The sequence below is a fragment of the Streptomyces sp. NPDC026673 genome (assembly GCF_040638135.1).
In the GTDB taxonomy this organism is placed as follows: Bacteria; Actinomycetota; Actinomycetes; order Streptomycetales; family Streptomycetaceae; genus Actinacidiphila.
This window is the reverse complement of the sequence record NZ_JBEZXR010000027.1, coordinates 57,542-103,276: the sequence shown is the minus strand read 5'-3', so window position 1 is coordinate 103,276 and position 45,735 is coordinate 57,542. Positions and strand designations below refer to the sequence as shown.

41 protein-coding genes (1 of these 41 running past the window's edge) are annotated in these 45,735 nt (G+C 73.3%); 27 read left to right on the top strand and 14 right to left on the bottom strand.

The window, feature by feature from the left end; all coding sequences use genetic code 11:
• Nucleotides 1-314 precede the first annotated feature (314 nt).
• Entirely contained in the window at nt 315-932 is a 618-nt protein-coding gene (locus tag AB0F62_RS20170) for a PadR family transcriptional regulator (protein WP_361800478.1), read from the top strand.
• 81 nt (nt 933-1,013) lie between these two features.
• Here AB0F62_RS20170 and AB0F62_RS20165 read toward each other — a convergent pair whose 3' ends face one another.
• On the bottom strand, nt 1,014-1,622 hold the full coding sequence (locus tag AB0F62_RS20165; protein ID WP_361800475.1) for a PASTA domain-containing protein: 609 nt from the start codon (nt 1,620-1,622) through the stop codon (nt 1,014-1,016).
• A gap of 196 nt (nt 1,623-1,818) precedes the next feature.
• Nucleotides 1,819-2,955 carry a LacI family DNA-binding transcriptional regulator gene (locus AB0F62_RS20160; RefSeq protein WP_361800472.1) on the bottom strand — a complete coding sequence of 379 codons (1,137 nt, stop codon included), beginning with the start codon at nt 2,953-2,955 and terminating at the stop codon, nt 1,819-1,821.
• Between the two features lie 107 nt (nt 2,956-3,062).
• Between AB0F62_RS20160 and AB0F62_RS20155 the strand changes: the two genes are divergently transcribed.
• Nucleotides 3,063-5,336 carry a glycoside hydrolase family 3 N-terminal domain-containing protein gene (locus AB0F62_RS20155; protein ID WP_361800469.1) on the top strand — a complete coding sequence of 758 codons (2,274 nt, stop codon included), beginning with the start codon at nt 3,063-3,065 and terminating at the stop codon, nt 5,334-5,336.
• 65 nt (nt 5,337-5,401) lie between these two features.
• Here AB0F62_RS20155 and AB0F62_RS20150 read toward each other — a convergent pair whose 3' ends face one another.
• Nucleotides 5,402-5,830 (bottom strand): SRPBCC family protein, encoded by a 429-nt coding sequence (locus AB0F62_RS20150; protein WP_361800466.1) that lies wholly within the window; start codon nt 5,828-5,830, stop codon nt 5,402-5,404.
• 225 nt (nt 5,831-6,055) lie between these two features.
• On the opposite strand from AB0F62_RS20150, the gene AB0F62_RS20145 reads away from it, so the two are divergent.
• Nucleotides 6,056-6,421, top strand: coding sequence for a hypothetical protein (locus tag AB0F62_RS20145; protein ID WP_361800463.1), 366 nt, complete (start codon nt 6,056-6,058; stop codon nt 6,419-6,421).
• Between the two features lie 83 nt (nt 6,422-6,504).
• On the opposite strand, the gene AB0F62_RS20140 is transcribed toward AB0F62_RS20145, so the two are convergent.
• Complete coding sequence (locus tag AB0F62_RS20140; RefSeq protein ID WP_361800460.1) at nt 6,505-7,800, bottom strand: ThuA domain-containing protein; 1,296 nt, start codon at nt 7,798-7,800, stop codon at nt 6,505-6,507.
• Between the two features lie 625 nt (nt 7,801-8,425).
• Between AB0F62_RS20140 and AB0F62_RS20135 the strand changes: the two genes are divergently transcribed.
• From AB0F62_RS20135 to AB0F62_RS20110, 6 genes are all read left to right on the top strand, one after another.
• On the top strand, nt 8,426-10,657 hold the full coding sequence (locus AB0F62_RS20135) for an RICIN domain-containing protein (RefSeq protein WP_361800457.1): 2,232 nt from the start codon (nt 8,426-8,428) through the stop codon (nt 10,655-10,657).
• 292 nt (nt 10,658-10,949) lie between these two features.
• Nucleotides 10,950-12,374, top strand: coding sequence for a ricin-type beta-trefoil lectin domain protein (locus AB0F62_RS20130; RefSeq protein WP_361800454.1), 1,425 nt, complete (start codon nt 10,950-10,952; stop codon nt 12,372-12,374).
• 103 nt (nt 12,375-12,477) lie between these two features.
• Entirely contained in the window at nt 12,478-13,221 is a 744-nt protein-coding gene (locus AB0F62_RS20125; protein WP_361800451.1) for a pyridoxal 5'-phosphate synthase, read from the top strand.
• A gap of 164 nt (nt 13,222-13,385) precedes the next feature.
• Entirely contained in the window at nt 13,386-14,468 is a 1,083-nt protein-coding gene (locus AB0F62_RS20120) for an aldo/keto reductase (protein ID WP_361800448.1), read from the top strand.
• Nucleotides 14,469-14,622: 154 nt separating this feature from the next.
• Nucleotides 14,623-15,603: an EamA family transporter gene (locus tag AB0F62_RS20115; RefSeq protein WP_361800445.1), complete on the top strand. Its 981-nt coding sequence runs from the start codon at nt 14,623-14,625 to the stop codon at nt 15,601-15,603.
• Between the two features lie 959 nt (nt 15,604-16,562).
• Nucleotides 16,563-18,086, top strand: a complete 1,524-nt coding sequence (locus AB0F62_RS20110) for an FG-GAP repeat protein (protein ID WP_361800442.1) — start codon at nt 16,563-16,565, stop codon at nt 18,084-18,086.
• Here the strand turns inward: AB0F62_RS20110 and AB0F62_RS20105 are convergent.
• Entirely contained in the window at nt 18,083-18,721 is a 639-nt protein-coding gene (locus AB0F62_RS20105; protein WP_361800439.1) for an FMN-binding negative transcriptional regulator, read from the bottom strand. The two genes, AB0F62_RS20110 and AB0F62_RS20105, sit on opposite strands and share 4 nt — an antisense overlap.
• Nucleotides 18,722-18,734: 13 nt before the next feature.
• Nucleotides 18,735-19,415 (bottom strand): pyridoxamine 5'-phosphate oxidase family protein, encoded by a 681-nt coding sequence (locus AB0F62_RS20100; protein WP_361800488.1) that lies wholly within the window; start codon nt 19,413-19,415, stop codon nt 18,735-18,737.
• Between the two features lie 53 nt (nt 19,416-19,468).
• On the opposite strand from AB0F62_RS20100, the gene AB0F62_RS20095 reads away from it, so the two are divergent.
• Entirely contained in the window at nt 19,469-20,800 is a 1,332-nt protein-coding gene (locus tag AB0F62_RS20095) for an aminotransferase class I/II-fold pyridoxal phosphate-dependent enzyme (RefSeq protein WP_361800436.1), read from the top strand.
• 28 nt (nt 20,801-20,828) lie between these two features.
• Here AB0F62_RS20095 and AB0F62_RS20090 read toward each other — a convergent pair whose 3' ends face one another.
• Nucleotides 20,829-21,818, bottom strand: a complete 990-nt coding sequence (locus tag AB0F62_RS20090) for a DMT family transporter (protein WP_361800433.1) — start codon at nt 21,816-21,818, stop codon at nt 20,829-20,831.
• A 74-nt stretch (nt 21,819-21,892) separates the two neighbouring features.
• Between AB0F62_RS20090 and AB0F62_RS20085 the strand changes: the two genes are divergently transcribed.
• On the top strand, nt 21,893-22,807 hold the full coding sequence (locus AB0F62_RS20085; RefSeq protein ID WP_361800430.1) for a LysR family transcriptional regulator: 915 nt from the start codon (nt 21,893-21,895) through the stop codon (nt 22,805-22,807).
• 12 nt (nt 22,808-22,819) lie between these two features.
• The gene (locus tag AB0F62_RS20080) at nt 22,820-23,668 is read left to right on the top strand and encodes a hypothetical protein (protein WP_361800427.1); all 849 of its coding nucleotides are present in this window, start codon (nt 22,820-22,822) and stop codon (nt 23,666-23,668) included.
• Here AB0F62_RS20080 and AB0F62_RS20075 read toward each other — a convergent pair.
• Nucleotides 23,665-24,135, bottom strand: a complete 471-nt coding sequence (locus tag AB0F62_RS20075) for a pyridoxamine 5'-phosphate oxidase family protein (RefSeq protein WP_361800424.1) — start codon at nt 24,133-24,135, stop codon at nt 23,665-23,667. The two genes, AB0F62_RS20080 and AB0F62_RS20075, sit on opposite strands and share 4 nt — an antisense overlap.
• Before the next feature lie 83 nt (nt 24,136-24,218).
• Here AB0F62_RS20075 and AB0F62_RS20070 point away from each other — a divergent pair, with 83 nt between their 5' ends.
• Complete coding sequence (locus AB0F62_RS20070; protein WP_361800421.1) at nt 24,219-24,893, top strand: isochorismatase family protein; 675 nt, start codon at nt 24,219-24,221, stop codon at nt 24,891-24,893.
• On the opposite strand, the gene AB0F62_RS20065 is transcribed toward AB0F62_RS20070, so the two are convergent.
• On the bottom strand, nt 24,876-25,361 hold the full coding sequence (locus AB0F62_RS20065; RefSeq protein WP_361800418.1) for a Rieske (2Fe-2S) protein: 486 nt from the start codon (nt 25,359-25,361) through the stop codon (nt 24,876-24,878). The two genes, AB0F62_RS20070 and AB0F62_RS20065, sit on opposite strands and share 18 nt — an antisense overlap.
• A 276-nt stretch (nt 25,362-25,637) precedes the next feature.
• Here AB0F62_RS20065 and AB0F62_RS20060 point away from each other — a divergent pair, with 276 nt between their 5' ends.
• The 5 genes from AB0F62_RS20060 (at nt 25,638) to AB0F62_RS20040 (ending at nt 29,377) form a co-directional block, all read left to right on the top strand.
• The gene (locus AB0F62_RS20060; protein WP_361800415.1) at nt 25,638-26,456 is read left to right on the top strand and encodes a HipA family kinase; all 819 of its coding nucleotides are present in this window, start codon (nt 25,638-25,640) and stop codon (nt 26,454-26,456) included.
• Nucleotides 26,457-26,503: 47 nt separating this feature from the next.
• A complete protein-coding gene (locus tag AB0F62_RS20055; RefSeq protein WP_245938895.1) occupies nt 26,504-26,845 on the top strand; it encodes a DUF3037 domain-containing protein in 342 nt (113 codons plus the stop codon).
• A gap of 119 nt (nt 26,846-26,964) precedes the next feature.
• A complete protein-coding gene (fabG, locus tag AB0F62_RS20050; RefSeq protein WP_361800412.1) occupies nt 26,965-27,726 on the top strand; it encodes a 3-oxoacyl-ACP reductase FabG in 762 nt (253 codons plus the stop codon).
• Between the two features lie 22 nt (nt 27,727-27,748).
• Complete coding sequence (locus AB0F62_RS20045) at nt 27,749-28,510, top strand: SDR family oxidoreductase (protein WP_361800409.1); 762 nt, start codon at nt 27,749-27,751, stop codon at nt 28,508-28,510.
• A gap of 186 nt (nt 28,511-28,696) precedes the next feature.
• Nucleotides 28,697-29,377: a uracil-DNA glycosylase gene (locus AB0F62_RS20040; protein ID WP_361800406.1), complete on the top strand. Its 681-nt coding sequence runs from the start codon at nt 28,697-28,699 to the stop codon at nt 29,375-29,377.
• 72 nt (nt 29,378-29,449) lie between these two features.
• Here the strand turns inward: AB0F62_RS20040 and AB0F62_RS20035 are convergent, their stop codons facing one another.
• On the bottom strand, nt 29,450-29,959 hold the full coding sequence (locus tag AB0F62_RS20035; protein ID WP_361800403.1) for a DinB family protein: 510 nt from the start codon (nt 29,957-29,959) through the stop codon (nt 29,450-29,452).
• Nucleotides 29,960-30,200: 241 nt separating this feature from the next.
• Here AB0F62_RS20035 and AB0F62_RS20030 point away from each other — a divergent pair, with 241 nt between their 5' ends.
• Complete coding sequence (locus tag AB0F62_RS20030; protein ID WP_361800400.1) at nt 30,201-31,103, top strand: GNAT family N-acetyltransferase; 903 nt, start codon at nt 30,201-30,203, stop codon at nt 31,101-31,103.
• A gap of 881 nt (nt 31,104-31,984) precedes the next feature.
• Here AB0F62_RS20030 and AB0F62_RS20025 read toward each other — a convergent pair.
• Entirely contained in the window at nt 31,985-32,578 is a 594-nt protein-coding gene (locus AB0F62_RS20025) for a TetR/AcrR family transcriptional regulator (RefSeq protein ID WP_361800397.1), read from the bottom strand.
• Nucleotides 32,579-32,697: 119 nt separating this feature from the next.
• Between AB0F62_RS20025 and AB0F62_RS20020 the strand changes: the two genes are divergently transcribed.
• Together AB0F62_RS20020 and AB0F62_RS20015 are read left to right on the top strand one after the other, a co-directional pair.
• Nucleotides 32,698-33,903, top strand: coding sequence for an FAD-dependent monooxygenase (locus AB0F62_RS20020; RefSeq protein WP_361800394.1), 1,206 nt, complete (start codon nt 32,698-32,700; stop codon nt 33,901-33,903).
• Nucleotides 33,904-33,916: 13 nt separating this feature from the next.
• Complete coding sequence (locus AB0F62_RS20015) at nt 33,917-34,825, top strand: Gfo/Idh/MocA family oxidoreductase (RefSeq protein WP_361800391.1); 909 nt, start codon at nt 33,917-33,919, stop codon at nt 34,823-34,825.
• Here AB0F62_RS20015 and lnt read toward each other — a convergent pair.
• Nucleotides 34,797-36,338 (bottom strand): apolipoprotein N-acyltransferase, encoded by a 1,542-nt coding sequence (gene lnt, locus AB0F62_RS20010; RefSeq protein WP_361800388.1) that lies wholly within the window; start codon nt 36,336-36,338, stop codon nt 34,797-34,799. The genes AB0F62_RS20015 and lnt overlap by 29 nt on opposite strands.
• A 179-nt stretch (nt 36,339-36,517) precedes the next feature.
• Between lnt and AB0F62_RS20005 the strand changes: the two genes are divergently transcribed.
• Nucleotides 36,518-38,953 (top strand): SpoIIE family protein phosphatase, encoded by a 2,436-nt coding sequence (locus tag AB0F62_RS20005; RefSeq protein ID WP_361800385.1) that lies wholly within the window; start codon nt 36,518-36,520, stop codon nt 38,951-38,953.
• 15 nt (nt 38,954-38,968) lie between these two features.
• On the opposite strand, the gene AB0F62_RS20000 is transcribed toward AB0F62_RS20005, so the two are convergent.
• Entirely contained in the window at nt 38,969-39,682 is a 714-nt protein-coding gene (locus tag AB0F62_RS20000; RefSeq protein WP_361800383.1) for a hypothetical protein, read from the bottom strand.
• Nucleotides 39,683-39,829: 147 nt separating this feature from the next.
• Between AB0F62_RS20000 and AB0F62_RS19995 the strand changes: the two genes are divergently transcribed.
• The 4 genes from AB0F62_RS19995 (at nt 39,830) to AB0F62_RS19980 (ending at nt 43,289) form a co-directional block, all read left to right on the top strand.
• On the top strand, nt 39,830-40,705 hold the full coding sequence (locus AB0F62_RS19995) for a DNA-formamidopyrimidine glycosylase family protein (protein ID WP_361800380.1): 876 nt from the start codon (nt 39,830-39,832) through the stop codon (nt 40,703-40,705).
• 114 nt (nt 40,706-40,819) lie between these two features.
• Nucleotides 40,820-41,431, top strand: a complete 612-nt coding sequence (locus tag AB0F62_RS19990; RefSeq protein WP_361800377.1) for an SDR family oxidoreductase — start codon at nt 40,820-40,822, stop codon at nt 41,429-41,431.
• 86 nt (nt 41,432-41,517) lie between these two features.
• Entirely contained in the window at nt 41,518-42,054 is a 537-nt protein-coding gene (locus AB0F62_RS19985; protein ID WP_361800374.1) for a DoxX family protein, read from the top strand.
• Nucleotides 42,055-42,122: 68 nt separating this feature from the next.
• Nucleotides 42,123-43,289, top strand: coding sequence for a lactate 2-monooxygenase (locus AB0F62_RS19980; protein ID WP_361800371.1), 1,167 nt, complete (start codon nt 42,123-42,125; stop codon nt 43,287-43,289).
• A 98-nt stretch (nt 43,290-43,387) separates the two neighbouring features.
• Here the strand turns inward: AB0F62_RS19980 and AB0F62_RS19975 are convergent, their stop codons facing one another.
• Entirely contained in the window at nt 43,388-45,340 is a 1,953-nt protein-coding gene (locus AB0F62_RS19975) for a PAS domain S-box protein (protein WP_361800368.1), read from the bottom strand.
• A gap of 245 nt (nt 45,341-45,585) precedes the next feature.
• Here AB0F62_RS19975 and AB0F62_RS19970 point away from each other — a divergent pair, with 245 nt between their 5' ends.
• A protein-coding gene (locus tag AB0F62_RS19970) for a phosphoketolase family protein (protein ID WP_361800365.1) crosses the window boundary here: on the top strand, nt 45,586-45,735 show its start. The gene runs 2,256 nt beyond the window's last position; only the first 150 of its 2,406 coding nucleotides appear in the window; it begins with the start codon at nt 45,586-45,588; the stop codon falls past the right edge of the window.

Sequence of the window (45,735 nt, the reverse complement as noted above, 5' to 3'; positions counted from 1 at the left end):
ACGTCGAAGTACTTCGCCATCTGCCGAGCTTATGCCGTACCCGAGTACCGCACTCGCGGGGCCGCGCCCCGTCGTCGCAACCACCGCTTCGGACATGGACAAGACCTGCCACCCACGCTCCTGGAAGCCGCAGCCGGCAGCGGTGTCAGGTGAAACTTCGATGAGACGAACAGCTCAGTCGTCAATCTCCGGTGAGACCGGTGCATCTTCGCTGAGACAGGACAACGGGACAGCTCGGAAGGGCCTTGCCGTGCGACTGTTACCGATATATCGTTGACGCATCGCGACCGTTCAACGATGGAAGGAGCGTCATCGTGCGTTCCCATGGAAACGGACACTTCGGGCCCGGCCATCGCGGCCGCGGCGACCACGAGCACGAGGGACTGCGGGCGGCGTTCGGCCCGTTCGGGCCGCCTTTCGGCGGCGGCGGGGGCCCGTGGGGTCCCGGCCCGTGGCACGGCGGACGGGGCGGCAGGGGAGGCCCGCGCGGCAGGGCGCGGCGCGGCGATGTGCGCGCCTCGATCCTGGCGCTGCTCGCCGACCGGCCCATGCACGGCTACGAGATGATCCAGGAGATCGTCGAGCGCAGTGGCGGCGCGTGGAAGCCGAGCCCCGGCTCGGTCTACCCGACTCTGCAACTGCTGGAGGACGAGGGTCTGATCAGCAGTGCGTCGGAGGGCGGCAAGAAGCTGTTCACGCTCACCGAGGCCGGCCGCACCGAGGCCGAGGCGGGGCCCGACGCCCCCTGGGAGGAGGCCGGGCGCGGCATCGACTGGGAGGCCATGAACGAGATCCGCAAGGCGGGCGCCGGCCTGGTCGACGCCTTCCGGCAGGTCTGGGCGACCGGTACTCCCGAGCAGCGCGACAAGGCGCTGACCGTGGTCAACGAGGCCCGCAAGAAGCTCTATCTGATCCTCGCCGACGAGGACTGACCCGGAGGCGGGGGAGGGCCCCGTACACCGGTGGCCCGGGACGTGCGCGTCCCGGGCCACCGGCGTGTGCGGGCGGGACCGTCAAGGGCAGTCCTCGCCGAACTTGACGGCCTTGAAGGCGACCGGCTGCCCCTTCAGCCCGGTGCCCGCGGCCGGCGACTGCGAGCAGACCTTCCAGTTGCCCTCCAGGAGGACGAACCGGCCCTGACCCGAGGAGTCCTCCGCCGTGATGCTGGTCGAGGTGGTCAGCGAGGCGCGGGCCACCTTCAGCGACTTCCCGGTGAAGTCGGGCATCGTCGTGCCCGCCGGCGTCGGCGGGGGGGCGTCCCGGGCGGGACAGGACTCCTCGAGTTTCACGGCGCCGAAGTCGATGGTGGCGGTGGTGGGCCGGCGCCCCGGCTCCGGGCGCTGGAAGCAGATCTTCCAGTCCCGGTCCCAGACCTGGTCGCGGCCGCGGCCCTGTGCGTCGTGCGAGTCCAGGCGGTAGAAGCCGAGGGACTGGGCCTTGTCCTGGGCGGTCTGCAGGCCCATGCCGACGAAGGAGGGCAGATCGGCCGGCTCCGCGGTGGCGGAACCGTCCGTGGGCGCCCGCCCGTCGCCGGCGGCACCGCCGTCGGCGGGATCGCAGGCCGTGACGGCGGCGGCGAGCACGGCGAGCGCGAGGGCGGCGGCGGTGCGGGTGATGTGCATGGGCGGGCTCCCCTGTCGTTCCGTCGGCCCGGCGTTGCCTGGGCAAGCGGTACCGTACCCGGGCGGAACGGATGAATGCCGCACCGTCCTCGGACGGGTGACGATCGGTCAGGTGCTCGGACCGGGGTGTCCACCGCCGCTCCCGAGCGGCCTGGGAGGGGCTTGCCACGGCCCCCTGTGTCGCCGGCTCTCGGGCTCACCGGCTCGCGGATCCTCCGTTGCCAGCGGTGTCCCCGGCGGCGGCCGGCTCGTGCCGGGCCCCGCACGTCCCGCGGACGACCAGCCGGGTCGGCAGTACGCGCGGCGGGAGCGGACGCGGGGGCTCCGGTCCGAGCAGGTCACGCAGCGCCGCGACGGCCGCGGTGCCCAGGGCGCGGTGGTCCTGGGCGACCGTGGTGAGCGCGGGACGCACGAGCGTGGCCGCGTCGATGTCGTCGAAGCCGACGACCGCCAGGTCGCCGGGGACGCGGCGGCCCGCGTCCGCCGCGGCGTGCAGGGCGCCGATGGCCATCAGGTCGCTCGCCGCGAAGAGGGCGGTCGGGGGGTCGGGAAGGGCGAGCAGCCGTCGGACGGCGTGGCGTCCGCTGTCGAGGAAGAAGTCGCCGGTGACGACGTACTCCTCCGGCAGCGGCAGGGCCAGGCGCGCGCAGGCGGCGCGGAAGCCGGACAGCCGCTCCGCCGCGGGGGCGAGTTCCGGCGGCCCGGTGACGGTGGCGATCCGGCGGTGGCCGAGGGAGTGCAGGTGGGCGACGGCGGACTCGGCCCCGGCCGTGTTGTCGGAGGCCACGCCGACCGTGCGGGGTCCGTCGAGGGTGACGTCCAGCCCGGCGCAGGGGATGCCCGAGGCGGCCAGGGCGCGCAGGGCGCGGTCGTCGACGGGCCGGCCCATCGCGATGACGCCCTCCAGGCTGTGCCGCCGCACGGCCTGGACGTACGTCGTGTCCGGGTCGTCCGGGCCGGCCGTGGTGAGCAGCATGAGGTGGTACCCGGCGTCGGACAGGGCGGTGCGCACCGAGCTCAGCAGACCCTGCAGGAACGGGTGGTGGAGCCCCCGCGACTCGTGTCCGGTGTCCCACAGCAGGCCGATGGTGTCGGAGCGGCGGCGCACCAGGGTGCGGGCGGGCTCGTTGGGCGCGTAGCCCAGTTCGCCGGCGAGCCGCCGGATGCGTTCTCGGGTGGCCTGGCTGACGTCGGCCCGGCCGTTGAGCGCGCGCGAGACGGTGGCGGTGGACACCCCGCTGCGCCGGGCGAGTTCCCGGAGGGTGATCGCGGGGCCGGTCCTGGGCGGGGGGACGGAGGAGGGGTCGGGCTCCTGGGTTCGCAGTACGGTCACAGTCTTGACGATATGTCATGTCAGCGTCAGGCTTTCGGGTGCGACAGCAGCCGGAAACGTTTACGGCCAGTGCCCATAAGGGCCCGGACAGGAACGGGATGCCTGCGATGCCAGCGAACGAACCGCGCACACGCCACCTCCGCAACCGGTTGAGAAGTCTCCTCGTCCTCTCGACCGCGGCCGCCTGCGCCGCCGCGGTCGCCTCCGTACCCGCCCAGGCCGACGGGCCTGTCTACACCCGGGCCGGAGCCCCCGTGGAACAGCGCGTGAAGGACCTGCTCAAGCGGATGACGCTGCAGGAGAAGATCGGCCAGATGGACCAGATCGCCGTCGCCCGCATCCAGGGCGACTGCGAGTGGAGCGGCGGCGAGCTCAACGAGAGCTGCATGAAGACCGTCCTCGCCGACTACCCCGTCGGCTCGGTGATCTCCGGCGGCGGCATGACCCCGGCCAGGAACACGCCCCAGGACTGGGCGAAGATGGTCAACGCCGTGCAGAAGTACGCGATCACCAACACCCGCCTGCACATCCCGATCCTGTACGGCGTGGACGCGGTGCACGGCCACAACAACGTGCTCGGCGCCACGATCTTCCCGCACCAGATCGGCCTCGGCGCCACCTGGGACCCGGGAACGGTGAAGGACTCCGCCGCCGCGACCGCCCGCGCGGTGGCCGCCACCGGCATCGACTGGAACTTCTCCCCCGTCGCCGACCTCGCCCGCGACCAGCGCTGGGGCCGCTACTACGAGACCTACGGCGAGGACCCGCTGCTCGCCGGCACCCTCGCCGCCTCCGCGGTCACGGGCATCGAGCACGCGGGAGGGTCCAAGCGCGTCGCCGCCAGCGTCAAGCACTACGGCGGTTACTCCGAGCCTTCCAACGGCCACGACCGCGTGCCCGCCGACGTGTCCGTCCGCTACCTCCAGGACACCCTCCTGCCCTCCTACCGGCAGGCGGTCCGGGCGGGCGCCAAGACCGTGATGGTCAACTCCGGTGCCGTCAACGGCGTACCGGCCACCGCGTCCACGTACCTGCTGACCAAGGTGCTCCGCCAGCAGTGGGGCTTCAAGGGCGTCACGGTCAGCGACTGGGAGGACGTGCGCGCCCTCCAGACCCGCTACAGGATCGCCGCGGACTACCCGGAGGCGATCGCCCTCGCCGTCAACGCCGGCCTCGACATGGCGATGGAACCGTACTTCGCCAAGGAGTGGAGCACCGGCCTGAAGACGGCCGTCGACCGCGGACTGGTGTCGACCCGGCGCATCGACGAGGCCGTCGCCCGCATCCTGCGGCTGAAGTTCGAGCTCGGCCTCTTCGAGCACCCGTACGTGGACCCCGCCAAGGCCGACAAGGCCGTCCTCGGCACGGACACCGCCCTCGCGCGGCGGGCCGCCGCCGAGTCGCAGGTGCTGCTCCGCAACGAGGGCGGCGTGCTGCCGGTGCGCGCGGGCACGAAGCGGATCGTGGTGGCGGGCACGTACGCCGACGACATCAACGACCAGGTCGGCGGCTGGACGATCGGCTGGCAGGGCGTGCCCGAGGGCGTCGACCTGCCCGGGACGACCATCCTGGAGGGCATCCGCGCGGCGGCGCCCTCCGGCACCGAGGTCGTACGGGCCACGACCGCAGACGACGCGGTGGAGCGGGCGAAGGACGCGGATCTGACCGTGGTCGTGGTCGGCGAGAAGGCCGCGGCCGAGGGCGCGGCGGACAGCCCGCGCCCGGAGCTGTCGGCCGACCAGCAGGCACTGGTCAAGGCGTTGAAGGCGAGCGGCAAGCCGGTCGTCACCGTGGTCGTCGCGGGCCGTCCGCTGGTCCTGGGCGACGCGGCGGGCACCGACGGCCTGCTGATGTCCTGGCTGCCCGGCACCGAGGGCGGTGGAGCCGTCGCCGACGTGCTCTTCGGCAAGGTCAACCCCAGCGGGCGGCTGCCGGTCTCGTGGCCGAAGGACATCGGCAACGAGCCGCTGTACTACCAGCAACTGCCCGGCACGAACGGCGGGCTGGAGTCCACGTACGACGTGCTCCACCCCTTCGGAGCCGGCCTGTCCTACACGACGTACGCCTACGACGCCCTCACCGCCGACGCCAGGGGCGTCAAGGTGACCGTGTCCAACACCGGGGCGCGGGACGGCGACCTGGTGGTCCCGGTCTACGCGTCGCGGGCGGTCAGCCAGGTGCTGTGGCCGTCCCGCAAGCTGGTCGCCTTCACCAAGGTGCACCTGAAGGCGGGCGAGAAGAGGACCGTGCGGCTCGGGTTCGCGCGCGACGCGCTCGCGGTGACGCCGGGCGACATCGACGGCGCGGGTACGCGACGCGTCGAACCCGGCAGGTACACCTTCACGGTGGGGGACAAGAGCGCCGACGCGGTGCTGCGTTAGGCGGCGGGCGCCGGGGACCGCGGGCGGGCGCGACCGCGGTTCCCGGCTTCCGGGGTCATCGCGTGCTACTCGACGAGACCGGCGAGCTTGCGCAGCGACTCGTTGAGGGCGGCGGTGGCGGTGTCCTTGAGCTTGCCCGCCATGAGGGCGACGGCCGCGCCGTTGAAGGCGCCGTCGATACGCACGTCGGTCTGGTCGCCGTCCGGCGTCAGGCTGTAGCGGGTCAGCAGGTCCACGGCCATCGGGCCCTTGCCCGCGATCTCGAATCCCCGCCCGGGCTCGACGGAGGTGACCTCCCAGGTCACCTCGGCCGGGAAGCCCATCAGCTTCATGTTCTCCCGGTAGGTCGCGCCGGTCTCCAGCGGCGCGGGGCCGCCGTCGGGGAAGCCGGTGTGGGTGGTGCTCCACCGCGTGTGCGAGCTGAAGTCGGTGAGGGTGTTCCAGACCTTCTCGGCCGGAGCCGCGATGCGGGCCTGTGCGGAGACCTCGGCCATACGACCACACTCCCTTGTGTCGGCGAGTGAACGGAACGTAACGGCCGCGGGGGGAAGTTTCAATACTGACGACCAGTCAGAAACGGTGAACGTGTCCCAGGACGCCCTGGGGTGTACGCGGGCCCTGTGCCTGGGCCCTTGAGGACGGAAGTCCGGCCGCGCCCCTGCCGGCACCGGCCGGCAAGCCGGTGCCGGCGGGGGCACCTCGGATGGCACAGTGGTGGGATGCGATCTCCTGACACGGGTGTCCCGGGGCGGGCGAGCGGGGTGGTGGGGGGCTGGGTCTGGAGCGAGAACGTCCGGCCGTTCCTGGAACTCCTCTCCCATTACAACGGCCATGACTTCGATCGCACCGACTGGGAGACCGTCGAGCTCGGCCTCGCCGGCACGGACGACGAGAGTCCCGACGGCTGGTACGGGTATCCGCTCGTCGGCCCGGACCGCCGCGTGGACGTGGAGTTGGCGCGTGCCGCCGGGTGCTGCCTGGTGATGGTCCGCGTGACCGGCGTCGACGACCCGGAGCTGTGGGTGCGGGCCGACACCCTGGTGGGGGCGTTCAGCGCGTCCGGCGGCGGTTGCCCCTGTCGCTGAGCCGGGCGGCGTCCGCGGGCGTGGAGCACGTGCCGCCCCGGCCCTGGCGGGGGCGGGGCGGCACGTCGGTCCCGTCGTCCGGGTCAGGGACGGACGACGAGTTGGAAGGACTGCGCGGCGGAGCCGTCGCAGGGGCGCTGGACGAGCTGGGTGCCGCTGGGGTCGCCGGTGGGGGCGGTGAGGCACTTGCCGCTGTGGCGGGCGGTGAAGTGGTAGCGGCCGGCGGTCTCGGCGACCGGCTTCCACTGCTGGTTGGCGCCCCCGCCGTACGTCCAGAGCTGGAGCGGGGCGTTGTCGGCGGTGGAGACGTCCGTGACGTCCACGGCCTTCGTGGTGTCGTTGCGGGCGGCGAGACGGGTGTAGCCGCCGTCCGTGCCGAGGACGCGGAAGTCCTGGGCCGTGGTGGAGTTGCACGTGTACTGCTGGATCGCCGTGCCGTTGGCCGTCGCGGCGGCGCGGGCGTCCACGCAGCGGCCGCTGCCGGCGTTCACCAGGGAGTACCAGGCGGTCTCGGAGATCGGATCGGTGGGGGTGGGGTCCCCCGTGGAGCCGGTGCCGAGCCACTTGAGGCCGTCGAGGAGGAAGGTGTTCTGGGTGGCGCTGGCGAAGGTCGACGACAGGGCGGTGTTCGTGTCGTAGTTCATCGCGTTGTGGCCGAAGTTGGCGTACAGCATGCGGTACTTGGTGTTGGTCCACAGGATCGGGTAGTAGCCGCTGTACCACGACTGGTTCGGGTCGGTGCCCAGGGGGAAGCTGACCGGGTCGACGGACGCCAGGATGTCGATGTCGGGGTTGGCGCGAAGGTCGTTGCTCCAGCTGTACCACTCGCTCACCGACGAGGTGAACGTCGCGGGCAGGTGCCCGGTGGAGGGGTGGGAGCGGTCCTCCGTGCGCAGGGTGGCGGTGGTCGGACCCCAGGTGTTGGAGCGGAAGTTCCCGCTGCCGAGGAACTGGTTGTAGTACCACGGCCAGCTCTGCGCCGAGGTGGTGAAGGCCGACACGTGGAAGCCCATCCAGGCGCCGCCGCCGCGCATGTAGGCCTCGAAGCCGGAGCGCTGGGCGGCGCTCTGCGGGGCGTCGTCGAGGAACAGGACGACCTGGTACTGACTCAGTGCGCCGGCGTCCGTCAGCAGGTTCCAGTTGGTCGTCGAGGTGTAGGTGAAGCCGTTGGCGGCACCCGCCTGCGGGAACCACTGGTTGGCTTCCCTGACGAAGCTGATGTGGGCGGCGTCCCAGGTCCCGTTGTAGAACGCCAGCACCTTGAAGGGGGCGGCGGCGGGAGCGGACGTGGCCGGGCCCGCGACGGCGCCCAGGAGTACGGCGAGCAGCAGTAAGAGGCGGGCGGCGACGCGCCGCGCGGAGGTCGTGGCACGGGTCATGGGGGGAGGTCCTTCCCGGTCGGCGGGCGCGTGTGGGGGGCGCCGGTGGGGGAGCGGGGTGGAGAAGGGAGGTGGGGGGAGGCGGTGGGGAGGCCTTCGTCAACTCGTGATTTAAGGAGTGAAGGAAGGGTGCAGTCAAGACTTTGGTACAGACCAGTACCGTCCGCCCAGGTGGCGGTCGTTTGATCAGCGGGTCCGGGCGGTGGCTGCCGACGCCCGGACCGGTCCGGGAGGGCCGGCCGGAGGGGCGTGTTCAAGTGTTGACCGGCCCGGCGCCGGGCAACAGGGGTGGCCGGGGTGTGGGGAATCCGCTGCCATCTGCGTGAATCCCTTTACCCGGGCCCGAGTTGAGGCAGTACCACGATCCCGCCGGCGTTCGAAATCCGTAGCGCGACCTCTTGACGTGTCCGCTGCAGAAGCCTAACTTCACGCCGTGAAGAAAGGTCGTTCCGACCTTTGAGCCGCTGTCGCCGGCCGGGCGCGTGCGCCCGGCCACCCCCCACTTCCGCCCCCCACCTCCCCCCGCCCCAGCTCCGTCATCCCGCGCCATGCCGTCGCCCCCTTCGGCATGCCCGCTCACCTCCCCCCCCACGGCGCCGCGCCCCGCGCGGCACAGGAGTCATCCATGAGAACCCTTGGAGCGCCGCCGCCCGGCACCCCCGTCGGCGGCCGGCCCCGACGCCGCGTCGTACCGCTCGCCCTGGCCGCCCTGTTCGCCTCGGGCCTGTCCGCCGTCGCGCTGACCGCGCCGCAGGCCCAGGCCGCCACCCTCCCCACCGGCTGGGTGACCGTCGCGGCCAAGCACAGCGGCAAGTGCGTCGACGCGGCCGCCGCGGGCACCGCCGACGGCACCGCGGTCCAGCAGTACGCCTGCAACGGGACCACCGCGCAGCAGTGGCAGTTCCAGCCGACCAGCGACGGATACGTCCGGGTGAACAACCGCAACGACGCCGCCAAGTCCTGGGACGTCACCGACGTCTCCACGGCCGACGGCGCACCGGTCCAGCTCTGGTCCTACTCCGGCGGCGCCAACCAGCAGTGGCTGCCGGTCGAGGAGACCGGCGGGACGTACCACTTCGTCAACCGCAACAGCGGCAAATGCCTCGACGTGCCCGCGGCCTCGACCGCCGACAGCGCGCGCATCCAGCAGTACACCTGCAACGGCACCGCGGCCCAGTCGTTCAGCCTCGGCTCGACGGACGCGCCGCAGAACCCGCCGGGCACCCCCGACCTCGGCCCCAACGTCTCCGTATTCGACCCGTCGATGTCGTCGGCGACCATCCAGGGGCGGCTCAACCAGGTCTTCGGCCAGCAGGAGTCCAACCAGTTCGGCGCGCAGCGCTACGCCCTGCTCTTCAAGCCGGGCAGCTACAACGTGGACGCCAATGTCGGCTTCTACACCCAGGTCGCGGGCCTCGGCCTGTCGCCGGACGATGTGACGATCAACGGCGCGGTCCACGCCGAGGCCGACTGGTTCCAGGGCAACGCCACCCAGAACTTCTGGCGCTCGGCGGAGAACCTCTCCGTCAACCCGGCCGGCGGCACCGACCGCTGGGCGGTCTCGCAGGCCGCCCCGTACCGGCGCATGCACGTCCGCGGCAACCTGCAGCTGGACGACGGCGGCTGGTCGAGCGGCGGCCTGATCGCCGACTCCAAGATCGACGGCCAGGTGCGCTCCGGATCGCAGCAGCAGTGGCTCTCGCGGAACAGTCAGTGGGGCAGCTGGACCGGCTCCAACTGGAACATGGTCTTCGTCGGCGACGTCAACGCCCCGGCCAACACCTTCCCCAGCCCGCCCTACACCACGGTCGCGCAGTCGCCGGTCACCCGCGAGAAGCCCTTCCTGTACGTGGACTCGGCCGGCGCCTACAAGGTCTTCGTCCCCGCGCTGCGCACCAACACCCAGGGCACGACCTGGGCGGGCGGCAGTCCGGCGGGCAGCTCCCTGCCGATCGACCAGTTCTTCGTCGTCAAGCCCGGCGCCACCGCCACCGACATCAACGGCGCCCTCGCCCAGGGCAAGAACCTGCTGTTCACGCCGGGCGTCTACCACCTCAACCAGACGCTGAACATCAACCGGGCCGGCACCGTGGTCCTGGGCCTCGGCCTGGCGACCGTCATCCCGGACAACGGCATCACCGCCGTCAACGTGGCCGACGTCGACGGCGTGAAGATCGCCGGGCTGCTCATCGACGCGGGCACCACCAACTCGCAGACGCTGATGCAGGTGGGCCCCGCGGGCTCGTCCGCGCGGCACACGGCCGACCCGACCTCGCTGCACGACGTCTTCTTCCGCATCGGCGGCGCCGGCGTGGGCAAGGCCACCCAGAGCCTGGTGGTCAACAGCTCGAACGTGATCGGCGACCACATGTGGCTGTGGCGGGCCGACCACGGCAGCGGCGTCGGCTGGAACAGCAACACCGCCGCCAACGGCCTGATCGTCAACGGCACGAACGTGACGATGTACGGCCTGTTCGTGGAGCACTACCAGCAGCACCAGGTGATCTGGAACGGCAACGGCGGCCGCACCTACTTCTTCCAGAACGAGATGCCGTACGACCCGCCCAACCAGGCCGCCTGGATGAACGGCTCCACTCGCGGCTACGACGCCTACAAGGTCAGCCCCTCGGTGACCTCCCACGAGGCCTGGGGCCTGGGCAGTTACTGCTACTTCAACGTCAATCCGTCCGTCGTCGCCGATCGCGCCTTCGAGGTGCCCGCGGTGTCCGGGGTCCGCTTCCACAACATGGTGACGGTCTCCCTCGGCGGTACGGGCACGATCAGCCACGTCATCAACAACAGCGGCGGCCCCTCCAACTCCGCGAACAACGTGGCCAATCTCGTCTCCGGTCCCTGACCCCGGCCGGATGACACCAGGCGGGGTGCCGCCGTCCGCACGGCGGGCGGCGGCACCCCGCCCCCGGGCATGCCCACGCGCCCGCGCGCGGTCACCGGCACGCCCGTCGGCGGCCGGCACGAGGGGGTTGACGCCGGGCTGGTCTAGTCCATAACGTCTGCGGCCATCAGCTGTTCATGTAGTGAGGCAATGTTCACCTACATGAACGGCTGCTCAAGTCCCCCGCTCCATCCAACGGCTTGCCACCCCCCACAACGCGCACCCCTGGTGCGCTCATGACAGGAGCCGTCCTGTGCTGAAATCCGCCGTCAGAGCGCTCACCGCGGCCCCCGCCGTCCTCGCGCTGGCCGCCACCGCCGTCGTCGCCGGCGGCGGCAGCGCGAGCGCCGCCGCCAACCCCGGCCCGGGCTTCCCCGCCCAGTACGCCGCGCCGTACGTCGAGACCTGGAACTCGCCCTCCGCGATGGCCAACGCCCGCAACGCCACGGGCCTGAAGTACTTCACGCTCGCCTTCGTCATCGACGGCGGCGGCTGCAACGCCATGTTCAACGGCGACACCCCCGTGACCGACGCCGGCTGGACCTCCGCCGTCAACTCCCTGCGGGCGGCCGGAGGCGACGTCATCGCCTCCTTCGGCGGCGCCTCCGGTACCGAGATCGGCGTCTCCTGTACGAGCGTGTCCGCGCTCAAGGCCCAGTACAAGAAGGTCGTGGACGCCCTCAACCTCACCCGCATCGACCTCGACATCGAGGGCGGCACCCTGAACAACACCGCCGCCAACGACCGCCGCAACAAGGCGCTCGCCCAGCTCCAGCAGGAGTACGCGGCGGCCGGCCGCAAGCTCGACGTGCAGTACACCCTTCCGGTCAACCCGACCGGTCTGGAGTCCAACTCGATCAGCCTGCTGAACAACGCCAAGAGCAACGGGCTGAACGTCAACCTCGTCAACATCATGACGATGGACTACGGACCGGCCATGGACATGGGCAAGGCGGCCACCGACGCCGCCACCGCCCTCCACGGTCAGCTCGGTGCCATCTGGACCACCAAGACCGACGCGCAGCTGTGGGCGATGGAGGGCAACACCCCGATGATCGGGGTCAACGACACCACCGCCGAGACCTTCACGACCGGCAACGCCACCACCCTCGCCAACTTCGCCAAGTCCAAGGGCATCCAGGAACTCGCCTTCTGGGCGGTCGGTCGCGACAAGGCCTGCGCGACCAACGGCCAGCTCTCCGACACCTGCAGCGGCACCCCGCAGAGCGCCTGGCAGTTCTCGAGCATCTTCAACACCGTCACCGGCGGCACCACTCCGCCGCCGCCCACCGGCTCCACCGGCCAGATCACCGGCCTCGGCGGCAAGTGCGTCGATGTCGCCGCCGCGAGCAGCGCCAACGGCACGGCCGTGCAGATGTACGACTGCAACGGCACCACCGCCCAGCAGTGGACGGTGGGTTCCGACGGCACCGTACGGGCCCTCGGCAAGTGCATGGACCTCACGGCCGCCGGCACCGCCAACGGCACCAAGGTCCAGCTGTACGACTGCAACGGCACCGGCGCCCAGGTCTGGCAGCGCGGCAGCGGCGACACCCTGGTGAACCCCGCCTCCGGCAAGTGCCTGGACGTCACCGACAAGTCCACCGCCAACGGCGCCCGGCTGCAGATCTGGACCTGCGCCGGCGGCACCAACCAGCAGTTCCACCTCCCGGCCTGACGAGGCCGCTCCTACGCCGCCCGGCGCACGGCAGGACCGCGTGCGCCGGGCGGCCGCATGCCAGGATCGCGTGCGCCGGGCGGCCGCATGCCAGGATCGGAGCGTGACCGACGACCAGGCCGAGACCCGGGCCGGCAGCCAGGCCGAGACCCGGGCCGAAGACCGGCCTCCCGTGACCGCCGACGCCCTCCGCGAGCGCATGCGCTCCGCGCCCGTCCTCGCCGGGCCCCTTCCGCGCTTCGACCCCGCGACGGCCGGACCGGAACCTGGGCAGGTGTTCGCCCGCTGGCTGGCGCACGCGCTCGACGACGGAGTGCCGGAGCCCCACGTCATGACCCTCAGCACGGCGGACGCCGCGGGCCGCCCGTCCGCCCGGGTGCTCATGCTGCGCGGCATCGACCTCGACGGCCTCGCCTTCGACTTCGCCTCGGACGCCGCCAGCCGCAAGGGCCGCGAGCTGGCGGACCGCCCCTACGCCGCCCTCAGCTGGTACTGGCCGGCGCACGGCCGGCAGATCCGGGTGACCGGCCCGGTCGAGACCCTGGACCGCGCGACCGCCCGCCGGGACTTCCTCGCCCGCCGTGAGGCATCCCGGGTCGCGGGCTTCACCGGGGTGATGAGCGCCCCGATGGAGGGGCGCGCCGCGTACGAGGAGGCCCGCCGCCGGGCCACCGAGCACATCGCCGCCCACCCCGACGACGTGCCGGAGGGCCACACCGTCTACCGGCTCGCCGCCGAGGAGGCCGAGTTCTGGCAGGGCGCCCCGGCCCAGGGCCACGTCCGCCTGCGCTACACCCGCGATCCCGCCGCGCCCGGCGGCTGGACGCGCGGGCTGCTCTGGCCGTGACGCCGGGGCCGGACCGGCGGGACGTGGTGGGCGCGCGGGGCCCGTAGCCCGATTCGGGCGTGGTCGGCAGGATCGGGCAAGGGCGGGCGAGGATCGGTCTACCCCGCACGGCCCGGCTCCCGTTGCATGGAGGGGACCGATCCGACCGACACAGGAGCACGTCCATGCCGCTCGACCACTACGTCACCCTCGGCCGTTCCGGGCTGCGGGTCAGCCCGTTCGCCCTCGGCGCGATGACCTTCGGCGAGGATCCCGGCGGCGCCGGGTGCAGCGTCGAGGAGTCGGAGAAGATCCTGGCCACCTATCTCGACCGCGGCGGGAACTTCGTCGACACCGCGAACTTCTACACCAACGGCCACTCGGAGAGCATCCTCGGCGACTGGTTCGCCGCCCACCCCGGGCGACGCGAGCACGTGGTGCTCGCCTCGAAGTTCTTCACCAACCTCTTCCCCGGCGACCCCAACGGCGGCGGCGCGGGCCGGGGGTCGATCGTCGCCCAACTCGACGAGACGCTGCGCCGGCTGCGGACCGACTACCTGGACCTGTACTGGCTGCACAACTGGGACCGCCACACCCCGATCGAGGAGACCCTGCGCACCCTCGACGACCTGGTGCGCGCCGGCAAGATCCGCTACATCGGGTTCTCCAACACCCCCGCCTGGCTGACCGCGCAGGCCCAGACCACCGCGCTGCTGAAGGGCTGGACCCCGCTGATCGCGCTCCAGGTCGAGTACTCGCTGCTGGCCCGCACCGTCGAGGGGGAACTCGCCCCGCTCGCGCTCGACCAGGGCATGGCGCTCGTGCCGTGGAGCCCGCTGAAGAACGGCTTCCTGTCCGGCAAGTACCGCCGCGGCGCCGCGGTCACCGACTCCGCCCGCACGTCGTTCGTGGGCGGTCCCGGCGAGGACGAGTACGCCGTGATCGACGCGGTCGCCGCCGTCGCCGACGAGCTCGGGACCACGTCCGCCGCGGTGTCCCTGGCCTGGCTGCGCGCCCGCGAGGGCACCGTCGTGCCGATCGTCGGCGCTCGGCGGCTCGGACACCTCGAGGACAACCTCGCGGGCCTCGACGTCGTCCTCGCCCCGGAGCAGGTACGGCGGCTGGACGAGGTGTCGGCCCCGGTCCTGAACTACCCCGCGCCCCTCCACGGCGACCTGCGGGCGATGCTGCAGTTCGCGGGCACCACGGTCGACGGCGAGACCTCCGCGGTGTACCCGCCGCTGCTGCAGAGCGCCGTCCGCTACTGAGCCCGCGCGGCGCCGGGCGGTGGCGCGGGGCCCGCGGCGCCGGGCCCGTGCGGCCGGCCGGGTCCGGGCCCGGTTCCTTGATCGACACATGCGGCCAGGGGTGACAGCCGTCACTTGGGATGACGCTCCTGTCGCGAGCTGACATCATGGCCCGATGCATGTGTCTCAGGGGAGGAACGCCGGGCTCTGGCTCGCGCTGGTGTCCGCGTTCGCGTTCGGTGGTTCGGGGGTGGCGGCCAAACCGCTGATCGAGGCGGGGCTCGACCCGCTGCACGTGGTGTGGCTGCGGGTGGCCGGTGCCACGCTCGTGATGCTGCCCGTGGTGCTGCGGCACCGGGCGCTCCTGTTCCGCCGCCCCGGGCTGCTGCTCGGCTTCGGCCTGCTCGGCGTCGCCGGCGTCCAGACGCTCTACTTCGCGGCGATCTCCCGGATCCCGGTCGGCGTCGCGATCCTCGTGGAGTTCCTCGGCCCGGCGCTGCTGCTCGGCTGGGTGCGCTTCGTCCAGCGCAAGGCGGTCAGCAGGGCCGCCGCGATCGGTGTCGTGCTGGCCGTCGGAGGCATGGCGGCGGTGGTCGAGGTGTGGTCCGGGCTCGCCTTCGACCCCATCGGCCTCGCGCTCGCCTTCGGCGCCGCCTGCTGCCAGGTCAGCTACTTCGTCCTGGCCGACCACGGCAGCGAGGGCGACGACGCGCCGGACCCGGTCGCCGTCATCGCCTACGGTCTGTTCATCGGTGCCGTCGTGCTGACCGCGGTCGCCCGCCCCTGGACGATGGACTGGTCGGTGCTCACCCGGCAGGCCGGCCTCGGGGAGACGCACGTGCCGGCGCTGCTGCTGATCGGCTGGGTCGTGCTGGTGGCGACGGTGCTCGCGTACCTGACCGGCGTCGTGGCCGTGCGTCGCCTGTCGCCCCAGGTGGCGGGTGTGGTGGCGTGCCTGGAGGCCGTCGTCGGTACGATCCTGGCCTGGGTGCTGCTCGGTGAGCACCTCGGCGTCCCGCAGATGATCGGCGGCACGCTCGTCCTGGCGGGCGCCTTCGTCGCCCAGACCGCCAAGAAGCAGGGGACGACCACGGTCGTGGCCTTGGGAAGCCCCGCCGACACGGACACCGCCGCTCCCGCGACGCAACCCGCGTAGGCGGGTGTCCGCCGGGGCGGAGGCGGGGGCGGGGGCGGTGGGGGTGTGGCGGGCCCGGTGGCTCGGCTGTCCCGCCGTCTCGCTCCCTTCGGTCGCAAAGCGGCTGGCTGCGGAGGGGAAGGTGGGGGCGGCTCTTGTCGGGCGTGTGCGGGTGGGTGGTGGGCGGGGGTTCAGGCGCCGGAGCGGGGTCCCTTTCCGGGGGTGTCTGTCTCGTTGCCGTCCGCGGGTATAGATGGCTGGTTGCCACGCCCACCCTTCGTGGGTGGCGCGCCTGCCGTGACCTGCGTCTGCGGGTGATTCCCCGGCAGCACCGGGCTCGACGGGTGGCCTTCCGAGATCGGGCTCTGTTTCGCCGACATGGTCGGTGAAAGCGGGCCCGATCTTCTCCGGTTCAAAGATCGGGCTCTGTTCCGCCGACTATGTCGGTGATAGCGAGCCCGATGTCCCCCCGCTCAAAGATCGGGCTCTGTTTCGCCGAACATATCGGCGGAAGAGAGCCCGATCTCTCGTCAACGGCTCGACGGCACCTCGAATCAGCCGCAGACGCCGGTTACGGCGGGCGCGCCCACCACGATCGGTGGGCGTGGAAGCGGCCATCTATACCCGCGGCCGGCGACGAGACCCCGCCACCGGAAAGGCACCCCGCTCCGGAGCCTGAACCCCCGCCACCCACCAGTCGCACACCGCCAACCGGCCCTGGGCCCCCACCCTCCCATCCGCAGCCCGCATCTCTGCGACCGCAGGGAGCGAGACGGCGGGACAGCCGAACCACCCACCCGTACCCCCACCCCCACCCAGCACACCCCCACCACGCGGCCGGCCGCGCCCCGCGCCGGTTTCGCGTTCCCCTACAACCAATCCTCCCCATGGGGTGTCAAAGACCGTGCCGGACAAGGAAACGGGCTCTTTCCGGACACCCCCGCACCGCCCGGTCGTTTTTGAGCGAGGAGGAGCCGCTCATGCGCAAGAACCGCTCGGCTGCGGTCGCCGCGGCGTCATTCCTGTTGATCACCGGGGCGGCGATCGCCACCGCCCCCGCTTCCTACGCCGGGACCCCCGGCGGCACGCATGCCAATGACCGGAACCGGGACTTCAACGGTGACGGGTACGAGGACGTGCTGACCGGCGCGCCCGGCGCGACGGTCGGCGGCCGGTCCGGCGCCGGAGCCGTCACGGTGCAGTACGGCGGCCCGAAGGGCGTCACCACGAGCAACGCGAAGGTGTTCAGCCAGAACACCGCGGGCGTACCCGGTGCGGCCGAGACCGGCGACGCCTTCGGCCAGGCCGTGGGCAGCGGCGACCTCGACGGGGACGGCTACGACGACGCGGTCGTCGGCATCCCCGGTGAGGACCTCGACGGGGTCGGCGCCGACGCGGGCGGCGTCGTCGTCCTGTGGGGCTCGGCACAGGGGCTCTCCGGTGCCGCGAGCGACTGGGTGCAGTCCGTCAGCCCGTTCAAGGGCGACCGCTTCGGCAGTGCCCTTGCCGCGGGCCACTTCACGACGTACGTCCCCGGCGACCTCCTCGCGGTGGTCGACAAGGTCGGGCTGTCCATCTACCAGTACGAGGCCGCGCCCCAGACCGCGAAGGCGGGGGACAAGGGCGGATCCTCGTTCAAGGAGTTCAAGGACCGCCGCCGCACCTCGCTCGCCCGGCAGGCCGAGGGACCGGGCATCTCGCCCGTGTCCCTGACCACCGGCGACTACGACAACAACGGCCTCGCCGATCTCGTGGTCTCCGGCCTCAGCCTGGGCGAGGAACCGGGCCACGGCTGGTCGTACGTCATCCTCAGCGACGACATCGACCCGCTGCCCATCACCGCACTGCGCGGCGGTCCCGTCGTCGCCTCCGGCGACATCAACGGCGACGGGTTCGACGACCTGGTCACCGGCGAGCCGCACAGTCCCAACGACGGCGGCGAGTTCATGAACGGCGGCTTGGTGGGCGTCTACTACGGCAGTGCCGACGGGCCCGTGGGACAGGAGGGCCCGGGCACCCCGCCGGACTGGTGGACGCAGGACAACCCCGGCGTGCCGGGTGTCGCGGAGCGCGCCGACGGCTTCGGCTCCGACCTCTCCGTGGGCGACGTCAACCGCGACGGGTACGCGGACCTGGCGATCGGCGCCTCGGGCGAGGACATCGGCAGTGTCGCCGACGCGGGTGCCGTGTGGGTCCTGCGCGGCTCGGCCGGGGGCCTCACCACGGCCGGTGTCCTGGATGTGAACCAGAACACCGCGAACGTGCCCGGCGGCGCGGAGAAGGGCGACAAGTTCGGCGGCCAGGTCTCCCTCACCGACCCCAACGCCGACGGCTACTACGGTCTACTCGCCGCGGCTCCGGGTGAGAACACCAACGACGGCGTGGTGTGGGTCTTCTCGGCCGGTTCGACGGGCCTGAAGCTGCCGGGGAGCTGGACGTACGGCGGTGGCTCGCTCGGCGCCCCGTACCAGAACGCCCGGTTCGGCGCGGCGATCGACGACTAACCGGACCGCCCCAGGCGGCGCAGTTGGTGGGTCCGGGCGGCGGCGTCGCCCGGACCGTCCCGTTCGGCGAGCAGCCCGGTCACCCGCGCTTGCGTCGCACGCGGCTTGTTCCCGCCGAACTTGAACTTCGCGCGGACGTCGGCGACCTCCAGCCGCAGCCCGCGGATGCCCGGCAGCATCCGGCCGAACGGTGCCTGGCCGGGGGCGACCTCGGCGTGGTCGCCGCGCGGCTGGAAGTGGGCGAGCTGCCGGTGCAGCAGGTCCGCCTTCTCCTGTGCGTCGTCCACGACGTGGGCGACGCAGTGGAGTTGCACGGCGGCGTAGAAGCTGGTGGGCGTGCCGTGCTCGGGAGGCGCGCCCTCGGGGGCGTGCCAGGTGCCGGGGATGAAGGTGTAGTCGTCGACGACGCTCAGGGTCACCCGGGGGTGGGCCTCGAGCGCGGCCCAGATCGGGTTGGGGCGGGCGAGGTGGGTGACGACCTCGCGCCGCCCCGCGTCATAGGCGAAGTGCAGCGGCTGGACGAAGGGCGGCTCGCCGTCGAGGCCGTTGACCGCGAGCTGGCCGAAGTCGTGTGCGGCCAGCCAGTCCTGCCACTCGGCGTCGTCGTGGGCGGCGTCCCAGGGGTGGATGAGCATGCGCGGGATCCCTTCAGCGCGCCGTGAGGTAGCCGGGGACGGGGAGGGACGGATCGAGGTCGTCGGCGGGCTCGGGCGCGCCGTAGGAGCGCGACACCGGCAGCACGCCCGCCCAGTGGGGGAGCGCGAGGTCCTCGGGGTCGTCGCCGGGGCCGCCGGTGCGCACCTTGGCCGAGACCTCGTGAAGGTCGAGGGCGATCACGGCGGTGGCGGCGAGTTCCCTGGCGTTGGCGGGGCGCGCGTCGGCGGAGCGGCCGGGCACGATGTGGTCGACCAGGGCGTCCAGCGCGGTGGCGCGTTCGGCGGGGTCGGTGACCTGGCGGGCGACGCCGTGCACCACCACGGATCGGTAGTTGATCGTGTGGTTGAAGGCTGAGCGGGCCAGTACGAGCCCGTCCAGATGCGTCACGGTCAGGCACACCGGGAGCCCGGTGTCCTCGCCGGCGCCGCGCAGCGGTCGCGAGCCGGTGGAGCCGTGCACATACAGCCGTTCGCCGACGCGGGCGTAGAGGGTCGGCAGCACGACGGGTGCCCCGTCGCGGACGAAGCCGAGGTGGCAGAGGTAGTCCGCGTCGAGGATGGCGTGCACCAGGTCGCGGTCGTAGGAGGCGCGCTCGCGGCTGCGGGTCGGGACGGTGCGCTCGGTGGCGGCGTACGCACCGGCAGCGGAGGGCGTGGCGGACCCGGCGGTCATGGCGGACTCGGCGGTCATGGCGCGATCCTTTGCACTAGTGCATAATGCTATTTGTGCTAGGAGAGTACACGTTCACCGGCCGGGGCGCAGCGGAGATCGCGGCCAGCGTCGAACAGGCCATCGGGCAGGGGGCGTTGGCCCCGGGCGCCGCGCTGCCGCCGCTGCGGGAGCTCGCCGCCGTGCTCGGCGTCAACCCCAACACCGTCGCCGCCGCCTACCGCCTGCTGCGCGACCGGGGTGTGATCGAGACGGCGGGCCGGCGTGGCAGCCGGGTGCGGCGGCGTCCGGCGACCACCGCGCGCGACGAGATCCGCCTGGAGGTGCCGCCCGGGGTGCGGGACCTGTCCACCGGCAACCCGGACACCGCGCTGCTGCCCCCGTTCGCCGAGGCGCTCGCCGTCGCCGCGGCCCGGCACGCGCGGCAGCCCATGCTCTACGGGCAGGCCCCGGTCGAGGAGGAGTTCGGCCGGCTGGCCCGTGCCGCCTTCGACGCCGACGGCGTCCCGGACGGCCCCGTCGCCGTCACCTCGGGCTCGCTCGACGCCATGGAGCGGGCGCTCCTCGCCCACCTGAGGCCGGGGGACGCCGTCGCCGTCGAGGACCCCGGCTGGGGCAGCGTCTTCGACCTGGTGCCCGCCCTGGGGCTGCGGCCGGTCCCGGTCGGTGTGGACGACGACGGCCCGCTGCCGGACGACGTGGACGCCGCCCTGCGGCGGGGCGCACGGGCGCTGATCGTCACCGACCGCGGCCAGAACCCCACCGGCGCCACCGTCTCGGCGGGGCGCGCCGAAGAGCTGCGTGCCGTCCTCGCCGGTCACCCTGGGGTCCTGGTCATCGACGACGACCATGTGCACGGCCTCACCGAGCTGCCGCTCCACCCGCTCGCCGGCAGCACGCGGCACTGGATGCTGGTCCGCTCCACGGCCAAGGCCTACGGCCCCGACCTGCGCCTGGCCACCCTCACCGGGGACCCGCGCACCGTGGACCGGGTCCGCGGCCGCTACCGGCTCGGCCCCGGCTGGGTCAGCCATCTGCTCCAGCACGCCGTCGCCCATCTGTGGCGCACCGGCGCGGTCGACATCCCGGCCGTCTCCGCCGCCTACGCCGCGCGCCGCGACACCCTGGTGCGCGCGCTCGCCGACCGCGGAGTCGCCGCCCACGGCCGCAGCGGCATGAACGTCTGGGTGCCCGTGCCCGACGAGACCGGTGCCGTGTCCGGGCTCCTGCAGGCGGGCTGGGCCGTCGCCCCCGGCGCGCGCTTCCGGCTGGACTCCCCGCCGGGCATCCGTATCACCGTCTCGCCCGTCGCGGCGGAGGAGGTGCCGGCCCTGGCCGACGCCGTCGCCGCCGCGGTCCGCCCGCACCGCGCGGGGCGCTTCGGCTGACGGGCGGGCGGGCGGGGCGGCGCGGGGCTCAGCCGGCCGGGCGGCGCTGGGTCAGTGCCGCCCCGGCGAGCACGACGAGGGCGCCGACCGGCTCGTTCCAGGTCAGGTGCTCGCCCAGCAGCGCGACACCGGCCGCGGTCGCGATGACCGGGATGAGGTAGGTGACCATCGTCGCGATGGTCGGGCCCTTCTCCGCCACGATCCCGTACTGGAGGAGGAAGGCGATCCCGGTGCCCAGCGCGCCCAGCGCCACGACCGACAGCGTCGGCCAGAGCGGGAAGGATGCGGGCACGGAGGTGAACAGCGGGGTCAGCACGGCCAGTTGGGCGGTGCCCAGCAGCAGCTGGGCGGAGGACATCGAGAGGGCCGAGTTGCCGCTGCCGCTCAGGGTGCGGCGCACGTAGATCCAGCCGACCGCGTAGCTCGCGGAGGCGCCCAGTGCCATCGCGGTCCCCGCCGGGTCCGTCCCGGAGAAGCCCTGCCAGGCGCCGAGCACGGTCAGCACGCCGACGAAACCGATGCCGACCCCGGCGACCCGCTGCCGGGTGGGCTTGTCGTCGGAGAGCGCGACCACCGACAGCACCATGCTCCACAGCGGGGTCGTGGCGTTGCAGATGCCCGCGAGTGTCGAGGGGATGGTCAGTTCGGCATACGCGAAGAGCGTGAACGGCACCGTGTTGAGCAGCAGCGCCGCCACCGCCATGTGTCCCCACGCGCGCGCGCCGCGCGGCAGGCGCTCCCGCTTCACGGCGAAGGCGACGGCCAGGACGGCGGTGCCGAAGGCCATACGGCCGAGCGCGACCTGCAGCGGGGCGTAGGCCTCGGTGCCGACCTTGATGAACAGGAAGCTGAAGCCCCAGATGAGCGCGAGCACGGCCCAGCTGACGCGCCAGTCCACGGCGGGGCGGCGGCGAGCGGCGGCCGCGGGGGCGGCGATGGCGGGGGTGGTGGCGGGGGTGGTTTCGGCTGGGGAGGGGTCGGCCGTGGCGGCCGGGCGGTCGGTGCTGGGTGCGCTCATGGCCATCACGATGACGGATCCGACCTCTTAGGACAAGCGAGAAAACCTCCCCGTGATCACGTAGTGTTGCTTACATGTTGAACCTGGAGCGCCTGCGCGTCCTGCACGCCATCTCCGCCTACGGGTCGGTGAGCGCCGCGGCGGACGTCCTGCATGTGACGACCTCGGCCGTCTCCCAGCAGATGAGCAAACTGGAACGCGAGACCGGCCAGACGCTGCTGGCGAAGAACGGGCGCGGGGTCCGCCTCACGGATGCCGGACGGCTGCTGTCCGGGCACGCCGACCGCATCCTCTCCCTCGTCGAGCTGGCCCACTCCGACCTGGAGGCGCACCGCGGCGCCGCCGTCGGCGAACTGCACATGGGCGCCTTCCCGACCTCGGCGCGCGGCCTGTTCCCGCAGGCGCTCGCCGCGATGCGGCACGACCACCCCAAGCTCCGCGCGATGGTCCACGAAACGGAGCCCCAGGACGCGCTGGACCGACTCGTCCGCGGCGACATCGACCTCGCCGTGGTCCTCGACTGGTACAACAAGCCGCTGTCGCTGCCGGGCGGCCTCGCCAAGGCGCCGCTGCTCGACGACATCGCCGACGTGGTCGTCCCCGAGGGTCACCCGCTGGCCGGCCGTCCCGAGGTCGACCTCGGCGAACTCGCCGACGACGACTGGATCGCCTGGCCCGACGGCGGCTTCTGCCACGAGTGGCTGTTGTTCACCCTGCGCGGCAAGGGCGTGGAGCCGCGCATCGCCCACCACGCCGAGGAGCATCCGACCGTCCTCGCCCTCGTCGCCGCGGGGCTGGGTGTCGCCGTCGTCCCCCGCCTCGGCCGGGGCCCGCTTCCGGCCGGGGTCCGCGCCATCCGTGTGCGCCACACCATGCAGCGCCACATCTACGCCGTCTGGCGCGCCGACGCCGACCGACGCCCCGCCATCCGCGCCGCCGTCGAGGCCCTGCGCCGGGCGGGGGCGGAGGTGGCGGCGGCGGACGGCTGAGATCATGCGCGCATGGCTGACTGGGCGACCTACGTCATCGTGCGCGAGGACGGGGATCACGAGGTGTACGAGGCGCGCTTCGGCGCGATCGGCCTCGATCTCGATCTGCTCGCCGGCCCCGAGGTCCTGGTGCCGGTCCTCCGGGCCCGCCCACTGGCCGAAGACTGGCGCGACGAGGTGTGGTGCCAGGCGGCCGCGCTGATCGATCTGCGGTGCAAGACGCTGCTGTTCTTCGCCTGGGAGGGGCCGGTCACCGAGCTGCGCCACCGAGCCGCCCTGTGGGAGGCGCTGCGGCGCGCGTGGCCGGGGTGGGAGCTGCGCTGGACCCACGACGGCCCCGCCGCACTCCGTGCCCACCTCGGCCTGGATCCGGAGGTCGTACGGGAGAAGGCCGGCGGCTCGACGTACCCGGACGGCGCCCTCGCGACCGGTGACGAGGAGCTCGCCGAGCGCGATCCCCTGATCCGGGTCGTCACGGTCGGTGCCGACCGGTGCCATCTGCTGTCCTCCGCCAACCACCACCCAGTGGCCGAGGGTCCGGCGCTGCTCGTCCGGCTCGAGCGGGCGCCCGGCCACGGACGCTGCGTCCTCGCCGCGAATTCCGGGCTCCACGTCGACCCGCTGCGGCGACGGGTGGGCTGGTGGCTGCTCGGCGCCCAGGCCGGGGTGCCGCGGATGGCCTCGCGCTGGCCGGGTTGGACGGTCGAGTTCTGGGCGGACCGCTGGGAGGAGCACGTCCGCGCCTCGGGCGGCCGGTTCGCCCCGCCGGCGGTGGACCCCGAGCAGGCGCTCGCGGAGCTGCGCGACGAGGCGCGGGGGCGCCGATCCGCGCTCGGCGACGCGGTGCTGCGCTTGCCCTAGCCTGGGCCGGGCATCTTGCGGAAGTCCCAGGAGACGACGCTCTCCGGGGTCAGGCGGAGCCAGGCGTGGCGGTTGTCGTGGGGCATCGAGTCCAGGCCGAAGTTCTTGGCCGCGAACAGCCGCTCGGGGGTGTCCAGGGCGGGGTGGGGCTCGCCGGTGCGGGGGGCCTCACCGACGAATTCGACGGCGCCGGAGAGCTCCACGCCGCGCAGTTCGCCGTAGTCCGTACCGTCGTCCACGACGACCGCCACCCGCGGGTCGCGGCGCAGGTCGGCCCAGCGGCGACTGCGGACGATCGAGTACAGCCACAGGGACGTGCCGTCCCAGACGAACCAGAGCGCGCCCACGTGCGGGCGGCCGTCGGGTGAGACGGTCGCGACGCGGCAGGTGCGCTGTTCGCCCAGGAAGGCGTCGACCTCTTCCGGGGTCATCATGATCCGGCGTCCGCGCCGCTGTGCGACGGGCATGCGGGCCCCCTTCCCTGGCTGACGATCCGTCAGATACGGTCGCCTGGGACGACGGTAGGGCAGTCGCGCACAGGGGGGCAAGCATGACGGACGGCAATCGGGACCGGCGGCTGGACGCGCTCGTGACGCCCCGGTCCACCGCGCTGCTCACCGTCGAGTGCCAGCGCGGGGTCGTGGGCCCGGGCGGCGCGCTGCCCGAACTCGCCGCCGCCGTACGGGACACCGGGGCGCTGGACGCCACCGCGCGGCTGGTCGCCGCCGCCCACGCGGCGGGCGCCGTCGTCGTGCACGCCGTCGCGGAACGCCGCCCCGACGGCCGCGGTTCCAGCCGCAACGCGCGGATCTTCCGCGCCGCCGAGCGCCTGCCCGTGCAGCAGGTCGCCGGCAGCCCCGCGGTCGAGGTGGCCGAGGAGATTCCGGTCGGTGCCGGCGACTTCGTCGTGCGACGGCTGCACGGGCTGTCGCCGGTCGCCGGCACCGGCCTCGACGCCGTGCTGCGCAACCTGGGCGTGCGCACGGTCGTCGTCACGGGGGTCTCGGCCAACGTGGCCGTTCCCAACGCCGTCTTCGACGCGGTCAATCTCGGCTACGAGGCGGTCGTGCCCGCCGACGCCATCGCGGGGGTGCCGGCCGCGTACACGGCGGACGTGATCCGGCACACCCTCGCGCTGGTCGCCACGGTCACCACCGCCGACGCGGTCATCGGCAGCTGGAAGCGGTCCGGGGCGGAGCCGGGGCACTCAGGCCAGGGCGACTGAGTCACCCTCCACCTTGATGTTCGCCGCGGGGAGCGGCTTGGTCGCCGGGCCCGTCGTCACGCTGCCGTCGTTGATGCTGAACTTGCTTCCGTGACAGGGGCAGTTGATCGTGCCGCCGGCGATCTCGTTGACCGCGCAGCCCTGGTGGGTGCAGATCGACGAGAACGCCTTGAACTCGCCGGCCTTGGGCTGGCACACCACGACCTTCCGGTCCGCGAAGATCTTGCCGCCGCCGACCGGGATGTCCGTGGTCTTGGCGAGTGCCGCCTCGGCCCCGTCGTTCCCGGCCGGCGCCGACTGCCCGTTCCCCTGGTCGCCGTTCTGCGCGGGGGCGGCCGGGCTGTACGCGCTCGCGGAGTCGTTGGAGTCACCGCACGCGGCCAGCGCGGCCGCGAGCCCCGCCGCACCCACCCCGGCGACCACGGCGCGGCGGGTGGGAGCTCCTGCGATGCCAGTCGTCTCGGCCATGCGTCACACATCCTGTTGCCTCGTCCGTTCCGGACCGCTTGCCGGGGCCCGGGAGCGTGCGATCACGCCCTGCACACTCCTACGGACGACATCGGTGAGCCGTTCAACCATCCCGGGGAATTCACCCGCGCGGCCGCGGGCGACGCGGGGCGACCCCTTCCTGCCGGGACGGTCCCCTTCCTGCCGGGGCGGCGGCTCTCCGTCCCGCCGGGCGGCCCCGGCGGTCCTGGCGGCGGCGCGTCATGGCCGGTGCGCGCCGATCATTAGGATGCGCTCATGGAGGAAGTGACCGGGATCCGCTACGTCACGCCGTTGCGTGAGGGCGGATCGGTGCCCGGGGTCGTCGAGGCCGACGATCTCGGGACCTATGTGGTGAAATTCGTCGGGGCGGCCCAGGGCCGGAAGGCGCTGGTCGCCGAGGTGATCGCGGGGGAGCTGGCCCGGCGGCTGGGGCTTCGGGTGCCGGTGCTGGTCCGGTTCCAGTTCGACCCGGTGATCGGGCTCGGCGAGCCGGACCAGGAGATCCAGGACCTGCTGAAGGCCAGCGGCGGCCTCAACCTCGGCATGGACTTCCTCCCCGGGGCGCTCGGCTTCGACCCGCTCGTCTTCGACGTGGAGTCCGGCGAGGCTGGCCGGATCGTCTGGTTCGACGCGCTCGTCGGCAACGTCGACCGCTCGTGGCGCAACCCGAACATGCTGGTCTGGCACCAGGACCTCTGGCTGATCGACCACGGCGCCTCGCTGATCTTCCACCACAACTGGAAGGGCGCCGACCAGGCCGCCGGCAAGCCGTACGACGCGGCCGACCACGCCCTGGCCCGGTTCTCCCCCGACATCGAGTCGGCCGCGCGCGATCTCGCCCCGCGCGTGGACGAGGCGCTGCTGCGCGAGGTGACCGCGCAGATCCCCGACGAGTGGCTGGTGGACGAGCCCGGCTTCGCGGGGCCGGACGACGTGCGCCGCGCGTACGAGCGGGTGCTGCTGGCCCGCGCCGGGACGGTGGGGGAGCGGATCACCCTCGCCCCCAAGGAGCAGGAGAAGCAGGCGCCGCCGGAGTGGCTGCGCACCTGGGTCGAGGGGAAGGCCGCGAAGTGAGCACGGCGAGCGGGCGCGATGTGTTCGAGTACGCGCTGGTGCGCGTGATGCCGCGGATCGAGCGCGGCGAGCTGATCAACGCGGGCGTGCTGGTGTACTGCCGTGCCAAGTCCTTCGTCGGCGCCCGCGTCCACCTGGACGAGACCCGGCTGCGCTGCCTCGACCCGGACGTGGACGTCGCGGGCGTACGGGCCGCGCTGCGCGGGTACGAGGGCATCTGCGCGGGCGGCGAGCGCGCCGGACAGGCGGCGGAGGACGACCCCGGGCGCCGCTTCCGGTGGCTGACGGCGCCACGCAGCACCATCGTGCAGCCGGGCCCGATCCACACCGGGCTGACCGAGGACCCCGAGGCGGAGGTGGACCGTCTGCTGGATCTTCTGGTGCGCTGAGCCACATCGGCGCGGTGAGCGTTGACACAGGGTCACCGCACTCCTACGGTTTCGGCTACGGGACGTACTAAGCGGTCGCTCACCTGCGCGACCGCTCCCCACAGGGCTGAGGAGAGCAGATGTCGACCACCGAGCAGCGCGTAGCGATCGTGACAGGGGCGGCGCGCGGCATCGGCGCCGCCACCGCCGTGCGCCTGGCCGCCGAGGGCCGCGCCGTGGCCGTGCTGGACCTCGACGAGACCGCGTGCAAGGACACCGTCGAGCAGATCACCAAGGCGGGGGGCAAGGCGATCGCCGTCGGCGCCGACGTCTCCGACGAGGAGCAGGTCGAGGCCGCCGTCGCGCGCGTCGCCGCGGAGCTCGGGGCGCCCACGATCCTCGTCAACAACGCGGGCGTGCTCCGCGACAACCTGCTGTTCAAGATGAGCGCGGCCGACTGGGACACGGTCATGAACGTGCACCTGCGCGGTGCCTTCCTGATGACCCGCGCCGTCCAGAAGCACATGGTGGACGCGAAGTTCGGCCGCGTGGTGAACCTGTCCTCGTCCTCCGCGCTCGGCAACCGCGGCCAGGCGAACTACTCCGCCGCCAAGGCGGGCCTGCAGGGCTTCACCAAGACCCTCGCCCACGAGCTGGGCAAGTTCGGCGTCACCGCCAACGCGGTCGCCCCCGGCTTCATCGCCACCGACATGACCGCCGCCACCGCCGCCCGCATCGGCATGGGCTTCGAGGAGTTCCAGGCCGCGGCCGCCACCCAGATCCCCGTCCAGCGCGTCGGCAACCCGGACGACGTCGCCAACGCCATCGCCTTCTTTACCGGCGACGCCGCGGGCTTCGTTTCCGGACAGGTGCTGTATGTGGCCGGCGGACCGCTCGACTGACCTGCGACAGGAGACCCGCATCATGAGCAACCAGCCCGACAGCGGCCGCGTCGCGCTCGTCACCGGCGCCAGCCGCGGCATCGGCTACGGCATCGCCGAGGCGCTCGTCGCCCGCGGCGACCGTGTCGTCATCACCGGCCGCAACGAGGAGGCGCTGAAGGAGGCCGTCGAGCGGCTCGGCGCCGACCGGGCCCTCGGCGTCGCCGGCAAGGCGCACGACGAGGCGCACCAGGCGGAGGCCGTCGAGCGTGCGATGGAGGCCTTCGGCCGCGTCGACTACCTCGCCAACAACGCCGGTACGAACCCCGTCTTCGGCCCGCTCGCCGAGCTCGACCTCGGCGTCGCCCGCAAGGTCTTCGAGACCAACGTCATCTCGGCGCTCGGCTTCGCCCAGCAGACCTACAAGGCGTGGATGAAGGAGAACGGCGGCGCGATCGTCAACATCTCCTCCGTGGCGGGCATCAGCGCCTCCCCGTTCATCGGCGCGTACGGCATGAGCAAGGCCGCGATGGTCAACCTCACGCTGCAGCTCGCCTCCGAGATGGCGCCGGGCGTCCGCGCCAACGCCATCGCCCCCGCGGTCGTCAAGACCCGGTTCGCCTCCGCCCTCTACGAGGGCCGCGAGGAGCAGGCGGCGTCCGCGTACCCGCTGGGCCGGCTCGGCGTGCCCGAGGACATCGGCGGCGCCGCCGCCTTCCTGCTCTCGGACGCGGCGGCCTGGATCACCGGGCAGACGCTGGTCGTGGACGGCGGCATCTTCCTCAACGCGAGCGTCGGCGCCTGAGGCCCGCGCCCGTCCGCACGCCACCGTGCGCGGTCCCCGGTGCCGGCCCCCGCGACAGGGGACCGGCGCCGGGGACTTCCGCGTATGGGGGGTGCGGTCGGCCGGGCGATACCCGGCCGGGCGGATTGTCAGTGCGGACCGGTACGTTCGTCCCCAGTAACGGATCGCGTACCGGAGGTTCCCGACGTGCCCATCACGCTGCCCGAGTCCTGGCAGGCCGTCCTCGGTGAGGAGCTGGAGAAGCCCTACTTCACCCAGCTCACCGAGTTCGTGGAGGAGGAGCGCGGGAAGCACAAGGTCTTCCCGCCGCGCGAGCAGGTCTTCGCGGCCCTGGAAGCCACTCCCTACGACAAGGTCAAGGTGCTGATCCTCGGCCAGGACCCGTACCACGGTGAGGGCCAGGGGCACGGGTTGTGCTTCTCGGTGCGCCCCGGGGTGAAGACCCCGCCCTCACTGCGGAACATCTTCAAGGAGATGAAGGAGGAGTACGGCTACCCGATCCCGGACAACGGCTACCTGATGCCGTGGGCCGAGCAGGGCGTGCTGCTGCTCAACGCGGTGCTGACGGTCCGCGAGGCCGAGGCGAACTCGCACAAGGGCAAGGGATGGGAGAAGTTCACCGACGCCGTCATCAAGGCCGTCGCGTCCCGGCCCGACCCGGCGGTCTTCGTCCTGTGGGGCAACTACGCCAAGAAGAAGCTGCCGCTGATCGACACCGAGCGGCACGCGGTCGTCCAGGGCGCCCACCCGTCGCCGCTGTCGGCCAAGCTCTTCCTGGGCAGCCGTCCCTTCACCCAGATCGACGAGGCGCTCAAGGCACAGGGCCACGACCCGGTGGACTGGCGCATCTCCGACCTGGGCGCCTGAGACCGCGACCGGGCCGGGCGATGCACGGGGGTCATCGCCCGGCCCGGGCCGCGGGGCGGCACGAGGTCGCGGTCAGTCGCCGGTGACCCCGTCGATGCGTTCGCGGATCAGGTCGGCGTGGCCGTTGTGGCGGGCGTACTCCTCGATCATGTGCACGTAGATCCAGCGCAGGGAGATCTCGTCCTTGCCGCGGTGCAGCCCGGTGTCGTCGAGGGAGCGGTCGCGCGCGAGTTCGCGGGCGTGGGCGATCTCGGCGCGCCAGGTGGCGAACGCCTCGGCGGTGTCGGCCTTGTCGAGGTCGTGGAACTCCCCGTCGGGGTCGTCGGCGGTGAGGTAGAGCGGGGGAACGCCCTCACCGCCGAGGACGTTGCGGAACCAGCCGCGTTCGACCCGGGCCATGTGCCGGACCAGGCCGAGCAGGGTGAGGTCGGACGGCGGCGCACTGGCGGTGCGCAGCTGTTCGTCGTCGAGGCCGGCGCACTTCACGGCGAGGGTGTCGCGGTGGAAGTCGAGCCAGCTCTCCAGCATGGTGCGCTCGTCGGCGATGTAGGGCGGGTCGGTGCGCTCCGGTGTGGTCGTCATGGCGGCCATGATGGCGGGGGCCTCTGACAACGTCGAGGCGACGACCGCCGGCCCGAGGGCGATGTCCCGTGCCGGGGCGGGCGGTTGACGCGAGGAAAGCTCTGTTAGCCTGTGCCGGCGTCCTCGACCGAGAAGGAGGTGGGAACCGTGACCCAGCTGACTGTCATGTGCTCCCGCCTCGCACCGAGGACGCCGAGGATCTGAAGGGGAGCGCGCGTCGCTGCCCGAAAGGATCCCTCACATGACCGAACTGGTCATCCGCCCACTCGCCGCGGGCGAGGAAGCGCTCTTCGAATCCCTGCCCGATCCCGGGCTGGTCGGTTTCGCCGCTTTCGGCGACACCTACAGCAAGATGGCCGCCGCCGGTGAATACCGCCCGGAATGGACCTGGGTGGCCCTGCGGGACGATGTGGTGGTCGCCCGCGCCGCCTGGTGGGCCGGACCGGAGGACGACAAGCCACTCGCCCTGGACTGGTTCGACTTCACGGACGCCGAAGCGGCCGTGCAACTGCTGTGCGGCGCACCGCTGTACGCGCAGTACTCCCTCAAACTCCCGCCCGGCTGGCGCGACATCCCCGCCGTCCGGGAGCAGGCCCGGGCCCGTATCGACGCGGCCGTCGCCGCGGGCCTTTCGCCACTGGTCGAACGCTTCCGGTACCGCTGGACCCCAGAGTGCGGTGTGCCCGCGCGTCCGGGCCGCCTCGTATTCCGGCCCGAGCCCGACGACGAGGTGATCCTCGACGTCTTCCGCCGTATCCACCAGGGCAGTCTCGACGCCCATGTGCGCCGGACCGTCGCGGAATCCGGCCTGGAGGCGGCCGCACGGGAGGAACTGGACTATCTGCGCTGGCTGCCGAGCCCGCGCGAATGGTGGCGCCTGGCCCACGACCCCTCCGGGGAACTCGTCGGGCTCTGCGTCCCCGCCCACCACTACGGGGACCCGCTCATCGGCTACATCGGCGTGGTGCCGGAGCACCGCGGACACGGCTACGCCTACGACCTGCTCGTCGAAGCCACGCACATGCTCGCCGGCGAGGGCGTGGACCGCATCGTGGCGGGGACCGACCAGACCAATGTCCCCATGGCCGCCCACTTCGCGAGAGCCGGCTATCCGATCGCCCAGGAACGCATCGACCTGGTGTGACGACCGTCCCGCCGGTGTTCGGCTGTCGCGCCGTCTCGCTCCCTTTGGTCGCAGAGCGGCGGGCTGCGGATGGGAGGGTGGGGCGGGCCCTCGTCGGGCGTGTGCGGGCGGGTGCGTGGCCGGGGTTCAGGCGCCGGAGCGGGGTGCCTTTCCGGTGGCGTGGGTTTCGTTGCCGTCCGCGCGTATGGATGGCCGCTTCCACGCCCACTCTTCGTGGGTGGCGCGCCCGCCGTAACCGGCGTCCGCGGCTGATTCGGGGTGCTGTTGACCGGTTCGCGGGACATCGGGCCCTGTTTCGCCGATATGTTCGGTGAAACAGGGCCCGATCTTTGCGCCGGGGGAGATCGGGCTCGCTTTCGCCGACATAGTCGGCGGAACAGAGCCCGTCTCGGCAGACCACCCGCCGAGCCCGTTTCCTGTCGGGGAATCACCCGCAGACGCGGGTTACGGCGGGCGCGCCACCCACGGAGGGTGGGCGTGGCAACCAGCCATCTCTACCCGCGGACGGCGACGAGACCCGCGCCCATGAACAACGGGCTCCGCTCCGGCGTCTGAACCCCCGCCACCCGCCCGCCCGCACACCGCCGACGGCCCGACGCCCCCCACCCTCCCATCCGCAGCCCGCCGCTCTGCGACCGCAGGGAGCGAGACGGCGCGACAGCCGAACACCGGCGGCACCGCCAGCACCCCCCACCTCCCCGCACAGAGCACCTACGGCACCGGTTGCGGTGGGCGCGGCCCCACGTAGTGGCCGCTCGGGCGCATGCGCAAGGGAGGTGCCCCGTAGTCCTCCAGGGCGTGGGCGATCGCCGGCGCGGGCGGTTGACGCGAAGGAAGCGCAAGGGGGGGCTGTTGCCCGGCGTGACGCCCGCCCCGCCGGGTCAACCGCCCAGCATCCCCCGCAGCAGTTCGCGGGCGCCGGCGCGCAACTCGTCCTCGGAGGGCGGTGACGCGGAACCGGCGCCCGCGACTGAGTGGAAGAGCACGCCCTCGCACCATGCGATGAGCGACCGCGCGTGCCGCTCCGGGTGGGCGGAGCCGACGGAGCGCAGCATCCCCTCCAACTGGTCCCGGAAGGCCCGTCCCGCGCTGTCGTAGACGGCGCGCAACTCGGGTCGGCGGGTCGCCTCCAGGGCGAGTTCCAGGCGGGCCCGGGTCAGGTCGCGGGCGGCGGTGACGGAACGGTGCAGGGCCGTCGCGAGCAGCGCCGCGAGGCCGTCGGGGCCGGCCCCGGCCGCGACGGGGGGCGGCGGCGTCTCGGCGGAGAACACCCGTGCCTCGCGGACGGCCAGCCGGCGGACCGCCGTCTCCAGCAGGGCGGCGCGGGTGCGGGCGAGGTTGGAGGTCGAGCCCTGCGGCAGCCCGGCCGCCTCGTCGACCGCCCGGTGGGTCAGGCCGCGCATGCCGCGCTCCGCGAGCAGGGCGAGTGCGGTGTCGGCGATCAGTTCGGGGCGGGAGATCCGCGCGGTGCTCATGAGGGCAACCTACCGGCCGCTCCGGCGCCCCCTGTTTCCCCGCCGGCGCCGCGGAGGCAGCCGGGTCACTACAGGTGTAGTACGCTCGCCACTACACCTGTAGTACCCAGGAGGCAGTCATGACCAGCACATCGGAGCCGCCGCACGCCGTCGTCGTCGGAGCCGGCATCGGCGGCCTCGCCGCCGCCGTGGGCCTCGGTCGGCGCGGCTGGCGGGTCACCGTCCTGGAACAGGCGGCGGCGCTCGAGCCCGTCGGCGCGGGCATCGGCATCGCGCCCAACGCCCTGCGCGCCCTGGACGTCCTCGGCGCCGGCGACGCGGTACGCGCCCTCGGCGCCTTCCAGGGCGAGGGCGGGCTGCACCGCCCGGACGGCCGCTGGCTCTCGCGAACGAGCAACGAAGCCGCGGCCGAGCGCTTCGGCGGACCCGTGGTCGTCGCCCACCGCGCCGAGCTCGTCGCGCTCCTCTCCGGCCTGCTGCCGGACGGCGCGCTGCGCACGGGGACCCGGGTCGTGTCGGTCGCCCCGGACGGCAGGGTCGGCACCGAGGACGGGAGGGTCGACGCCGACCTGGTCGTCGCCGCCGACGGCATCCACTCCCCGGTACGCTCCGCGCTCTTCCCGGCGCACCCCGGCCCCGCCTACGCCGGGTTCACCAGCTGGCGCATGGTCGTACCCGCGCCCGAGGGCTGCGTCCCGCACGAGACCTGGGGCCGCGGCCGGCTATGGGGCACCGTGCCGCTCACCGGCGACCGCGTGTACTGCTACGCCACCGCCGTCACCCCGCCCGGCGGCCGCGCCCCCGACGGTGACGAACGCGGCGAGCTGCGCCGGCTGTTCGGCGACTGGCACCACCCGCTTCCCGAGCTGATCGCCTCCGCCGGCCCGGGCGCCGTCCTCCGCAACGACGTCCACCACCTGGCGCGGCCGCTGCCCGCCTTCCACCACGGGCGGATCGCCCTCCTCGGCGACGCCGCGCACGCCATGACCCCCAACCTCGGCCAGGGCGGCTGCCAGGCCCTGGAGGACGCCGTCGTCCTCGCCCACCTCGCCGCCCCCGACACCCGCGACGGGGCCGTGGAGCACGCCCTGGCCGCCTACACCGCCCAGCGGCTGCCCCGCACCAGCGGCGTCGTACGGCGATCCCGGAGCATCGGGCGGCTCACCACCTGGTCCTCGCGGCCCGCCGTCGCCGTCCGCGACGCGCTGTTCGCGGCCGTCAACCGCGTCGGCCCGCGCCTGGTGCTGCGCAGCCTCGACGGCATCGCCGACTGGCGCCCTCCGGCCGCCCCGTATGCTGCCGACGGCACAGGTCGGGCACCGTAGGCGGGAGCGGCACATGGAACCCCTCAAGATCGGGGTCGTCGGCCTCGGCGACATCGCGCGCAAGGCGTACCTGCCGGTGCTCACCGCCCGGCCGGGGATCGAGCTCCACCTGCACACCCGCACCCGCGCGACCCTCGACGCCGTCGGCGACACCCACCGCGTCCCCCACCGCCACTCCACCCTCGACGCGTTGCTCGACCAGGGTCTCGACGGCGCCTTCGTGCACGCCCCCACCGAGACGCACGTCGGGATCACCGAACGCCTCATCGCCGCGGGCGTCCCCGTCTACGTCGACAAGCCGCTCGCCTACGACCTCGCCGGGGCCGAGCACCTGGTGCGCCTCGCCGAGGAGCGCGGTGTCGGTCTGATGGTGGGCTTCAACCGCCGCCACGCGCCCGGCTACGTCCAGTGCGCCGACCACCCGCGCGACCTGATCCTCATGCAGAAGAACCGCATCGGTCATCCGGACACCGCGCGCACCGTCGTCTTCGACGACTTCATCCACGTCGTCGACACCCTGCGCTTCCTGCTCCCCGGCCCGGTGGAGCACACCGACGTCCGGGCACGGGTCCGCGGTGGGCTCCTCCACCACGTCACCCTGCAGCTGTCCGGCGACGGCTTCACCGCGATCGGCGTGATGAACCGCGTGAACGGCTCCAACGAGGAGCTCCTCGAGGTCATGGGCCAGGACACCAAGCGCCAGGTCGTCAACCTCGCCGAGGTCGTCGACCACAAGGGCCAGCCCACGATCCGCCGCCGCGGCGACTGGGTGCCCGTGGCCCGCCAGCGCGGCATAGAGGGGATCACCCTCGCCTTCCTCGACGCGGTACGGCACGGCAAGTCCCTCGACGCCCGGGACGCGCTGCGCACCCACGAACTGTGCGAGCGCATCGTCACCGCCGTGAACGAGCAGACCTCCTGAGCGGCGCCGCCGCCTCGTACGCGCCCGCCCCGGCCAGCAGCAGCACCGCCAGCCGCGGCACCCAGTCGCCCAGCCGGTCGTACGGGCTGCGCCCGGAGGCCAGCGGCACGTCGTAGACCTCCGCCGTGGTGCGCGAGGTGCCCAGCCACGGGCCGACCCGCTCGCCCCGGGCGTCGTAGACCGCGCTGATCCCGGTCAAGGTGGCGTGCACCATCGGGCGCCAGGACTCCGCGGAGCGCAGCGCCGCCAGCGAGGCGTGCTGCGAGGGCGCCCAACTGCCCTGGAACGAGGACGTGGAGGACTGCGCCACCAGCAGCTGCGCCCCGCCGTCCGCCAGTTGCCGGCTCATGTCGGGGAACGCGGACTCGAAGCACACCAGCGGCCCGAGCCGCACCGTGCCCGCGTCCATGACCACCTGGCGGTCGCCCCGGATCCGGTCCTCGCCGGCCGCCCTGCCCACCGACGTGGCCCAGCCCAGCACCGTGCGGGCCGGGACGTACTCGCCGAACGGCACCAGCCGCATCTTGTCGTAGCTCGGGCCCACCGGCCCGTCCGGGCCGATCAGCACCGAGGTCTTGGATATCCCGAGCCCGTCCGTGCGCCGGGCGTCGACGTTGACCAGGATGTCGGCCCCGACGTCGCGGGCCAGCGCGGCCAGCCGGTCCGCCAGGTCCGGGCGTGCGGACAGGTCGAAGCCGACGCTGCTCTCCCCCCACACCACCAGGTCCACGCCCCGCCCGGCGAGGGTCCGCGTGAGCCGCTCCCCCTCGTCGAAGCGCGGCTGCGGCCCGATGATCACCCCCGGCTGCACCACCGCCACCCGCACCGTCTCCCCGGTACGGGACGGGACCGGCGCCCACGCCCACACCGCCGTCGTCCCGACCGCCGCGGCCGCCAGCACCGACCCCGAGGCCGCCCGGCACGACGGCACCGCGAGCAGCGCGGCCAGCGCCGTGTTCACCGCCACCACCAGGAAGCCGACCAGCCACACGCCCCCGATCGACGCCAGCCGCAGCGCCGGGGCCACCTGCCACTGGCTCGCCCCCAGCATCCCCCACGGCCCTCCCAGGTACTGCCACGACCGCACGAGCTCGACCAGCAGCCAGGCGCACGGCACCAGCACGGTCGCCGCCAGGACCGAGCGGCGGCCCGGTATGCCCCCCAGCAACCGTCGCACCAGCCACCCCCACGGCGCCCACAGGGCGCCCAGCAGCAGGGCGATGACCACGATGAAGACATGCAGGCTCGGGATCAGCCAGTGGTGCACGGCCACCATGAAGCCCGCCCCGCCGAGCCACCCGTCCAGGGCGGCCCGCCGTCCCGTCGGCGCGGCACGGACCAGCAGCATCCACGGCACCAGGGCGACATAGGCCAGCCACCACAGCGACGGCGCCGGGAACGCCAGCGCGGGCAGCGCCCCCGCCGCCACGGCCGCCGTGCCCCGCTTCCAGCGCGAGGCGACCCGGGGAGCGGCCGTCCGCGGCCCGTCGACCTTCACCGTCACCTGCGCCACTCCTCCCGCTCGCCTGGCCTCAGTCTCGTTCGTCCGGACGACCTTGCCCAGAGGGCGACGCTGCGTACACCGGCGACTCCGTGTCGTCGCACGGCGCGCACCGCCGACGCGAGCCGGTTGAGAGGGCCCCTGCGGGGGACCATGCTGAGGGGGACGGCCGTGAGGACGAGGACGTGCCCATGCGAAGTACCGGCCGCGGGGAGCGCGGCGGAGGGGAGGAGCGCCACGGGACGGATCCGCCCGCGGCCGCGGCCGTCGCTGCCGGGGACACGGGTGTGCTCACCGCCTGGGGCGAGGAGGCCCGTCTGCTGCTCGGCTGGTCGTCCGCCGAGGTGCTCGGCAGGCCCGCCGGCACTCTGCTCGCCGATCCGCTGCCCTTCGCCGCGCTGCGCGGCATCGCCGCCCGCCGCGCCTGGACGGGCCCGGCCGTCCTGCTCCACCGCGACGGGCGCCGGCTGCCGGTCCGGCTCGGACTGCGCCTGCTGAACGACGCGGCGGGCGCCGCCCACTGGGCGCTCACCGCCAAGGAGCCCGAGCGGGCCGGGCCGGACGCCCGGGTCCTGGCCCAGCTTCCGGTCGCCGTCGCCGTCTACGACACGGAGGTGCGGCTCAGCACCGCGAACGCGGCGATGGAGCGCCTGGTCGGCAAGTCGGTGCGGGAGGTTCGCGGTCTGCGGCTGCGGGAGTTCATGCCCGGCACGGCCTTCGAGGAGTTCGACCGCGTCCAGGAGGAGGTGATGCGGACCGGCGAGACCGTACGCCTGGAAAGCCTCGGCCGTCCGCCCGGCGACGACCGCGACCACGCCTACGCGATGCTCGTCTTCCCGCTCAAGGACGGCGCGGGGCAGGTGACCGGGGTGTCCGCCGCGGTCTACGAGACGACCGAGCAGTTCCACTCCCGGCGCCGGCTGGACATCGTCAACGAGGCCAGCACCTGCATCGGGACCACCCTGGACGTCACCTGCACCGCCCAGGAGCTCGCCGACGTCTCCGTGCGGCGCTTCGCCGACATGGTCAGCGTCGACCTGCTGGACTCCGTCGTCCGCGGCGAAGAGCCCGCTCCGATGCCGGTCACCGGTTCCCTCGCCTTCCGCCGCGTCGCCCAGCGTTCCGTGCTCCCCGGCTGTCCCGAGGCCGCCGCCAGGGTCGGCGAGCTGGACACGGTGCCCGAGTACTCACCGGCCGCCCGCGCCCTGGTCACCGGACGGGGGTCGCTGCACCGCACCCACGAGCCGGACATCCGGCGCTGGACGGAGTACGACCCCGCACGCGGCAGGGGTGTCGTCGACTACGGCGTGCACTCGATCATGATCGTTCCGCTGTGCGCCCGCGGCACCACCCTGGGGTTGGCCATCTTCATCCGGCACCGCACCCTCGACCCCTTCCACGAGGACGACCTGCTGCTGGCCGAGGAGATCGCCGCCCGGGCCGCCGTCTGCGTCGACAACGCCCGCCGCTACTCCAGGGAACGCGCCACCGCCCTCACCCTGCAGCGCAGCATGCTGCCGCGGCACTCACCCCGGCAGGCCGCCGTCGAGGTCGCCTCCCGCTACCTGCCCGCCGGCTCGCAGGCGGGTGTGGGCGGTGACTGGTTCGACGTGATCCCGCTGAGCGGCGCCCGGGTGGTGCTCGTGGTGGGCGACGTCGTCGGCCACGGCGTGCACGCCTCCGCGACGATGGGACGGCTGCGCACCGCCGTGCGGACCCTCGCCGACGTCGACCTGGCACCCGACGAACTCCTCACCCAGCTCGACGACCTGGTGATACGGCTCGACACGGACGAGGGACAGGGTTCCCCGGACGGCGGCGACCCGTCTTTCGGCGAGGTGGGAGCCACCTGCCTGTACGCGGTGTACGACCCCGTCTCCCGGTGCTGCACCATGGCACGCGCCGGCCATCCGCCGCCCGCCGTGGTGCTGCCCGGCGGCCGGGCCGAGTTCCCCGACCTGCCCGCGGGCCCGCCGCTGGGCCTGGGCGGGCTGCCCTTCGAGTCGGCGGAGCTGCACCTGCCCGAGGGCAGCCTGCTGGCCCTCTACACGGACGGCCTCGTCGAAGCGGCCGGACACGACGTCGACGCGGGGCTCGCGCTGCTCGGCCGCACGCTCACCCGGCCCGCGGGCAGCCTGGAGGAGCTGTGCGACAACGTGCTGTACGGGCTGCTGCCGAACCGGCCCCGGGACGACATCGCCCTGCTGGTCGCCCGCACCCGGGCACTCGACGCCCGCCAGGTCGCCACCTGGGAGCTGCCCGCCGACCCGGCCGTCGTCGCGGACGCGCGCCGACGGGCCGCGGACCGACTGGCGGAGTGGGGACTGGCGGAAACCGTCTTCCTCACCGAACTGGTCGTCAGTGAACTGGTCACCAATGCCGTCCGCTACGCCGCGGGCGGCCCGATCCAGCTCCGGTTGATCCGCGACACCACTCTGATCTGCGAGGTCTCCGACACCAGCAGCACCGCCCCGCACCTGCGCCGCGCCAGGATCTACGACGAGGGCGGCCGCGGGCTGCTGCTCGTCGCCCAGCTCACCCGGCGCTGGGGGTCCCGGCAGACGGCCACCGGCAAGACGATCTGGGCGGAGCAGGATCTGCCCCGAGCCGAACGGGAACCGCCGTGACGCCCTGAACCGCCGTCAGTCGCCCCGGGACCAGCCGCCGTAGCGGCCGCCGCCGTCCCACTGGCCCGAGCCGTAGCCGCCGTTCCAGTCGCTCCCGCCGCCGGAGCGGTGCCGGCCGCCGTGGTGGCCCCGCTCACCCGAGCGATGGGCGGAGATGCTGCGGGCCACGGCCTCCTGCCAGTCCTCGCTCTCCCAGGTGCCGTTGATCCGGGCGTGCCGGCCCGGCGAAGGGGTGCCGTCCCGGGCGTCCGTCCGCGCTGCGTCCCGTATGCCGGAGCCCGTGCTCGTGCCCGTGTCGGTGGAGGTGCCCGTGCTCGTCGACGCGGCCTTCGTCACCGCCTTCGTGCCGGACTCCCGTGCCTCCGCCGCGGCGGCACCCGGGGCCGGCGGCGCCACCACGGTGTCCTCGACGGCTCCGTCGGGCACCGCGCTGGCCGGCTCCTGGGCGGCCTGGGCGACGTCGCCCCCGGAACCGCCGTGCGGCATCAGCATGGACAGCCCGGCGACGGCGCCGGTCGCCGTGAGCACGGCCGTGCCCAGCGAGCCGCGGCCGGGCCTCGCACGGTGTCCGCGATGGCGGCCGCCGACGACCTCTCCGCTGATGACCCTGACCTCGGAGGTCTCGCCGGCCTCCACCGGCTGCGGCCGGGGGATCACCTCGGTGGGGTCCAGTGCGCCCGTGTCCGGGTGGCTCGGTGCCTCGGCGGGCAGGGGGAGAGATTCGGCCATGGCTGCGATCATTCACACCCGGTGGCCCGATGTCCAGTTCTCCCGAAGATCCAACTGTCTGTTCATGCTGAGGTATTGGCGCCGAAACCGGGCGGAACCGGCCCGTCGCCGTTCGCACCCCGCCGCCCCGGGGCGCACACTGGTCGCATGCCGGAGCTGCCCGAAGTCGAAGCCCTGGCCGGGTTCCTCGCCGGTCGCATGACCGGGCACGCCGTCGCCCGCGTCCTGCCGGTGGCGGTGAGCGTCCTCAAGACCTACGACCCTCCGCCGGACGCGCTGCACGGGCGCACCGTGACCTCCGTCGGACGCCGCGGCAAGTTCCTCGTCATCACCACCGACGAGGGCGCGGGCCCGTACCTCGCCGTCCACCTGGCCCGGGGCGGCTGGCTGCGCTGGAAGGACGACCTGCCGACGGTGCCGCCCCGCCCCGGCAAGGGCCCGCTCGCCCTGCGGCTGCTGATGGCGGAACCGGAGGGTGCCGGTTTCGACCTGACCGAGGCCGGGACGCAGAAGCGGATGGCCGTCCACTGCGTCCACGACCTCCAGGACGTCCCCGGCATCGCCCGCCTCGGCCCCGAACCGCTCGAACCCGCCTTCACCCGGGACGCCTTCGCGGCGCTGCTCTCCGGCGAACGCCGCCGCATCAAGGGCGTCCTGCGCGACCAGGGCGTCATCGCCGGTGTCGGCAACGCCTATTCGGACGAGATCCTGCACGCGGCGAAGATGTCGCCCTACGCGCTCGCCGCGAACCTCTCGGAGGCGGAGGTGAGCCGGTTGTACGACGCGCTGCGCACGACGCTGGAGGACGCCGTCGAGCGCTCCCGCGGGCTGGCCGCCGGCGACCTGAAGGGGGAGAAGAAGACGGGTCTGCGGGTCCACGGGCGCGCCGGCGAGCCGTGCCCGGTCTGCGGCGACACGATCCGCGAGGTCTCCTTCAGCGACTCCTCCCTGCAGTACTGCCCCACCTGCCAGACCGGCGGCAAGCCGCTCGCCGACCGGCGGATGTCGCGGTTGCTGAAGTAGCCGCCGCGCGCCCGGTGCCCGAGGATGGCTGGTGACCGAAAGGGGGCGCCATGTCCGATGCAGCCCGGCGCCGGAGCAGCGGCCCCGCCGTCCCGACCCCGGAGCGCCGCTGACATGCGCATCGCCATCTTCGGAGCCACCGGCCACGTCGGACGCGAACTCGTTGCGCAGGCGCTCGACGCGGGCCACGAGGTCACCGCCCTGGCCCGCGCGCCCGGCAGGCTCCCGCCGCACGAGCGGCTGACGGTCGTGCCCGGCGACGTACGGGACCCCGAGGCGGTCGGCCGCGTGATCACCGGCGCCGACGGGGTGCTGAGCGCGCTCGGCACGCACGCGCCGCGTGGTGAGACCGTCTGCGCCGACGCGATGCGGCGCATCCTGCCCGCCATGCGGGCGCTGGGCGTACGGCGGCTGGTGGCGGTCGGCGCGTACGGGACGGGTCCCGGCCGGCACGGCGCGTACCGGGTCGTGACCTCGCTGGTGATCCCGGCCATCATGCGGGACAAGGACCGCCAGGAGGAGCTGATCCGCGCGGAGGGCGACCTCTGGACCATCGTGCGGCCCGCGGTGATCACCGGCGGCCGCTACTCCGGTGTCTACCGCACCGGTGCGGATCTGCGGCTCGGTCTCGCCTCCCGGGTCAGCCGGGCCGACCTGGCGGACTTCATGCTCCGCGCCCTGGGCTCCGAGGAGTGTGTGCGGCGGGCCGTGGCCATCACCTCCTGATCGCCCGGACGGCCCAGCGCGGGCGGCGCGCCCGCCGGGGGACGCCGACACTGGCCGTACCCCCGCACCCTTCGAAGGAGCCGGCCATGCCGACGACCCGCCGCAAGGACCTCGGACTGCTCGCGCTGCGCCTGGGGGCCGGCGGAGTGCTCTTCGCGCACGGCACCCAGAAGCTGTTCGGCTGGTTCGGCGGCCACGGCCTCGAGGGCACGGGCGAGGCGATGGAGTCCATGGGCTTCCGGCCCGGCAAACGCAGCGCGCTCGCCTCGGGCCTCGCCGAGGCGGGCGGCGGCACCCTGCTGGCGCTCGGCCTCGCCACCCCGGCCGCGGGCGCGGCCGCCGCGGGCGGGATGGCCGGCGCCGTCTCGGTACACGTGCCGGCCGGCTTCTTCTCCGCCTCGGGCGGATTCGAGTTCCCGGCGTTCCTCGGCTTCACGGCGGCCGCGATCGGCATCGCCGGGCCCGGCCGCTACTCACTGGACCATCTGACCGGCGACGTACTGGACTGCCCCTGGACGGTCGCGGCATCCTTCGCGGCCAGCGCCGTCGCCGCGGCGCTGGTGATCTCCCGCCGCAACGCCGCCGTACGCGCCGACATGGCCGCCGAACTGCCCGAGGCCTGACCGGACGGTGGACGCGGCGGCCCGACCCTGAAACAGTCCTCCTCGCGGAACCGAGAGACGGGACAGGGATGGGCGACCGGGCGGACCACCAGTACGAGATCTACCTCAACGGGCTCGTGGGCGTACTGCCCTCGCTCCCCACCGATCTGACGCGGCTCGAGGAACTGGCCGCCGAGCGCCTGGGCCCCGGCCCCTTCGGCTATGTCGCCGGCAGCGCGGGCAGCGGCCGCACGGAACGCGCCAACCGGGAGGCCCTGGACCGCGTGCGCATCGTGCCGCGCATGCTCCGCGACGTGTCCGCCCGCGACCTCTCGGTGGACGTCCTGGGCCGCACGCTGAGCGCCCCGCTCGCGCTGGGCCCCGTCGGCGTGCTGTCGATCGTCCACCCGGACGCCGAGTGCGCGGCGGCGCGGGCCGCCGCGGCGCAGGGCGTGCCCTATGTGCTCTCCTCGGCGTCCAGCATGCCCATGGAGGAGGTCGCCGAGGCGATGGGCGACGCGGAGCGCTGGTTCCAGCTGTACTGGGCCAAGGACCGCGAGGTGACGCGCAGCTTCCTGCGCCGCGCCAAGGCCGCCGGCTACACCGCGCTGCTGGTCACCCTCGACACCCCGTTGCTCGCCTGGCGGCCCCGGGACCTGGACCAGGCGTACCTGCCCTTCCTCAAGGGCATCGGCACCGCCAACTACTTCACCGACCCGGCGTTCCTGGCGGGCCTGGCCAAGCCCGTCGAGGAGGACCTGAACGCCGCCGTCCTCCGCTTCGTCGGCATGTTCGCCGACCCCGGCAAGACCTGGCCCGATCTCGCCTTCCTGCGCGACAACTGGGACGGCCCCATCGTCCTCAAGGGCATCCAGCACCCCGACGACGCCCGTCTGGCCGCCGATGCCGGCATGGACGGCGTCGTCGTCTCCAACCACGGCGGCCGCCAGGTCAACGGAGCCGTCGGCGCCGCCGACGTCCTCCCCGCCGTGGCCCGTGCCGTCGGCGACCGCCTCGACGTCCTCTTCGACAGCGGGATCCGCACGGGCGACGACGTGTTCAAGGCCCTCGCCCTGGGTGCCGACGCGGTCCTCGTCGGCCGCCCCTACGCCTACGGCCTCGGCCTCGACGGCCGGGCGGGCGTCGAGCACGTCATCCGCTGCCTGCTCGCCGAGTTCGACCTCACCCTCGCGCTGTCGGGCCACGCACGGCCGGGGGAGCTGGGACCGGAGGCGCTGTCCCCGGGGGAGGGATAGCGCGGGCGGACGTCACGTGCCCTGCCGTGGGCGGCCGGGGCCGGTGGGCCGAGGACCGCCGCGCGCCCACGCGCCCGGCCTCGCCGCCCGCGCGGCCGTCAATGATGCGTCAGGCGGAGGGTGAACCACACGGTCTTTCCCTCGCTGGACGGCCGGGTCCCCCAGCCCGCGGCCAGCGCCTCGACCAGCAGCAGCCCGCGCCCCGACTCGTCGCCGAGCTCGGCGGGCCGGCGCTGCGGGATGTGCGTGCTGTGGTCGGTGACCTCGACGGTGATCTCCTGCTCCGTACGGTGCAGCCGCAGTCGCAGCGGCCCCTGGGCGTGCCGTACCGCGTTGGTGAGCACCTCCGAGGCCAGCAGGCAGGCGGTGTCCGAGACGTGCTCGCACGCCCACCCGAGCAGGGTCTCGCGCACAAAGCCGCGCGCCTCCGCCACCGCCGAGGGGACGGCCGCCACCTCCATGGCGGACGCGGCGATCGGTGCCTCGGGCAGCCGGGCGAGCAGCAGGGTGACGTCGTCGGCGTGGCCGTCCGCGTCGGGGCGGAGCGAGGCCAGCACCATGTCGGCGGCCTGCTCCAGACCGGAGGAGCGCGCGAAGGCCGTGCGCAGCTCCGCACCGAGCCGGCGGAGCTGCTCGTCGATGTCGGAGCGCGGGGTCTCGACCAGTCCGTCGGTGTAGAGCACGAGCGTCGAGCCGGCCGGGACGGGGAGGCAGACCTGCTGGTGGGGCACTTCGCCGACGCCGAGCGGCACGCTGATCGGCGCGGGCAGTTCGCGTACGGCGGCCTCCGGACCGGGATCGACCAGCAGCACCGGCAGATGTCCGGCGGAGGACACCGTCACTTCGCCCGCGTCCGGGTCCACCACCAGGTAGCAGCAGGTGACGAGCTGGTCGGGCAGGTCGGTGACGAAGGCGTCGAGCGCCTGCATCAACTGCCGCGGCGGCATCCCGGTCTTGGCCAGCGCGCGCGCCGCCGACCGCAGTTGGCCCATCACCGCGGCCGCTTCCAGGCCCCGGCCCATCACATCGCCGATGAGCACGCCCACCTGGCCGCCGCCCAGCGGGATGAGGTCGAACCAGTCCCCGCCGACGCCCGCGCCCTGCGTCGCGGGGAAGTACCGGCTGGCGGTCCGCATGCCGGGCGGCTCGGGCGGTGACCCCATCAGGCTGCGCTGCAGGGTCAGCGCGATGTGCCGCTGCTGCCGGTACAGCTCCGTCAGCTCCTCCTCGGCGCGCTTGAGGTCGGCGATGTCGCGCACGATGGAGCAGGCGCCCACGATGGCCCCGTCCCGGCCGCGGATCGGCCAGAGGGTCACGTCCACGTCCAGCAGCCGTCCGGAGCTCGTGACCCGCAGCGTCTCGAAGTGCTCGACGCGCTCTCCGTGCGCCAGCCGCTCCAGCAGGGCCGCGACCTCCTCCTTCAGGTGCGCCGGGGCCAGCATGGACACGTGCCGGCCGATGGCCTCCTCGGCGGAGTAGCCGTACAGCCGCTGCGCCGCGGCGTTCCAGTAGGTGATCCGGCCGTCGAGGGTCTTGGCGAGGATCGCGTCCTGGGACGACTCGACCAGTACCGCCAGCTCGTTGATCCGCTCCTCGGCTGCCTTGCGCTCGCTGACGTCGCGCACCGCCGCCGAGATGAGCAGTCCGTCGGCGGTCTGCAGCGGGCTGAGGCTGATCTCCACCGGGAACTCCCGGCCGTCCTTGCGCAGCCCGTACAGCTCCAGTCCGGCGCCCATCGGCCGCACCTGCTGGTTGTCCGCGTACCCGTGCCGGTAGGCGGGGTGGTGACCGCGGAAGCGCCGGGGGACCAGCACCTCGACCGGACGGCCCAGCAGATCCTGCCGGGTGTAGCCGAAGAGCGACTCGGTCTGGGCGTTGACGAGTCTGATGGTGCCGGTGTCGTCCACGATGACCATGGCGTCCGGGGCGGCCTCGAGCAGGGCGCGGAACATCTCCTCCGCGGCCGGGTCGCCGACCGCCGGGGCCTGGGCCGGGGCCTGGGTCGGGGCTTGGGCCTGGGCCGACGGCGTGTCGGGCCGGGTCTTGTGCATCGTGGTCTCCCCTGTCCATCCGGGTCGTCCGTACGGGGCCGATTCCGGGACCGTAGGCCCTGGCGGCGGGCCGTGCCGGGGATGCGCCCAAAGCGGTCCCGTTCGCACGAATCCGCTCAACGCGCGATCTTCCCTGCCCCCGGGTAAGGCACGCGCTCTCCAGATCACGGCCCGTGTCGAACATCCCGTCGGCCTTCGGACAACCGCAAGAAGCCCCATCCGGCCCTAGCGGACCGTTGTCGGGAATGCCGAGTCTGGGAAGGAGAGACCCCGCCCCCGACGTTTCGGAGGAAGCCATGCACGACGAGGAGCTCCGTGCCCTCGACGCCCATTGGCGCGCCGCGAACTACCTGGCCGTCGGCCAGATCTACCTGATGGGCAATCCGCTCCTGGCC

Excerpts from the sequence above, each read along its gene's own strand:
- AB0F62_RS20165 (WP_361800475.1), bottom strand. The coding sequence starts at position 1,622 with ATGCACATCACCCGCACCGCCGCCGCCCTCGCGCTCGCCGTGCTCGCC.
- AB0F62_RS20155 (WP_361800469.1), top strand. The coding sequence starts at position 3,063 with ATGCCAGCGAACGAACCGCGCACACGCCACCTCCGCAACCGGTTGAGA.
- AB0F62_RS20150 (WP_361800466.1), bottom strand. The coding sequence starts at position 5,830 with ATGGCCGAGGTCTCCGCACAGGCCCGCATCGCGGCTCCGGCCGAGAAG.
- AB0F62_RS20145 (WP_361800463.1), top strand. The coding sequence starts at position 6,056 with ATGCGATCTCCTGACACGGGTGTCCCGGGGCGGGCGAGCGGGGTGGTG.
- AB0F62_RS20140 (WP_361800460.1), bottom strand. The coding sequence starts at position 7,800 with ATGACCCGTGCCACGACCTCCGCGCGGCGCGTCGCCGCCCGCCTCTTA.
- AB0F62_RS20135 (WP_361800457.1), top strand. The coding sequence starts at position 8,426 with ATGAGAACCCTTGGAGCGCCGCCGCCCGGCACCCCCGTCGGCGGCCGG.
- AB0F62_RS20120 (WP_361800448.1), top strand. The coding sequence starts at position 13,386 with ATGCCGCTCGACCACTACGTCACCCTCGGCCGTTCCGGGCTGCGGGTC.
- AB0F62_RS20115 (WP_361800445.1), top strand. The coding sequence starts at position 14,623 with ATGCATGTGTCTCAGGGGAGGAACGCCGGGCTCTGGCTCGCGCTGGTG.
- AB0F62_RS20110 (WP_361800442.1), top strand. The coding sequence starts at position 16,563 with ATGCGCAAGAACCGCTCGGCTGCGGTCGCCGCGGCGTCATTCCTGTTG.
- AB0F62_RS20105 (WP_361800439.1), bottom strand. The coding sequence starts at position 18,721 with ATGCTCATCCACCCCTGGGACGCCGCCCACGACGACGCCGAGTGGCAG.
- AB0F62_RS20100 (WP_361800488.1), bottom strand. The coding sequence starts at position 19,415 with ATGACCGCCGGGTCCGCCACGCCCTCCGCTGCCGGTGCGTACGCCGCC.
- AB0F62_RS20090 (WP_361800433.1), bottom strand. The coding sequence starts at position 21,818 with ATGAGCGCACCCAGCACCGACCGCCCGGCCGCCACGGCCGACCCCTCC.
- AB0F62_RS20085 (WP_361800430.1), top strand. The coding sequence starts at position 21,893 with ATGTTGAACCTGGAGCGCCTGCGCGTCCTGCACGCCATCTCCGCCTAC.
- AB0F62_RS20080 (WP_361800427.1), top strand. The coding sequence starts at position 22,820 with ATGGCTGACTGGGCGACCTACGTCATCGTGCGCGAGGACGGGGATCAC.
- AB0F62_RS20075 (WP_361800424.1), bottom strand. The coding sequence starts at position 24,135 with ATGCCCGTCGCACAGCGGCGCGGACGCCGGATCATGATGACCCCGGAA.
- AB0F62_RS20070 (WP_361800421.1), top strand. The coding sequence starts at position 24,219 with ATGACGGACGGCAATCGGGACCGGCGGCTGGACGCGCTCGTGACGCCC.
- AB0F62_RS20065 (WP_361800418.1), bottom strand. The coding sequence starts at position 25,361 with ATGGCCGAGACGACTGGCATCGCAGGAGCTCCCACCCGCCGCGCCGTG.
- AB0F62_RS20060 (WP_361800415.1), top strand. The coding sequence starts at position 25,638 with ATGGAGGAAGTGACCGGGATCCGCTACGTCACGCCGTTGCGTGAGGGC.
- AB0F62_RS20055 (WP_245938895.1), top strand. The coding sequence starts at position 26,504 with ATGCCGCGGATCGAGCGCGGCGAGCTGATCAACGCGGGCGTGCTGGTG.
- fabG (WP_361800412.1), top strand. The coding sequence starts at position 26,965 with ATGTCGACCACCGAGCAGCGCGTAGCGATCGTGACAGGGGCGGCGCGC.
- AB0F62_RS20045 (WP_361800409.1), top strand. The coding sequence starts at position 27,749 with ATGAGCAACCAGCCCGACAGCGGCCGCGTCGCGCTCGTCACCGGCGCC.
- AB0F62_RS20035 (WP_361800403.1), bottom strand. The coding sequence starts at position 29,959 with ATGACGACCACACCGGAGCGCACCGACCCGCCCTACATCGCCGACGAG.
- AB0F62_RS20030 (WP_361800400.1), top strand. The coding sequence starts at position 30,201 with ATGACCGAACTGGTCATCCGCCCACTCGCCGCGGGCGAGGAAGCGCTC.
- AB0F62_RS20025 (WP_361800397.1), bottom strand. The coding sequence starts at position 32,578 with ATGAGCACCGCGCGGATCTCCCGCCCCGAACTGATCGCCGACACCGCA.
- AB0F62_RS20020 (WP_361800394.1), top strand. The coding sequence starts at position 32,698 with ATGACCAGCACATCGGAGCCGCCGCACGCCGTCGTCGTCGGAGCCGGC.
- AB0F62_RS20015 (WP_361800391.1), top strand. The coding sequence starts at position 33,917 with ATGGAACCCCTCAAGATCGGGGTCGTCGGCCTCGGCGACATCGCGCGC.
- AB0F62_RS20005 (WP_361800385.1), top strand. The coding sequence starts at position 36,518 with ATGCGAAGTACCGGCCGCGGGGAGCGCGGCGGAGGGGAGGAGCGCCAC.
- AB0F62_RS20000 (WP_361800383.1), bottom strand. The coding sequence starts at position 39,682 with ATGGCCGAATCTCTCCCCCTGCCCGCCGAGGCACCGAGCCACCCGGAC.
- AB0F62_RS19995 (WP_361800380.1), top strand. The coding sequence starts at position 39,830 with ATGCCGGAGCTGCCCGAAGTCGAAGCCCTGGCCGGGTTCCTCGCCGGT.
- AB0F62_RS19990 (WP_361800377.1), top strand. The coding sequence starts at position 40,820 with ATGCGCATCGCCATCTTCGGAGCCACCGGCCACGTCGGACGCGAACTC.
- AB0F62_RS19985 (WP_361800374.1), top strand. The coding sequence starts at position 41,518 with ATGCCGACGACCCGCCGCAAGGACCTCGGACTGCTCGCGCTGCGCCTG.
- AB0F62_RS19980 (WP_361800371.1), top strand. The coding sequence starts at position 42,123 with ATGGGCGACCGGGCGGACCACCAGTACGAGATCTACCTCAACGGGCTC.
- AB0F62_RS19975 (WP_361800368.1), bottom strand. The coding sequence starts at position 45,340 with ATGCACAAGACCCGGCCCGACACGCCGTCGGCCCAGGCCCAAGCCCCG.